The following is a 57,671-nucleotide window of genomic DNA, read 5'->3' as shown; positions in this document are numbered from 1 at the left end:
TCCTTCAATGTATACATTCATGCGTGGGCGAGGAAGTACGCGTTGAACGGGTCCTCCTCTACTTCCTTCACCTCCACGCTCCGGAAACCCGCTTCGCGAAGCATCTCCGTTGCCCGCTCCTTCCCCCATACCGTGCCCAGGCCATCGCCGCCTTGCCCCAAGGAAACAGCCATGCAGTGGAATGTGGAAATGGTGTACAGGAAGGCGGCCCACGGGAGCTCCAAGTTCTCCTCCAGCCGGCTTGAAGCATTGATGTCCACCATCAGGAAGGTGCCGCCTGGCTTGAGGGCAGCACGGATGTTCTTCAGAACCTCCGCTGGGTGGGCTTGATCGTGGATGGCATCAAACGCTGACACCAAGTCGAACGCCTCGGCGATGTCCAGCCGGCTCACATCCTGAAGCTCGAAGCGGACATTCGAAAGTCCCAAGGCCGAGGCCTCGGCGGCGGCGGTTGCCAATGCCTCGGCGGAGAAGTCATAGCCGGTAAAAGTGCTGGCAGGGAAGGTGGAACCCAGCAGGTTCAAAGCATGACCTTCGCCGCATCCGATGTCGGCGACGGAGATGCCGCTGCGCAGTGCTTCCACGCAATCTGTCAGGGGAAGGATTGTCTCCACGAGTGCTGCATCGTTCACCGCAGCGCTTTCAGAAGCCATGATGTGATGAAACCGCGGGTAGTCCTCGTAGCTTGTTCCGCCTCCCGTCCGGAACGCATGGACGATCTTCGGGGCCACCTCTCCCATTAGCGGCACGTACTGCAGTGTTCGCGCGAAATTTTCGGTACCTGCACCTGTTACCACAGGAACGAATTCCGGGCGCAGGAGATAAGTTCCGCTGACCGGTTGGTAGTCCACGAAACCAGCCGAGGTCATGCCGCCCAGCCATTCCCTGACGTAGCGCTCATTGAGGCCTGATGCATCGGCAATAAGGCGGCCAGAGGCTGGAGGGAGGGCCGACAACGTCTCGAAAAGGCCAGTTTGGTGGCCCACAACCACCAAGAGGGCGATGGAAGAATCGTTGAGGATTCCGATCAATCGGCCAGTAGCCTGTTGGACGGCTTCCGCCGCCGTGGATGCTTCCCGTTGCTCAGCCTGGGTGCTGTTCATCGCTGGTCCTTACTGATGCGGTGGCCGGCCTATCCGGCCCGTTGCCCGTAGTTTCAAGGTATGGCCGCGGAGCCTTCCAGCGCGTCCGCGAAAACCTGCATCTTTTGGCGCACCATGGGTCAAAACATGCAGGCTCAAGTCCGGGGGTGTTCTGCTATTCCGTGATGACGAGCCCAAGCAGCCGCAGCGGTCCTGGAGTTAACGCCGATCTTGGTGAAGATGTTCGCCAGATGGCGGCTGGCTGTTTTCTCGGAGATAGTGAGGGTCTGAGCTATATGCCTGTTGCTTGAGCCGGCCAACACGCAGCCCAGTACTTCCATTTCCCTGGCTGTCAGCCCACCCAGGGCAGGACCAACATTTGGCAAGGAGAACGGTGCAGCTCCAAGCTGCTTACGGATGGCGGCAGCGGTGGCGCGCTCCGCATCGGCCGCACCGGTCTCGCCCAGCGCCGCCCGGACTGACGATATTCGCTCATGGATCCGTGCCAGCTCATAGCGTAAATGCTGGAAACGGTAGCCCTGCGCTGCCGTTTCGAACTCGGGCAGCGACTGGAGCCAGCGGCCTTGGGCCATCAACAAAGTGCCCCTGGCATGATGTGCCCAGGCAATCAATCCCGCTGTCCCGTAGTAAGCAGCAGTTCCTTCCAGTTCACTGCAATACACCTCAGCACTATCAGCGTCCCGTGGTGCAAGCAACTCCACGAGCGGCAGCAGCAACCAGGCCCGTCCAAGGCGCCCGCGGTCTGCCAACGCGGCGCAGAGATCCGTGAGCGCTTCCTCGTCCTTTCCGGCATCAGCAAGCAGCAAGGCCGAGCCGGGCTGCGCATCTACGCCGAGTCCACGCGCCATGGCATAAGCGGCCGCGGCGCCGGACCTGTTTCCCTGTCTCCGGCGAATGTCTCCCAGTTCGTAGAAACAGTCGGCCGCAATCCAAGCGTGGGCATTCCGAAGACGCTCGCCGAGGCGCGCCAATTCCTCCTCTGCCTGCTTCCAGCCACCTTCGGCACTGATCAGCTGCAGTTCGTGGACCCGGACGATCCCTGAGTACATGAAGGACGTAGACAAGTTGGCGCACCACGCGGCCAAGGCGTCAGTCCACCACCTCATGCGGGAGTAGTCGGCCAGCTCGTAGCAGAGGTGGATGACGGAGCAGTAGATGTCGCCACCCCACTCCGCCGATACCTGGCCGGCCATCACGGGAAGCAGTGCTTGGTCCAGGTCCTCAAAGCCGCGGGCTGCCTGGCCGCTCCGGACGGCGGCGAGACCCGACAGCATGAACGCGAAACTCTCCAGCTCGGGAGCTTTCTGCCTACGGTTCATGGCGGTCAGCTGGAGGGAAGCGGCAAGGGCAGAGTCCGCATCACCTTCGAGGTAGATTGCGTCGTTGCCCTCCAGATACAGCAAGTATCCGTGCTCCGGAGACTCGGGAAGCCTGTCCAATAATCGTCGCGCCCGGTTCAGCCATGCCGATGACACGGCGATGTTCCCGCGGACGCCCCACTGCAAGGACAAGGTCAGCGCAGCCTTGGCGGCGGCCTGGAACTGTCTACCGGCGACCAATCCGCGAAATACTTCCTCGGATAGTGCCATGGAACCCTGAACGTCGCCGAGCCACCATTTGGAGCGCGCCAGGATTTCCAGGTCCTCGAGGCTCAGCGGAGATTCTTCACCGGCACTTTCCATGGTCCGACGCGCAGCGTCCCAGTGTCCACGGGCAAATGCCTCGCGGGCTTCCATCAGCTGCGGTAGCGCTGGTGATTCTGGTTGTCTGAGCGGCGGTTGTGCGGACATGGGCTCTCCATGGGTCGCCACCAGCTTACTGCGGAGGCGCAGGGAACGGGAGGATCCCTAGGCCCGGTTCCAGCCGTACTCGTTCTCCGGGCGGCCAGGGGTGCCGTACCGCGGTGCCCTGGTGACCGTTCCGGCGTCGGCGAGGTATTCCAGATAGCGGCGGGCGGTGACGCGGGACATCCCCAGCGCGTCCATGACTTCACTTGCGGACACCGGCCGCTGCCCCGCCCTCACCAAGTCCTTCACTGACTCCAGCGTTGACCCGGAGAGTCCCTTTGGCAGCGGCAGTTCCGTGGGCGCACGAAGACTCGCGAACGCCTGGTCAACGTCACTCTGCGAGGCCCCTGCTTTGGAAATGCCGGACATCGAGCCCGCCAGCTGTTCGCGGAAGGTCCGGTAGCTGCTGAGCTTGTCGGCAAAAGTGGCGTACGTGAACGGCTTGATGAGGTACTGCACGACGCCGATGGACACGGCGCTGCGGACAATGTTCAGTTCACGGACCGCAGTGATGGCGATGATGTCGGCAAAGACCCCGGCGGAACGCATGCGCCGGGCGACGTCCAGGCCGTGAAGGTCAGGGAGGTTCATGTCCAGCAGGACGAGGTCCACGGGGGAACCGGACGCCGCAAATTCGCCCAGGATGCGCAACGCCGACTGGCCATCGGGTGCCGTCCCCACCAAGGTGAAGCCGTCCAACCGGCCAATGTAGACAGAGTGGGCGTCCGAGGCTATGGGCTCGTCCTCCACCACCAGGACACGGATCTCTGTCATGCCTTCTCTTCCTCGGTATCCGGCGCGGGGAGCAAGACATGGAACTGTGCTCCGCCGGGATTGCTGATGGTCATCGTACCGTTGAGCCGCTCCACAGCCTGACGCACCAAGGCCAGGCCAACGCCCCGGCCATGGGCACCTTGCGGGTTTCCTTCCGGGGACTTCGTGCTGAAGCCGTACTGCAGGACGTCATCGATGGAGCCCGGATTGATGCCGCTGCCGGAGTCCCGCACCGTAAATTCGACGGCGGCAGGCCCGGCTTCTACGTCCAGCTCCACCTTCCGGGGAAAGTCGCCGGCAGCGGCAGCGTCAATCGCGTTGTCCAGCAGGTTCCCGAGGATAGTTACCAGGTCCTGGATCTCAAGGCCGCGCACGCCGGAGCTGCCTGATGTCCGGACCACCAGTTCCACGCCGCGTTCGTGGGCTTCCGCGGCCTTTCCCATCACCAGGGCGCTCATGACGGGCTCATCCACGGAGGCCACCATGTCATCGGTGAGTTGCTGGCTGAGCTCAAGGTCCTTGGTGGCAAAGTCCAAGGCCTGGGGAGTACGGCCCAGCTCCAGAAGGGAAACGATCATATGGAGCCGGTTCGCATGCTCATGTGTCTGGGCGCGCAGGGCATCGGAGAGGGTCTTCATCGTCTGGAGCTCCGTGCCCAGGGACTCGATCTCGGTACGGTCGCGGATAGTGGCCACCGTGCCGTAGACGGCGGGTTTCTGCCGGCTCCGCTCAGGCACCGGCCCGACCGCCGGAGCTTGATTGACCACCAGGATCCGGGAACCGGTCAGGTGGATTTCGTCATGTGCGGGCCTTCCCGATTCAAACAGCGCCCGCAGGCTGCCATCGAACGGAAGATCGGCGAGTTTCGGGGCATCGTCAGGGGACCGGTCGGCGTCGGACGGCTGCAGGCCCAGAAGCTCTGCGGCTTGGTCGTTGTACATCACCGCCTTGCCGTGTGTGTCAATCAGGATCACGCCTTCGCGGACGGAGTGGAGGACGGACTCGTAGTACGCGAACAGTTGTGCAAGTTGCTCGGGCCCCCAGCCGCGGGTAACTGATCGAAGGTATCTTCCAAGCAGCCACGACGCGAAGGAACCGAAGACCAACACCACCAAGGCAATTCCGCCGATCACTCCCAGCCTCTCGGCAACGTCGGTGTCCACGGTGCGGACCGTGATGCCGGCAGCCACCAGGGCTTTGACGCTTCCGCCGGCGTCCTTGACGGGAGCGATGGTTCGGACCGAGGGACCCAAGGTTCCAGCAGTAACTTCGGTGAAGGTTTCACCGCCGAGGGCTGGCTCTATGGTCCCTATGTAGGGCTTACCCAGTTCCTCGGTCCGGGGGTGGGTCCAGCGTGTCCTGTCCGGAGCCATGATGGTGATGAAATCAGCATCGGCGTCGTCCATGACTTCCCGCGCATAGGGCTGGAGGATGGCTGAGGGATCAGTCATGGAAGAGGCTTCCAGGACAAGGGGATTGTTGGCCAGGGATGTGGCGATCGCCTGCATTCTTCCGCCGGCTTCGTCATAGGCCCTGTCCCTGGCTTCCACCACGGAGAACGCGCCGAAGACCGCCGTCAGCACCAGGACGAATAACAGATTCGCCACGAACAAGCGGCGGGCGATGCTCCAGCTGTGAAACACGTGGGCCTCCCATGACCAATATGACCGCAACGGTGATGTGTGTCACCTGCGGCTCAATGATGGATATCACACAAGGGCAGCGGATTGGACATCAGTGCAGGACCGCGGCGCCTTACACAGTATCCAGAAGGAGAATCCCATGACCTCTCAACGAGGAGAGTCGGCAGTAGCCGCCAAAGGTGGACGCAAGGGGCTCGACAAGTCGCATTACCTGTACATCGCGGTCATCCTGGCCGTAGTGCTCGGCGCCGTGGTCGGCCTGATGTTCCCCGAGGTCGGCAAGTCCCTCAAGCCGCTCGGCGACGGCTTCATCAAGCTCATCAAGATGATGATTGCCCCGGTCATCTTCTGCACCATCGTCCTGGGCATCGGCTCTATTGCCAAGGCCGCAACCGTTGGCAAGGTGGGGGGACTCGCCCTGGGCTACTTCGTGGCAATGTCCACGTTTGCCCTCGCCATCGGCTTGGTGGTGGGCAACCTGATCCACCCGGGCGAGGGGCTCAAGCTGACCCCGTACGACCCCACCAAGAAGGCCGATACCAACAGCACAGTGGACTTCCTCCTGGGAATCATCCCCGGCGACATCCCGGTCCTGCCCACCCTTCTAGCCGCCATCCTGGTCGGTTTTGCACTTCAGAAGATGGGGAAACAGGGTGCACCCATCCTCACCGCCATCGGTCACGGACAGCGCCTCGTGTTCCGCATCCTCATCATGATCATGTGGCTGGCCCCGGTTGGAGCGTTCGGCGCCATCGCCGCCGTCGTTGGTGCCACCGGCGCGCAGGCGATCCTCAGCATGTTCACCCTGATGCTTGCTTTCTACGTAACCTGCGCCCTGTTCATCGTGGTTATCCTCGGTACGCTGCTCCGCGCAGTGGCAGGCGTGAACATCTTCAAGCTCATGAAGTACTTGGCCCGCGAATACCTCCTGATCTTCTCCACCTCTTCCTCCGAGGCAGCCTTGCCCCGCCTGATCGCCAAGATGGAGCACCTGGGTGTCTCCAAGCCGGTTGTCGGCGTCACCGTCCCCACGGGCTACTCCTTCAACCTCGACGGCACGGCGATCTACCTGACCATGGCATCGCTCTTCGTGGCCAACGCCATGGGCACACCGTTGGATCTCGGTGCCCAGATCTCCCTGCTGGTCTTCATGATCATCGCTTCCAAGGGCGCTGCAGGCGTTACGGGTGCCGGACTTGCCACCCTTGCTGCCGGTCTCCAGGCACACAAGCCGGAGCTCTTGGGTGGCGTAGGCATGATCGTTGGAATCGACCGCTTCATGTCCGAGGCCCGCGCCTTGACCAACTTCACCGGCAACGCAGTTGCCACAGTCCTCATCGGCACCTGGGTGAAGGAAATCGACAACGGCCAGGTGGAGCGTGTCCTCTCCGGTAGTGAGCCCTTCGACGAGCAGACCATGATCGCCCACGGCGGCGAAGAAGAGGCCGCACCCGAGGTGGAAAACCGCGAAAAGGCCACCGTCTAACAGGATCAGCTCCAACGCAGTACGGTAGCGCGAAGGCCGGCACCCCACCAGGTGCCGGCCTTCGCTGTTCCCTTCAGCCGGATGCGATCATCCGGTCAACCTTCGACCTCAACCAGAGGGTCAAGGCTCAGGAATCGACCAATGTCAAGTTCCCCAAATAACCGTGTCGGGCGCTGTAGCCTAAAGGGGTAGCAGCGCTGTCGCCGGGGGCGCAGCGGCAGGGAAGATCGTCGTCGAAAGAGTGGTTAGATACGTGAGCATCGAACGGGGAACAGCTACGCTGGAAGGCACCGAGCTCGATCTGGAAGACGCCATCATGGGGCCCACGGGCCGTCCTCACCGCGAATTCCCGGAACCCGCTCCACTGGCCTCCCACGGACCGGCGAGAGTCATTGCCATGGTCAATCAAAAGGGTGGCGTGGGTAAAACCACCTCCACGATCAACCTGGCGGCTGCGCTCGCAGAGTATGGCCGGCGTGTGCTGTTGGTGGACTTTGACCCCCAAGGGGCGCTTTCCGCCGGCCTCGGGGCAAACCCGCACGAGCTCGACCTCACCGTCTACAACGTGCTGATGGACCGCAAAGTAAACATCCGTGATGCCATCCAGCAGACCGGTGTTGAGGGTGTTGACCTCTTGCCCGCCAACATTGATCTATCCGCTGCCGAAGTCCAGCTCGTCAACGAGGTAGCCCGCGAGCAGGTCCTGGACCGCGCGCTTAAGAGCGTTGAGGACGATTACGACGTCGTACTGATCGACTGCCAGCCGTCGTTGGGCCTGCTGACAGTAAACGCGTTGACTGCAGCCCACGGCGTCATCATCCCGCTGATCTGTGAATTCTTCGCCTTGCGCGCCGTCGCACTCCTGGTGGAAACCATCGAGAAAGTACAGGACCGCCTCAACCCGCGCCTGCAGGTGGACGGCGTCCTGGCCACCATGTACGACGCCCGCACCCTGCACAGCCGCGAGGTCATCTCGCGCTTGGTGGAGGCATTCGGGGACAAGGTCTTCGAGACGGTCATCAAGCGTTCCATCAAGTTTGCAGATGCCACCGTGGCCGCGGAACCCATCACCAGCTACGCCGGAAACCACATCGGCGCCGACGCTTACCGCCGTCTTGCCAAGGAACTGATTTCGCGCGGCGGCGCGCCCTAGCGGACGGTGGGACCGTCATTCGCCCCCACCGCTGAAGCGGACCTGGCGTCGCCTGCTCAAACGGAGGCGCCTGTTCAAACCGATACGCCTGCTCAAACCGATACGCCTGTTCAAACGGATAAGCCCGACGCCGGTACCTCCGAAGCCCGTAAGGCCGGCTTTGAGGTACGGCTCGCTAACTTCACGGGCCCCTTTGATCTTTTGCTCGGCCTCATTTCCAAGCACAAGCTGGATATCACCGAGGTGGCGTTGGCCACGGTCACCGATGAATTCATCAAGTACATCAGGCGCCTTCAGCAGTTGGGGGAGGACTGGGCGCTGGATGAAGCCAGCGAGTTCCTGGTGATAGCTGCAACGCTGCTGGATTTGAAGGCGGCGCGCCTCCTGCCTGCCGGGGAGGTGGAGGACGCTGAGGATATCGCTCTCCTGGAGGCGAGGGACCTGCTGTTCGCCCGTCTGCTCCAGTACAAGGCTTTCAAGGAGATCGCCGGGATCCTGGGCGGGACACTGGAACAGGAAGGCCGTAGGTACCCGCGGCAGGTTGCGCTGGAAGGGCATTTCGCCGCGCTGCTTCCAGAGCTCGTATGGCGGCACACGCCGGAGCAGTTCGCGGAACTTGCCGCCAAAGCACTGAAACCCAAGGATTCCGCTCCTGCCGAGGTGGGCTTGGACCATCTCCATGCTCCGCCGGTGAGCGTCAAGGAACAAGCCGAAATCATGGGCTACCGCTTGAAGCTGGGCGCGCCGCTGTCCTTCCAGGCGCTGATTGCCGACGCCGAAACTACTTTGGTGGTGGTGGCACGTTTCCTGGCGTTGCTGGAGATGTTCCGCGACCGCGTGGTCGCGTTCGAACAGCCTGGGCCGTTGGCTGAGCTGACCGTTCGGTGGACAGGTGATGACGCCGGCTGGGACAGTTCCAGCCTGAGCGAGGAGTACGAATCAGGAACAGAAACAGATTGAAGCGGGGATGGCGCCAGTGAGTGAGCAGGAAGCAGTCAAGGACGGCTTGGCTGAACTGGAAGCCCTGCCCGGCGGTGCACGGGCAGCGCTGGAGGCGGTCCTTATGGTCATTGATGAGCCGGCCACCTCGGAAGAGCTGGCCGCCGGACTCAACGTGACGGTCGCCGTCGTCGAGGATTTGCTGCAGGACCTGCAGCGGGAGTATAGCGGCTATACTGTTAAAGCCCCGGACGTGGATGCTGTCGGCTTTGCCGCTGCCAGTACTGCACCCCGGGGTTTTGAATTGCGGAACGTCGCCGGCGGGTGGCGGATCTACTCACGGTCGGAATTTGCTGACATCGTGGGCAGGTTCGTCCTCGAGGGCCAGACCACCAGGCTTACTCAGGCAGCGCTTGAGACCCTGGCGGTAATTGCTTACCGGCAACCGGTCTCCAGGGCTCGGGTGTCCGCCATTCGCGGCGTCAACGTCGATTCCGTAGTCCGGACGCTTACCCAGAGGGGTTTGATCGAGGACTCCGGAAACGATCCCGAATCGGGAGCAGTCCTTTACCGGACAACCTCGTACTTCCTGGAACGGATGGGCATCGGCTCGGTGGCTGAATTGCCACAGCTTTCGCCGCACCTTCCGGGTTTGGAAGGGATCGACGAGTACTACGACGCAAGCCGGATGTAGCTACGGCCCACATCGGCACTGCAGCAAAACTTCATACTGATTCACGGCACCTGACCAGGTGCACAGCGACAAGGGGCAGACGATGTCTGCCCGGCTGGCTAGTGTTGATTTCAACACCAAATTGCCGGCCATTACTACACAAGGACGGGTCATGACACAGGCGGGACGCCAGAGTTCACCACGTAACGGTTCGGGACGCAACAGCTCCGGACGCAATGAGGCCAAGGGCGGCACCGGCCGCTCCAACGCCGGCGGCTTCTCGGGCCGCGGCGGCAGCGCCGGCGCTGGAAAGCGCAACTTCACCCAGGGCGAAGGACGCCCCTTCAAGGCATCGAAGCCGCGCGAAGCGGCCCCTTTCGATCCTGACAACCCCACAACTGCGGGCGATTACGATCGCGGCCAGGCAGCCAGGCCCGCGAAGCCCTTCCGCAAGCCAGGCTCCAACAAGCCCGGCTTCGGCAAAGCCCCGGGCACTCCGGGGGCCCTGAAGCCCAAGGCGAAGCCTGCGCGGCAGTACGGCTCCAAAGCCTTCGGCAGCGAACGCTTCGGCCAGAACCTGGGCCCCATCCGGAAGCCGGGTCGCAACCGCGGTCCGCGCCAGGAAGTCCCGCAGTCCGATCTTCACGATGTTGACGGCGTTCGCCTGCAGAAGGTCATGGCACAGGCTGGCGTGGCCTCACGCCGTGTGTGCGAGGAAATGATCCTCGAAGGACGCGTCGAAGTTGATGGCGTGGTTACCACCGAACTTGGTATGCGAGTGGACCCAACGTCCGCCGTGATCCACGTCGATGGCATCCGGATCCAGCTGGACGAAACCCTTGTCTACATGGTGTTCAACAAGCCCAAGGGCGTCGTTTCCACCATGGAGGACCCCGAGGGCCGTCCCTGCATCAGCGACTTCCTCAAGAACAATAAGAACAAGGGCGAACGCCTGTTCCACGTCGGCCGCCTCGATGTCGCCACTGAGGGACTGCTGCTGCTGACAAACGACGGCGAACTCGCCAACCGCTTGACGCACCCTTCGTATGAGGTACCCAAGACGTACCTGGTCCAGGTGCGTGGCCCGTTCCCGCAAGGCGTGGGCGCAAAGCTGAAGAACGGCGTCGAGCTTGAAGACGGCGTAGCTGCGGTGGATTCCTTCCGCTTGGTGGACTCCACTCCGGGCCACGTCCTGATCGAGGTTGTCCTGCACTCGGGCAAGAACCGCATCGTGCGCCGCATGTTCGACGCCGTCGGGTTCCCGGTGGAGCGTCTTGTCCGCGTGAAGGTGGGTCCCATTGGCTTGGGCGACCAGCGCCAGGGCAGCATCCGTAACTTGGGCAGGCAGGAAGTCGGACACCTCCTGGCATCGGTGGGACTCTAGGGCATGTCGGCATTCGGTACGCACGGCCGGGGCCATCTTGATGGCCCGGTCGTCGTCCTCGGTACAGGCTTGCTTGGCGCCAGCATCGGCCTGGGCTTGCGTGGGCGCGGGGTCCCGGTTTTCCTTTTCGATCCGTCGCCCACCAACCAGGCGGTTGCGGTGGATATCGGTGCGGGACGTCCGTTGGGGGAGTTGGATGAAGATCCCCAATTGGTAGTTGTCGCGGCTCCGCCGGATGTTACTGCAGACGTCGTGCAGAAGGCACTGGCGGACTACCCGTCCGCTGTGGTGGTCGATATTGCCAGCGTTAAAGCCGCCATCCAGGCGCAACTGCGGGAACGCGGCGTGGACCTTGCCCGCTATGTGGGTACCCATCCCATGGCAGGCAGGGAGAAATCCGGCCCGGTTGCCGCCAGGGGAGAGCTTTTCACCTCCATGCCCTGGGTGATTTGCCCTTCCGAAGAAACGTCGGATGCTGCACTTCAGGCTGCACGTTCGCTTGCGGGGGATCTGGGAGCGATCGTTTCCCAGTTCACTGCGGACGAGCACGATGAAGCCGTGGCGTTGGTGTCGCATCTGCCGCAGATCATGTCTTCCCTTCTGGCGAGCCGTCTGCAAGGCACGCCGCTGCATGCCCTCTCCTTGGCAGGCAACGGACTCCGGGACACTACCCGCATTGCAGCCAGCGATCCTACCCTCTGGGTACAGATCCTGGGCGGCAACGCGGAGAAGGTGGTGTCCATCCTGCACGGTGTGCGCGAGGACCTGAACCGATTGATCGGTACCTTGGAAGAACCGCTCGCTCCCGGTGCGCGGCTTGACCTTGCCCAGCTGATCAGCGAGGGGAACGCAGGGCAGGCCCGGATTCCTGGCAAGCACGGCGGACCTCCTCAGGCGTACTCATGGCTCACCATCCTGGTGGATGACAAGCCTGGCCAGATCGCGCACCTCCTCACGGAGATCGGCGAGATCGGGGTGAACCTTGAAGACCTTCGGCTCGACCATTCGTCGGGACAGAACGTGGGCATGGTGGAGCTTTCCGTGCTTCCGAGCAAGCATGACCTCCTTGTTGAAGCTTTGACTGACCGTGGATGGCGGGTACTTCAGTAATGACGCGTGAATTTTTTGGCCCGGAAACAGTTGCCCGTCCCGGCAAGCCGCTCGTGATCGCAATCGACGGCCCTTCAGGGTCCGGCAAGTCCAGCGTCAGCAAGGAACTTGCCCGACGTTTGAAACTGGCGTACCTGGATACCGGTGCGATGTACCGGGCGCTGACGTGGTACTGCCTCAAGACCGGTGTTGACCTCCAGGATGGCGCTGCGGTGGAACAGGCTTCCAAAGTCATGCCGCTGGAGATCAGTACCACTACTGCCACGGAGTATGTGGCCGTTGACGGCACGGACATCACGGACGAAATCCGGGATCCTTTGATCTCCTCGTCGGTCAGTGCTGTCGCCACTACACTCGGTGCCCGCACCGAGCTGATCCGTCGCCAGCGTGAGCTGATCGATCAGCACCACCGCCGCATGGTGGTGGAGGGACGCGACATCACCACCGTCGTCGTCCCCAATGCTGAGGTCCGAATGCTGTTGACCGCCAGCGAGGAAGCCAGGATGCGACGCCGTGGGATCCAGTTGGGCGGCACGCAGACGAAAGAACAGCTCAAGGCCCAGGTAATCCAGCGTGACGCCAAGGACTCAACGGTAGTGAATTTCACCCAAGCGGCCGACGGCGTGGTGACACTCGACTCTTCGGAACTGAACTTTGAGGAAACCGTGCAGACCGCCTTGGCAATCGTGAGCAAGGTTATCTATGGTGACTGAGAATCAGCTCCCCCCTGTAGGGAGCAAGATGTGGAGCCGGCCGGTTGGTTGGTTCCTGGATCACGTCATCTACAGGACCAGCGTGGCGGGCAAAAGCAATGTTCCCGCTGCCGGACCCGTGATATTTGCTGCGAACCACATCAGCTTCCTTGATGGGCCTGTGATGTTCGGTGCATCGCCGCGCCCCATGCATATCCTCGTTAAGAAAGAGATGTTTAAGGGCTTTCCGGGTGCTGTCCTGAGGGGATCCGGACAGATACCTGTGGACCGCGCCGGTGACCGTACCGCCCTGCATGTCGGCAAGAAACTGCTCGACGCCGGTCGTTGCGTAGGGATTCTTCCCGAAGGAACGCGGGGGAGCGGCTCGGCCGAAAGCATCAGTAACGGAGTTGCCTGGCTCGCCCTCAACTCGGGAGCTACCGTCATCCCCGTGGCCATCCTGGGAACCCGCCAAGGTGATGAGCATCGAGACCATATCCCCAAACCCCGCCGTAAGCTCCATGTCAGCTTCGGCGAACCCATCACGGTGAAGCGCCGGAAGGGCGAACCCGGGCGTGTTTCAATGGACAGGGCGGCTGCGGAGATCCGTGAAGCCCTGGCCGAACACGTCCAGGACGCCATCCGGGCTACAGGCCAGGGCCTTCCCCTGGAACCTGCGCCCGGCGAAACCACTTCGCAGCACCGCCATACAGCAGTAGCCGGGACGCCGGCAGACCACCACTAAGGAAAGTGCAATGAGCGATACGACTCAAAAATCCGGCCTCCACGGAGCCGGCGACGACGAATACACGCCCACCGGCACCGACCAGGTGGCGGAAAACCTGGCGGCCCTGGACGACGACGAGGCCGAGCTCCGCGCGGCCACCCTCCGGGCCGGCCTGGACGATTACGAACTCGACGAAGAAGATGCTGCGCTGCTCAGCGGCGAATACGGCGATGAAGGCGAAGAAGGTCCCCTCAAGCTGGATCCGGTTTTGGCCATCATCGGTCGCCCGAACGTTGGCAAGTCCACACTGGTTAACCGCATCCTTGGCCGCCGCGAAGCCGTTGTTGAGGACACCCCGGGCGTTACCCGCGACCGTGTCATGTACTCGGCGCGCTGGAACGGCCGCAACTTCACGCTGGTGGACACCGGTGGTTGGGAGCACGACGCCAAGGGCATCCACGCCCGCGTAGCCGAGCAGGCCGAAATGGCCGTTGAGCTTGCTGACGCCGTGCTTTTCGTCGTTGACTCTGCCGTTGGCGCGACCGCCACTGATGAGGGCGTCATGAAGATGCTCCGCAAGAGCAAGAAGCCGGTCATTATGGTGGCCAACAAGGTGGACGACTTCGCACAGGAGGCCGATTCCGCTGCACTGTGGGGATTGGGCTTCGGCCAGCCGTATCCGGTTTCGGCCCTGCACGGCCGTGGTGTTGCCGACCTCCTGGACCACGTCATGGACACCCTGCCCGAGTACTCCTTGGTGGACGGTGTGGAGCGTTCCGGCGGTCCCCGCCGTATCGCCCTGATCGGCCGCCCGAACGTTGGTAAGTCTTCCCTGCTGAACAAGCTCGCAGGCTCCGAGCGCGTTGTGGTGGATCCGCTGGCCGGCACCACCCGCGACCCCGTTGACGAATTCATCGAGCTTGGCGACCGCACGTGGCGCTTCGTGGACACCGCAGGTATCCGCCGCCGCCAGCACATGGCACAGGGCGCCGACTTCTACGCTTCCCTGCGTACGCAGGCCGCCCTCGAAAAGGCGGAGGTCGCCGTCGTGCTTCTTGCCGTCGACGAGGTCCTCAGCGAGCAGGACGTCCGTATCCTGCAGTTGGCCATTGAGTCCGGCCGTGCGCTGGTGCTTGCGTTCAACAAGTGGGACCTGCTGGACGACGAACGCCGCCGTTACCTGGAGCGTGAAATCGAGCAGGACCTGGCCCACGTGGAGTGGGCTCCCCGCGTCAACATCTCGGCCAAGACCGGCTGGCACAAGGACCGTCTGGTCCCTGCGCTGGATATCGCGCTGGAGAGCTGGGACCGCCGTATCCCCACCGGACGCCTCAACGCGTTCCTTGGCGAGCTCGTCGCGGCGCACCCGCACCCGGTCCGTGGCGGAAAGCAGTCGCGCATCCTCTTCGGCACCCAGGCATCCAGCCGCCCGCCGAAGTTCGTGCTGTTCACCACCGGTTTCCTGGACCCCGGATACCGACGCTTCATCACACGTCGCCTCCGCGAAACGTTCGGCTTCGAGGGCACACCCATCGAGGTCAACATGCGCGTCCGCGAGAAGCGTGGCAAGAAGCGCTAAGTGAGACGGGCATCACAGCGCACTTTGGCTGTGATGGCGTCTCCGACCTCCAACTTCGTGTAAGCTTTTGGAGGTGGTTCGGCCGGACTGCTTAGGTGGGACTCTTCGGAGGAAAACTTAGGCGGAGAACGGTAGAACCAGCGGGCTGTAGCGCAGCTTGGTAGCGCACTTGACTGGGGGTCAAGGGGTCGCAGGTTCAAATCCTGTCAGCCCGACCATAAAGGCCGGAATCACGTGGAAACACGGTGATTCCGGCCTTTGGTCGTTAACGTATGGTTTGGTCCCGGTCTTATTCGGATCACCCTGCGCTGAACGCCGGGAAATTCAAACAAGACCGGGATCGGGCTAGACCTTCTGCAGCGCGCCGAGCGCCCTCACAAGCGGTTCCAGCTCCGGGACAGACTCTGCCGCCTCAAGAGCCGAGGCAAGGGTCTGGTCGTGCACAGGTTTGGCCGCCTCGAGGAGCTTCTGTCCGGGCACTGTCAGTTCGGTGTAAATGCCGCGGCGGTCGTCGGCGCAAAGGATGCGTGTGAGTAGCCCCCTGTCCTCAAGGCGATTGACCAGACGGGTGGTAGCACTGCTGGACAGGGCGGTGGCGCGTGCCAGCTGCTGCATCCGCATGTGCCAGCCGTCCTGGCGACTCAGGGCATCCAGCACCGTGTACTCCACCACCGAAAGCTCGCTGGAGGCCTGGAGAGCTTTCTCCAGCTCTGCCTCGATGCTTCCGTGCAGGGCGGCAAGGGTTCGCCAGCCCTGTGCCCTTACTTCTACGGCGTCATCCTTGATGCCCATGTCTGCTGTGCTCCTGCCTTGATGTCGTGTAACCCAGGACGCACTAAAAGTAGTTGCTTGCGCAAGTAACTAGCGTGTGCAACTATATATAGAGCGTCTGCAACTAATATTCTACGGTTCCCGATGACGCACTTCCACTTCTGGTCGGAACCAAACTTTAAAGGAGCTCCATATGCCCGCAGGGTTGATTGCCCTTGCCCTCGGAGGATTCGGTATTGGACTGACCGAATTCGTCATCATGGGCCTCTTGCCGGAAGTTGCCGCCGACTTCCAGGTCAGTGAGGCTTCGGCAGGCTGGTTCATCTCCGGCTATGCCCTCAGCGTTACCGTTGGTGCACTTCTGGTGACGGCGGCAGTCACCAGGCTGCCGCGAAAGCCGGTCCTCATCGGCTTGCTTGTATTGTTCATCGCCGGCAACTTCCTGTCCGCAATAGCAGACAGCTACGCGGCCATGATGATCGGCCGCGTCATCGCTGCACTCTGCCATGGCGGGTTCTTCGGCATCGGTTCCGTAGTTGCCGCGAGCCTGGTGCCGGCACACAAGAAGGCCGGGGCCATCGCCATCATGTTCACCGGCCTCACTGCGGCCAACGTGCTGGGTGTTCCCTTTGGAACGCTGCTGGGCCAGAACTTCGGTTGGCGCTCTACTTTCTGGGCGATCACCGCCATCGGCGTCGTGGCGCTGATCGGCATTGCCCTGATGGTCCCCAAAGCCAGCACGGAACCAACCAAGGGTCTCCGCAGCGAGTTGGGCGCGTTCAAGTCCGGTCAGGTGTGGCTCTCCGTCATTGTGACCATCCTCGGATTCGGCGGAATGTTCGGCGCCTTCACCTATATTGCCTTCACTCTCACCGAGGTGTCCGGATTCGAGTCCGGCGCCGTGCCGTGGCTCCTGGTGCTCTTCGGAGGCGGCCTGTTTGTTGGCAACTTCCTCGGCGGCAAGGCCGCCGACAAAGCTTTGGACAAGTCCCTCGTCGTCATCCTTGCCGGACTCGTGGCGGTGCTGGTCTTCTTCGCCCTCACCGCTTCCAGCAGCATCGCCACTTTGGTGTCGCTGGCGCTCATGGGTGGCTTCGGATTTGCCACCGTACCGGGCCTCCAGATGCGCGTGATGCACTTTGCCTCTACGGCACCAACGCTCGCATCCGGTGCGAACATCGGCGCGTTCAACCTTGGCAACGCGCTCGGGGCCTGGCTCGGCGGCGTTACCATCACCGCCGGCCTCGGCTACACCTCGCCCATCTGGGCTGGAGCCGGAATTACGGTTGCCGCACTGCTGGTCATGCTGGCGGCCGCGGCAGCAGCAAAGCGTAGGGGAGTGGCGGCGCCTGTTGTAACTCCCGACGTCGAACGCGAACCGCGTGAGGCCACCGTCGCCTGACGCCGGACTGTAAGCAGGGCCGCAAAACGACGAAAGCCCGCCATGGACATGCCATGGCGGGCTTTCGTCGTCCTAGGCGTTGGGAGTGATGTCCTGCGCTTGTGTTTCGGCATTCTTCGCAGACTTGACGCGTTGGTTCTCTGCTTGCCTGAGCACTTTCATTTGCTTGCCCCTACGGCGCCACAGTGCCCAGAGAATTGTGACTGCAATGAAGACCACCACGGCGGCAACAGCGGAAATGGCTGTCCAGGTTGTGAAGAATCCGGCATCCACGCTCAAGGTCCGTTGGCCGGCGTGGGCTGACTCCGTGCTGCCGAAGGCGATTCCGGCGGTGAGCAGGTTGGGCGTCGCGATGGCGACGGCCACCAGGACAATAGCGATTTTCCATGGCCAGGACACCGCTTTGCGGGTGGCTTGCCATGCTACGAGCAGCGGAACGAACGTGAAGACGAAGCCGTAGAACATTCCCACCAGCACGCTGGCTCCAAGGTCGCGCCGGATCTGTCCGGCGATGACATCGGACCACCAGCGGGGAAGGATGGCCCCGAGGATGAAGTAGGCGGCCACAGCGACAAGTACTGCCACCAGGATCAGGATTATTTTTACGCCCCAATTGCGCTTTTTCTGAGCTGGTACTTGTGCTTGTTCGGTCATGGGTCAATCATGGCAGAGACCCCATGAGGTGCAGGGGAAATGTGCCTATACTTTCAGCGGTGGCCATCAGCAAGGCCGCCGTCGAGGTTCGTAAATGTCCCGATGAAAGGCCACCAGTGAGCAATATTCCGGAAGAACTTTCCTACACCGCCGAACACGAATGGGTTACCGCTCCAGATGCCGATGGCGTAGTGCGCATTGGCATCACCGACTTTGCGCAGGACGCCTTGGGTGACGTTGTCTACGCCCAGATGCCTGAACCGGGGACGAAAGTCACCGGCAATGAAGTTGTCGGTGAAGTGGAGTCCACTAAAAGTGTCAGTGATATCTACGCTCCGGTGACCGGTGAAGTCACCAATCGAAATGATGCCCTGGACACTGATCCGGCCCTCATTAACTCGGACCCGTACGGCGAGGGATGGTTAATTGAAGTAAAGCTTGCAGAAGCTGATGCAGTGGATTCCCTGCTCAGTGCATCGGAGTACGAACAACAGGTAGGCTAAAGTTATCTGGCCCGTCAGGCCGCTTTCCCATAACGGGGAAAGCGGGACGGCGGGCCAGCAACCGATTTGCCCGGCGGTACCGGGAGGCGGAAGTGGCCGGCAGGGTTTGGAACTGCCGGCGGATGAGGAGGAAATTCCATGGTTGGCGGCGAACAGAATCAAGCCAATGTCGGGAACGGCGCGGAGGAACAGCCGACGTCGGAGACCACCTCGATCAGCATCACGCCAACGTGGGACGAGCCCAGCATTGCCCCCAAGTTGGCTCCTGAAGAGCGTGCATCCGTAGACGCACTTCCGCCGAACTCAGCATTGCTCATTGCGCACAGTGGGCCCAACGCCGGCGCTCGTTTCCTGCTGGATGCGGACACCACCACGGCTGGGCGGCACCCGGATGCCGACATCTTCCTGGATGATGTCACGGTTTCCCGCAAGCATGTTCAGTTCATCCGGACGGCGTCCGGTTTTGAGCTGGTGGACATGGGGAGCCTTAACGGAACGTACGTCAACCACGACCGTGTGGACCGCGTGCAGCTGAAGAGCGGCAACGAGGTACAGATCGGCAAGTTCCGGTTGACCTACTACCTGAGCCCTGTTCGCGCAGCAGGCCAAGTCTGACGGGGTATCTGCCTGTGGCTATGGCCCAGCAGGACCGCCGCGGACCGCAGGTCCTGAATATCGGGGAAGTCCTTGCCCAGCTGAGCGACGACTTTCCCGGTATGACGGCGTCCAAGATTCGTTTCCTGGAGGAAAAGGGCCTCATTAACCCCAAGAGGACTCCTGCGGGTTACCGGCAGTACTCGGACGGTGATGTTGAGCGGCTCCGTTTCGTCCTGGCCCTTCAGCGTGATCAGTACCTGCCGCTGAAGGTCATTAAGGATTATCTCGATGCCATCGACCGCGGTGAGAGGCCGGAAAATCTCCCTCCGGGTGTTACCGTTTCGCCCAGGGTGGTCTCGGCGGAAATGGCAGCGGAAGTGCAAGGGCGGGCCCGTGCCCTCACCGAGGAGCAGTTGCGCGCCGAGTCGGGTGCCAGTTTGCCCTTGCTTGAATCCCTCCTGAGCTTTGGACTGATCACCCACGTGGGCGGCAAGTTCGACGAACACGCACTTCAGGTAGCCCGGGCCTGTGTCCAACTGGAAGGACACGGCCTCGAGCCACGCCACCTTCGGCCCTTCCAGGCTGCGGCTGAGCGGGAGTTCGGCTTGGTGGAACGCGCTGTTGCGCCGCTGACGTCGCGGCGGGACGCTGCCTCGCAGGCTCGTGCCGCCGAGGCTGCCCGTGAGATCAGCGATCTCTGCCTCACCCTGCACAGGGCCTTGGTGCACGACCGTATCTCCCGGATGGACAGCTGATGATCGAAGTCGAAATCGTCGGTGTCCGGATTGAACTGCCGTCCAACCAGCCGCTGGTACTCCTGCGGGAGATCAATGGTGAACGGCATGTTCCGATCTGGATCGGCACGCCTGAAGCCAGTGCCATCGCGTTGGCGCAGCAGGGCGTTGTCCCACCGCGGCCTATGACGCATGATCTCTTGGTTGATGTTGTCGAATCCTTGGGCCATTCCATCATCAGCGTGAACATTGTGGCTGTGGAAGACAACATCTTCTACGGGCAGCTGCAGTTCGACGACGGCACGGTGGTTAGTTCAAGGGCTTCGGATGCCTTGGCCTTGGCGTTGAGAGCAAAATGCCGTATCTGGTGCGCCGATGCGGTCATGGAAGAAGCCGGTGTCCGCATCACCGAGCATGATGAAGGTGAAGACTCGGAGCCGGATCCCGCAGTGGACGAAGAGCGCGAGATGCGTCGCTTCCGCGAGTTCCTGGACGACGTGGAACCGGAAGATTTCGAAGGCTGAGTCACCCTAAGCCTAAAGTGGAGGGTGAAACTTTCGACACGACGGGATTTCGGAGCGAAGGTCTTTGACCTCGGCGCCTCACGGGCCTAACGTCGAAGTTATCAAGTTCCCGTTGCATACACTGCCCACGCAAGTCACACTGGAAGGTGCGGACTTGCGGGAATTACACTGCTGCATTTCGCCGTTGTATCAGAGTATGCACCGTCCCCAAGGGAACTGAGAACAAGGAGGTCACGTGAGTCCGAAAGGCGAAGCAGGCGAGCTGAAGCAGTCCTCTGCCGGCATTGCTGCGCCCGCATCCGGCGCCCAAGGTTTGCTCTTCACGGAGGACCTTCCCGTGCTGGACGAGGACGCGGGCTACCGCGGTCCCACCGCATGCAAAGCTGCAGGCATCACCTACCGCCAGCTCGACTACTGGGCACGTACCGGCCTGGTCGAGCCTGCTGTCCGTGGCGCTGCGGGCTCCGGTTCCCAGCGTCTTTACGGCTTCCGGGACATCCTCGTACTGAAAGTAGTCAAGCGTCTCCTTGATACCGGCGTCTCCCTCCAGCAGATCCGCAGTGCAGTGGAACACCTTCGCGAGCGGGGCGTCGAGGACCTGGCGCAGATCACGCTGATGAGCGACGGTGCGAGCGTCTACGAATGTACATCCGCGGACGAGGTCATCGACCTCGTACAGGGCGGGCAGGGCGTCTTCGGCATCGCCGTGGGGCGCGTATGGCGGGAAGTTGAGGGAAGCCTGGCCGCGCTTCCGAGCGAGCATGCCGCTGAGCAGTCCTTTCCCGACGACGAACTGAGCAAGCGGCGCGTCGCACGCCGAATCGGTTAAACACCGGACCACTGAATTCAGCCAAAAGAAGGCCTCGTCCCTGTGGGGACGAGGCCTTCTTCTTGTGTAGCGTGCGGAGGCGCTTAGCGCTGTCGGCGGTCGCGCGTCGAGGATTGTCCAGCCAAGAGGCTTCCGAGGAGGGCATCAAAGAGTTTGGCAGCGTTCTTGGCAGAGTCTCCGGGCCAGTGGTGCACCGAGTGTGCTGCACCTTGGATCTGCTGCCAATTGGCCTGCTCCGGAATGTGGGGCGTCAGGAGCAGTTCGCCGAACATTGATTCCATTTCCGCCAAGCGGAAGGTGTGTTCCGCCGAACCGGTGCGCACCCGGTTAGCCACGATTCCTGCCGGGGCCAGGTTGGGAGCGAACTCCTGCCGGAACAATTGAATGGCCCGCATGGTGCGTTCGGTACCGGCCACCGAGAAGAGCCCGGGCTCTGCAACGAGGACTACGCGATCGCTTGCGCTCCAAGCCATGCGCGTCAGACCGTTGAGGGACGGAGGGCAATCGACCAGGACGAGTTCGTAGTTAGTGGTGCCTGCCAGGACGGCTGACAGCCTGCGAAGGTCGCGTCGGCCCAGATCCGGCCGATCATAGATTCCGGTGAAGGCCGAACCCACTGCGACGTCCAAGGTGCCGTTGCTGGATCCGTTGGAAACCCAGGAGCTGCCGGCCACATTGCCGGCGAGGTTGGCTTTTCGGGGGCTTTTCAGCATTCGGCCGATGTCGAGTTGCCCGCCCGGCTGAACGCCAAGTGCCGTGGTGGCGTCGGCGTGTGGATCGAGGTCCACTACCAACGTGGGAATACCGGCTGCGAGGGCCGCGGACGCCAGACCGGTGGTCACGGACGTCTTTCCCACTCCACCCTTGAGGCTGCTGATGCTGACTACTTGCACTTGAAAACCCAAAACCTAACGCCGGTTGCCGTATCGCGCTGATTCGCTCCGGAAGCGCCGGAGCCGGGGCTTGCCGAAGCCCCCTGAACATCATATGGTGCATCGCGGTCGAATCCCGCTTTCTACGCGCCAGGCCGCTGGGGGATAACGGGGGGCAATAGCATGCGGCCGGATCGCGCGCACGCATATACAGCCCAGATGACGATTCCTTTGTGATGGTTGCCACAAAGATTTGTGTTTGATGCTGGCGGCACTACACACTGTGACCACCGACCGATCCACCCGCAATGATGCAGGAGAAGTATGTTTTCGAAAATTCTGGTGGCCAATCGCGGCGAAATCGCGATCAGGGCGTTTCGCGCTGGTTATGAACTGGGCGCCAAGACCGTAGCCGTCTTTCCGCATGAGGACCGTAACTCGATCCACCGGCAGAAGGCCGATGAAGCTTACCTGATCGGCGAGGTGGGCCATCCCGTCCGCGCCTACCTGGACGTAGAGGAGGTTGTCCGCGTTGCCAAAGAAGCCGGCGCTGACGCCATTTACCCCGGCTATGGCTTCCTCTCCGAGAACCCGGATCTCGCCCGCGCTGCCAAGGCAGCAGGCATTACCTTCGTCGGCCCGCCCGCTGAGGTCCTGGAGCTCGCAGGTAACAAGGTTGCCGCCCTGGAAGCTGCCCGTAAGGCCGGCGTCCCGGTTCTGAAGTCGAGCAAGCCTTCCAAGGACCTTGACGAGCTCATCGCTGCCGCCGACGAGATCGGCTTCCCCATCTTCGCCAAGGCCGTTGCCGGCGGTGGCGGCCGTGGCATGCGGCGCGTTGAGACGCGCGAAGCCCTGCCCGAAGCATTGCAGTCCGCCATGCGTGAAGCTGACGCAGCTTTCGGCGACCCCACCATGTTCCTTGAGCAGGCAGTTCTGCGTCCCCGCCACATCGAAGTGCAGATCCTGGCCGACGCCGAAGGCAACGTCATGCACCTCTTCGAGCGTGACTGTTCGCTTCAGCGCCGCCACCAGAAGGTGGTGGAGATTGCGCCCGCACCGAACCTGGATGAGAACATTCGCCAGGCTCTTTACCGCGACGCCGTAGCATTCGCCAAGGCCCTGAACTACGTCAACGCCGGAACCGTGGAGTTCCTGGTGGACACGGAAGGGGAGCGGGCCGGCCAGCACGTCTTCATTGAGATGAATCCCCGCATCCAGGTGGAGCACACCGTCACAGAGGAAATCACCGACGTTGACCTCGTGCAGGCTCAGATGCGTATCGCGTCCGGGGAAACCCTTGCGGACCTGGGGCTGAGCCAGGATTCGGTGTCCATCAAGGGCGCAGCGCTGCAGTGCCGTATCACCACTGAGGACCCGTCCAACGGATTCCGTCCTGACGTTGGAAAGATCACCGGCTACCGTTCCGCCGGTGGCGCCGGTGTCAGGCTCGACGGCGGTACGGTCTACTCGGGTGCCGAGATCAGCCCGCACTTCGACTCCATGCTGGTGAAACTGACCTGTCGTGGCCGTGACTACCCTGCGGCTGTAGCCCGCGCGCGTCGTGGTTTGGCTGAGTTCCGTATCCGTGGCGTGTCCACCAACATTCCATTCCTGCAGGCTGTCCTCGCGGATCCGGACTTCAACGCCGGGAACGTGGCCACGGACTTCATCGACAAGCGCCCTGAACTGCTGAAGTCGCACATTTCTGCAGACCGTGGCACCAAGTTGCTCACCTGGTTGGCTGAGGTCACCGTCAACAAGCCCAACGGCGAGCTTGCTGTCCATTCTGACCCTGCCAGAAAGCTGCCGGCGATCGATGGCCCGGTTCCCACGTCCGGTTCGCGCCAGAAGTTGATCGAACTTGGGCCGGAGGGCTTTGCCAAGGCCCTGCGTGAGCAGCAGGCGCTGGCTGTCACGGACACCACGTTCCGCGATGCCCACCAGTCCCTCCTGGCAACACGCGTGCGCACCCGTGACCTCGTGGCCGCCGGCCCGGCAGTGACGGCACTCATGCCTGAGCTGCTTTCCGTGGAGGCCTGGGGTGGCGCAACGTATGATGTCGCGCTCCGCTTCCTAGGTGAGGACCCGTGGGACCGCCTCGCCGCATTGCGCAAGGCGTTGCCTAACACTTGTATCCAGATGCTGCTCCGCGGTCGCAATACCGTGGGCTACACCCCGTACCCGGAAGAGGTGACGGAGGCCTTCATTAACGAGGCTGCCGCTACGGGCATTGACATCTTCCGTATCTTTGACGCCCTCAACGACGTCAACCAGATGGCCCCCGCAATTCGGGCCGTGCGTGCAACGGGGACTGCCGTCGCTGAGGTGGCTCTCTGCTACACAGGCAATCTCCTGGATCCGAACGAGGACCTCTACACCCTCGACTACTACCTGAATCTCGCCCAGAAGATTGTCGACGCCGGTGCCCACATTCTTGCCATCAAGGACATGGCGGGCCTCCTGCGTCCCGCTGCGGCCGCGAAGCTGGTTTCTGCCCTGCGTGAGCGCTTCGACCTGCCGGTGCACCTGCACACCCATGACACCGCGGGTGGCCAGCTTGCCACTTTGCTGGCTGCTGTTGACGCTGGCGTGGATGCCGTTGACGTGGCATCTGCGTCCCTGGCCGGCACCACAAGCCAGCCCGCGGCGTCGGCGCTGGTCGCTGCACTGGCCAACACCCCCCGCGATACCGGGCTCAGCCTGGCTAACGTCGGTGCCCTTGAGCCCTACTGGGAAGCCGTCCGTCGCGTCTATGCCCCCTTCGAATCCGGTCTTCCGGGACCCACTGGCCGCGTCTACCAGCACGAAATCCCCGGCGGCCAGCTGTCAAACCTTCGCCAGCAGGCTATCGCCTTGGGCCTTGGGGAGCAGTTCGAGGCCATCGAGGACATGTACACGGCAGCTGACCGGATCCTGGGCCGCTTGGTGAAGGTTACTCCATCCTCCAAGGTGGTTGGCGACCTCGCGTTGCACCTTGTAGGACTCAACGCCGATCCTGCGGACTTCAACGAGAACCCGCAGAACTACGACATCCCGGACTCCGTCATCGGCTTCCTCTCCGGGGAGCTCGGTGATCCTCCCGGAGGCTGGCCCGAGCCTTTCCGCACCAAGGCCCTTCAAGGCCGCAGCGTCAAGGTGCGGGACGTCGATATCAGCGCCGAAGACAGCGCCGCGCTCAAGGGTGATTCCAAGACGCGGCAGCACACGCTGAACCGTTTGCTCTTCGCGGGACCCACCAAGGACTACCTGAAGAGCGTTGACACTTACGGCAACATCTCCGTGCTGGACACCCGCGACTACCTGTACGGTCTCCAGCAGGGCGCAGAGCACGTCATCGAGCTGGAGAAGGGCGTTCGCCTCATTGCCCAGCTTGAGGCTGTCTCCGAGGCAGACGAGAAGGGCATGCGCACCGTGATGTGCACGCTCAATGGCCAGTCCAGGCCCGTCGTAGTTCGTGACCGTTCGGTGGTAAGCAACGTCAAGGCAGCTGAGAAGGCGGATCCTGCCCAGCCCGGCCAGGTTGCCGCCCCGTTTGCAGGCGCCGTTACGGTAACAGTGAAGGTAGGCGATGTTGTCAACGCCGGCGACACCGTTGCCACCATTGAGGCGATGAAGATGGAAGCTTCCATCACGACGCCGGTGGCCGGCACGGTTTCCCGCCTTGCGATTTCCTCGGTTGAGCAGGTCCAAGGCGGCGACTTGCTGCTGGTGATCGGCTAGCCATCCACCAAAAAAGTACCCCGTCCGGAAGAATCCGGACGGGGTACTTTTTTCTGCTCATCCTGGCTGAAATGCCTGGGCTAGGACGCGCGGGGTGCTGTGTACATTTCCTCAATGACGGTGTCGAAGTCCTTCATGACCTGGGCCCGCTTGACCTTGAGAGATGGCGTCAAGTGACCTGAGGCTTCGGTGAAGTCCGCCGGAACGATCCTGAAGGACTTGATGGCCTCAGCCTGGGACACGGACTGGTTGGCCTTGCTGATGAGTTCCTGGACGGCTGCCTTAACCACCGGGTGGTCGGTGGCCTCGGCGACTGTGGTGCTGGCGGCGAGCCCGTGGCGGTCCAGCCAGCCCGGGAGGGCTTCTTCGTCCAGGGTGACCAAGGCGCCAATGAACGGACGGTTGTCGCCCACCACAAGAACCTGGGAAACCAACGCATCCGCGCGGATCTGGTCCTCCAACAGGGCAGGAACCACGTTCTTTCCGCCGGCAGTAACGATTATTTCCTTCTTGCGGCCAGTGATCTTGAGGAAGCCGTTGTTGTCCAGTTCGCCGATGTCGCCGGTGCGGAACCAGCCGTCAGCAAACGTTTCGTCAGTGAGGTCTTCACGCTTGTAGTAGCCACGCATGACGCAGACGCCCTTGGCGAGGATTTCACCGTCGTCGGCGATCTTGACCGAGTTGCCCGGCAAAGGGGCACCTACCGTGCCGATCTTGATCATGGACGGCGTGTTCACGGAGATCGGTGCCGTGGTCTCGGTCAGGCCGTAGCCCTCCAGGATCTGCAGGCCGATGCCCTGGAAGAAGTGCCCGAGCCGTTCACCCAACGGTCCGCCTCCCGAGACTGCGTGGGCAACATGGCCGCCCATCGCCGCACGGAGCTTCCCGTAGACGAGTTTGTCGAACAAGGCGTGCTTGAGCTTCAAGCCAAGTCCCAGCGAACCGGACTCACGTGCTTTGGAGTAGGCGATTGCAGTATCCACTGCGCGGTGGAAGATGGCTCCCTTGCCGCCGTCCTCTGCCTTGGTCAGCGCCGAGTTGTAGACCTTCTCGAACACCCGGGGCACAGCCAGGATGAACGTCGGCTGGAAGCTCTGGAGATCAGCCAACAGGTTCTTGATGTCCGGGGTGTGCGCCACCTTCACCCCGCCGGCTACGGCAAGCACGGAAATGAAACGCGCGAAGACGTGGGCCAAGGGGAGGAACATGATGGTCTTGGCAGACTCGTTGATGATTTCGGGCAATGAAGCGCGGGCATTCTCTGAGAGTTCCACGAAGTTGCCGTGGGTCAGTTCGCAGCCCTTGGGCCTGCCGGTAGTGCCGGAGGTGTAGATAATTGTGGCCAGATCCTTGAGCCCGGCTGAGGAACGGCGGGACTCGAGTTCGTCGTCGGGGACGCCTGCGCCTGCAGTGCGCAGCGCATCGAGACCGGCGCCCTCAAGCTGCCAGACGTTTGCCACCGAGGTAATGTCCTCTGCGGCGACAGCCTGGCGGATGACGTCCTCATGGTGCGCTGCTTCGCCAAAGGCTGCCACGGCGCCTGAGTCGCCCAGATTCCATGCCACCTGTGATGGCGACGACGTTTCATAGATCGGGACAGAGACGGCTCCGGCAAACCAGATGGCGAAGTCCACGAGGGACCATTCGTACCGGGTGCGGGACATGATGCCCACACGATCGCCTACGCCGACTCCACTGGCGATGAGGCCTTTTGCCAAGGCCCTCACGTCTTGTAGGAAGTCCTTGGCGCGGATGTCCTGCCACTGACCATTGCCATCCAGCTTGGAAAACAACGCAGGGTTGGATGCTTTTTCTGCCTCTCGGATCACGAGGTCCGTGATGTTGGTTTCCGGGGCGATGTTCACGAGGGGAGGAACACTGATTTCACGCACGGTAGCTCCTTTGATATCCACGGGCCACGAGGGGCTGCTTCCACTCTAGTATGCCCGCTCGCGGAGGTGTGTTCTATTTCACCTACTGGCGAGTAACTTTACGGAGGAGCCGTCATTTCAAGCAACTCCAGGCCATCCGCGCCCCTACGATGCCGGTGCTGACCCGCCCTGCGGAATAGGATGAGGGGATGCCCGCACTACGGTCCAGTTCCCTGGTCAGACCCAAGCCGCCGGCCTCGGCATGGAGGGAGGTGCCTTGGGCTGCCCGACGAAGCCATTTGGGCCGCCGCGGACTGGCGATCGGAATCGACATCGGCGGCACCAAGGTAGCCGCTGGTGTAGTGGACGCCGAGGGGCGGGTCCTGGCCGAGGCACGCAGGTCCACGCCAGGCGCGGACCCCCGGGCCGTCGAGCAGACCATCGTGGAACTGGTGGAGGAACTCAGCGCAGGACACCGGATCGCTTCGGTGGGTATCGGTGCCGCAGGATGGATGGACCTCGACGGCGGCACTGTGCTGTTCAGCCCCCATCTGGCCTGGCGTAACGAGCCGCTCAGGGAGAGCCTCCAGAAGTTGCTGAGACGTCCCGTGCTACTCACGAACGACGCCGATGCTGCGGCGTGGGCGGAGTGGCGCTTTGGCTCAGGCCAAGGTGAAAGCCGCCTTGTTTGCATCACATTGGGCACAGGCATCGGTGGTGCAATGGTCATGGATGGCCGGGTGGAACGGGGCCGGTACGGCGTGGCCGGGGAGTTCGGGCATCAGATCATTTTCCCCGGGGGGCACCGCTGCGAATGCGGTAACCGCGGCTGCTGGGAGCAGTATGCCTCCGGCAACGCGCTGGGGCGTGAGGCCCGGCAGTTGGTGCGGACCAATTCCCCTGCAGGCCGTGTTCTGTTGGAGAAGGCAGGCGGGACCGCAGAAAACCTGTCGGGCGCAGCTGTGACCTCACTGGCACTTGCGGGCGATGCCACGTCCCGCGAACTCCTCGCGGACCAAGGTGAATGGTTGGGCCTGGGGCTGGCCAACCTCGCAGCAGCACTTGACCCCGGGATGTTCGTCATAGGCGGGGGACTGTGTGACGCGGGGGAGTTGCTTGCCGGACCGGCCAGGGAGTCATTCGCCAAGAACCTCACAGGGCGGGGTTTCCGTCCCATGGCAAGAATCGAGCTCGCGGCCCTCGGCCCGCGTGCGGGCATGATCGGCGCAGCAGACCTGTCACGCGTCAGCGGACGGGCACGCAGCTAAGCTTGCCACGTTGGGAACGGCTGTGTGCCGCTAGAGGCGGGCGCCGTCGTCGTCCTCATTCTTTTCCTGCGGAAGCCGCATGATGAGGTAGATCACTGACGCAACGAAAATGGCGACAATGCCAAGAACTGCCGTTAATGGCGCGGACCGCCAAAACATGGCTGTGAAAAGCAGGGCGATGGGTCCGCCCACAGCACCCACCCAGGCCAGCATGACCAGCGGCTCAGTTCCCGCCAGACTGGGCGGATCCTCCGGAACGAAGGTGTGGTCCTCGTCTTCGACTTCGAAGTCACGAGGCCCGGACGGACGGATTCCAGCTTCAGCATCGGCGTGGACTGCCGCCGGATCAGGTAATGGCTCCGGGGCAGGTGCGGACAACCCGAGTGGATCGAAGTCCTTGAAAGTCCTGCCGGACCTTGGCTGAGGCCCGGCCTCAAAGCCCGGGGCCTCGTTGATGTCCTGCGCTTTTGCGTGCTTCGGCGATTCCCCTTCGGGGCCTGACTGTGTGGCCTCCAGTCGTGCCACCAGATCCTGCCACACGGCGTCGTCGTCCTTGTTAGCGCTTTGATCAGCAGAATTGGGATCAGGCCTGTTCATGGGCTGTGTCCTTTTCGGGAGAAAGCCCGTGCCCGGCCAGGGCCGCTACGGTCTTCTGGATGAAGTCGACAGTCCCGGAAAAAATCTCCGGAGCGTCATTATCAAGGGTGGCAACATGATGGCTGTTGTGAAGGTAGCTGATATCCACCGGCGCCTGAACCCGGGAACGGAGGAACTCCAGGCTTGCGTTCGAGATGACGTTGTCCACCGTTGACTTGTAGACCCGAACGGGTGAGCTGATTCGCGGCAGGATGGCTGCAGTGTCCTTGTACATCTTCTTGAGTTGGTGAGCGGCTGCAACAGGTGTCCGGGCGTAGGCACCTTCGTCCTGGTCCGGTTTGAGGATGTCATTGGCGATGGCCGGAGTAGTCTTCACCACATACTTGAGGGCAGCGACGATGACAGCCCGCGGATCGTCCAGGACCAGTCCAGGATTCACCACCACTGTCCCTGCAATGGGACGCGTGGCTGCTATGCGCAAGGCCAGTGTTCCGCCCATGGACAAACCGGCAGAGAAAACATAATCACACTCGGAGGCCAGCTCAAGGTACGCATCATCCACGGCCCGGTGCCACTCCCGCCACGAGCGGGTGGCCATGTCCTGCCAAGTGGTGCCATGGCCAGGCAGCAACGGCAGCCTGACGGCGTAGCCGGACGCAGCGAGGTGTTCGGCCCACGGCCTGACGCTGTGCGGACTTCCCGTGAACCCGTGGGACATGACCACACCGACGCGCGGACCGGCACCATTCCAGCTGCTGTGGAACGGCGAAAAGTCGGGGAGCATTTTCATGATGACTCTGAGGCTACTCTGTCCCCGGCACACTGGCGGAAAAAGTCGGCTGATTCTTCAAAAATGGTGGGTGCATCAACATCCAGGGTGGCCACATGTCCGCTGTGTGGAAGCGTGACGACTTTGAGGCGCGAGGAGTCAAGGTACTTGCTGATGGTCGCCAACGAGCTCGGCGGGATGACGTCGTCAACCGTGGATTTGAACACCAGCGCGGGAGCCTCCACATGAGGTAGGCCCCGGGTAGCTGCGCGGAAGAGTTTCTTGAGCTCGTGGACGGCCTTCAACGGCGTTTTGGAGTAATCGCCTTCCTCGATCGTTATGGGCGCGGGCCTGTCCTCCACTATGGGGGTGGTAGTGGGCATGACGTACTTCAGTGCTCCGACGTACCGTACCCGGCGGTCGTAGAAGCTCAGCCCCGGGTTCACCAAGACCAGCCCGGGAACATCATGGCGGGAGGCCACCCGCAGGGCCATGGCTCCGCCCATGGAAAGCCCAGCCACGAAACACGTCTCAGTCTTCGCTGCAAGGTCCAGGTAACTCTGCTCGAACGTCCGGTACCAGTCCTGCCACCTTGTGGTGGCGAGGTCACGCCAACTGGTGCCATGCCCGGGAAGGAGGGGCACGGACACTGCGAAGCCCTGCTTGGCGAGGTATTCGGCCCAAGGGAGGACGCTGAGGGGACTTCCGGTGAAGCCGTGGCAGATAGCCACGCCGATGGAGGCGTTGGCTCCATGTCCGGCGTGGTGGAAAGCGAGTGGCGCGGCGGGTTTGTTGCGTTCCGTCATGCGTCCATCGTGTCACTGTTCCTGACATTTCTCACTGGAGTAGGGTTGCTGTTGAGTGCCGGCCGGGTTGCCCGGGTGCATGCCAACCAATCGGCCGTGAGAGGACAAACGTGTTCTATTGGGTCATGAAGAGGATCTTTCTCGGTCCCATCCTCAAACTCCTGTTCCGTCCCTGGGTGAAGGGACTGGACAACGTTCCTGAAAGCGGAGCTGCCATCCTGGCCTCCAACCACTTGTCCTTCTCGGACTCCATCTTCCTGCCCCTGATGGTTCATCGTCCGGTGATCTTCCTGGCCAAGTCCGAGTACTTCACAGGAAAAGGGCTTAAAGGCCGGCTGACTGCGCTGTTTTTCCGGCTGAGCAACCAACTGCCGATGGACCGTTCCGGCGGCGCGGCGTCGGAAATGTCGCTGCAGGCAGGCAAGGACGTCCTGAACTCCGGAGGCCTGCTGGGGATCTATCCGGAGGGCACCCGCAGCCCGGATGCCCGGCTCTACCGTGGCAAGGTTGGCGTGGCGAAGCTGGCACTCCAAACTCGCGTTCCCGTGGTGCCCGTGGCAATGATCGGGACGGAGAAGGTCCAGCCCATCGGCAAACGGCTGCCCAACATCCGCCGGATCGGCCTTATTTTCGGGCAGCCTTTGGACTTCAGCCGCTACTACGGCATGGAAGACGATCGGCTGATCCAGCGGGCTGTGACAGACGAAATCATGTACGAATTGATGCGGCTTTCCGGCCAGGAATACGTGGACGAGTACGCAGCGGTGGTCAAGGCCCAGTTGGCTGGCAAAGGCCCTGAACCGGTCCACAAGATTGAGGTTGCCGAAGACGCCACCTCGGACATAGCAGAGGACAGGGACGAACCCCGCGGTGACGCGAACGGATCAGCGGAGAAACTGTGACGTAGGCGGCGGCATCGGTTACGGCTGCAGTCCCGCAACCTTGCTGTGGGCTACTACTCTTGAAGGGTGACTGAGCTAACCGCGAACACCGCACCCTCCGCAGCAGATCCTCTCGCAAGCACCGCCCAGAGCGGAGCAGCGAACTATCCCGGCCTCGACGCTTGGCGGGACCTGCCGATCTCCCAGCAGCCCACATGGTCCAACACTGAGGTCTTCAAGGAATCCGTCAAGGAACTCTCGGTGGTGCCGCCCTTGGTGTTCGCTGGCGAAGTGGACGTCCTGAGGGAGCGCCTCGCCGCTGCCGCCCAAGGCAAAGCCTTCCTCCTGCAGGGCGGTGACTGCGCTGAGACCTTCGAGGCCGCTACCGCGGACAAGATCAGCGCCCGGGTCAAAACGATCCTCCAGATGGCCGTGGTCCTCACCTATGGTGCTGCCATGCCTGTCATCAAAATGGGACGGATGGCCGGCCAGTTCGCGAAGCCGCGCTCCTCCAATGACGAGACCCGCGACGGCGTGACGCTTCCGGCGTACCGCGGTGACATCGTCAACGGTTACGATTTCACGCCGGAATCCCGAGCGCACGACGCCGGCCGGATGCTTCAGGCGTACCACACGTCCGCATCCACACTGAACCTCATCCGCGCCTTCACCCAAGGCGGCTTCGCCGATCTCCGCCTGGTTCACCAGTGGAACAAGGGGTTCACCGAGAACCCGGCACACGCGCGTTACGAATCGCTGGCGCGCGACATCGACCGTGCCATCAGCTTCATGGACTCCTGCGGCGCTGACTTCGAGGCACTCAAGCGCGTGGAATTCTTTGCCAGCCACGAAGCGCTGCTGCTCGACTACGAGCGCGCACTGACACGCATCGATTCCCGTACCGGCTTGCCCTACGACACCTCTGCGCATTTCCTGTGGATCGGTGAGCGGACCCGTGAACTGGACCATGCACACGTTGACTTCCTGTCCCGCGTGCGGAACCCCATCGGCGTCAAGCTCGGCCCAACCACCAGCGGAGACGATGCCCTGCGCCTTATCGACAAACTGGACCCCAACCGCGAACCAGGCCGCCTCACGTTCATCACCCGCATGGGTGCCGGCAACATCCGGGAGAAACTGCCGGCCGTCGTCGAACGCGTCACTGCTTCCGGAGCGCAGGTGCTGTGGGTGACCGACCCGATGCACGGCAACACGGTCACGTCGCCCAACGGCTACAAGACGCGTAATTTCGACGACGTTATTGATGAAGTGCGTGGATTCTTTGAGGTGCACCACGCCCTGGGCACGGTCCCGGGCGGACTCCACGTTGAAATGACCGGCGATGACGTCGCTGAGTGCTTGGGCGGCGCCGACCCGATCGACCAGGACGCCTTCCTGGACCGTTATGAGTCGGTGTGTGATCCCCGCCTGAACCACATGCAGTCCCTCGAGATGGCCTTCCTGGTGGCAGGAGCCCTCTCCAAGAGGTAGAGACACAGAAAGGCGCGGCCCGGATTCCCGGGCCGCGCCTTCTTCTTGTATTCCTAGACGACAGTAAGGGTGACCACTGAGTCTTCCGGAATTTCGGTATTGACGGGGTTCTGGTCGCGGACAGTGCCGAAGAATCCGCCCAGGATTTTGTTGACCTCTACCTTGAAGCCAAGCCGTTTCAGTTCCTTTTCAGCTTCATCGGCCTGCTTGCCGATGAAGCTTGGCACCTTCACCAACCTTGGCCCCTTGGACACAGTTAGCGTCACCGCTTCGCCCCGGACAAGGGTTCCATTCGCCGGTATTTGGGAAACAACGGAACCCTTGGGAACCGTCTTGTCATTCACCGTCTCCGGAGCGATTACTGCTTTCAGCCCGGCATCCTGAATGGCCCTGACTGCTGCGTCCTGTGTCAATCCGCGCACATCGGGAACAGGAATGGGCTGGGGTCCCTTGGAGACCACCAGCGAGACGGGGGTGCCATGCCTGACTTCGGTACCTTTAGCGGGGTCCTGCGCAATCACGACGCCGACGGGAATCTTCTCGTCAAAAGCCTCAGTGACGTTGCCCAGGGCCATTTCGGCGGAATTCAAGGCAATCTTGGCCTCGTCCAAGGTGCCACCGGTCAGCCCGGGCAGGGCGAACAGCTGGGCCCCCTTGGAAACGAAGAGCGTGATGGGTTGGAACTTCCGGACCTCGGTGCCGGACTCCGGTTCGGTCCCGACGGTGAGCCCTGCAAGGATGTCGTCGTCGAAAACATCCTTCGGTTCCGATTGGAAACCGGCGGTGCGGAGGAGCTGTTGTGCCTCGGCCACCGTTTTGTTCTTGACGTCAGGAACCGTTCCCGGCGATCCGGGCCCCATCCCGAAGAACCAGCCAGCCGACGCGGCAAGCGTTGCAAGGATGACGATCACGATGGTCCAGATAATGCCACGGCGGCGGGGGTTGCCTTCGCGTAGCGGGCGGCTCGGAGTGGCAGCGGCTCGAGCGCGGTCTTTGTTCTCTTGCCGTTCAAGTCTCTTCAGCTCCCGCTTGCCGGGCTGGCGCACGTCCAAATCGCTGCCCGGACCAACGGGGCCGGTCTGCAGCCTGCCTGCAGCACCCGCAGCCATGATGGTGGTGGGATTACTTTGGTGCGGGATCAATTCCGTGGGCGAGGCACTGGTTGCGATGGCCTCTGTGTGGTTCCCGCCGGGAAACCCTGGTGCATCGGAACGGCCTAACGCTGCGGCAGCCGCGGGGGAGCCCGGCAATCGGGACGACGCTTGCCGGCGGTCCAGTTCTTCGTCTGTCAGCGTCGTGCGGATGTGGCGGAGCTCGGTCAGCAAAGCAGCACCGTCCACGGGCCTGTTCTCCGCATCTACCGCGGTGCACCACTGCACCAGCTCATCGAGGTCCTCGGCGAGGCCGGGAGCGGCTTCCGAAGGGCGTCCCACCACAGCATTGACGTGCTGGTAGGCGACCTGGATGGGAGAGTCTCCTGCGTAAGGTTGTTTGCCGGTCAACATCTCATAAAGCATGATGCCTGCCGAGTAGATGTCGCTGCGGGCATCAGCTGGTTGGCCGAGCACCAGCTCGGGAGCCAAGTACGCCACAGTGCCTATCAGGGCACCTGTACTGGTATTTGCGGAGATCGCCCGGGCCAGTCCGAAATCTCCTACTTTGATGCGTCCGTCGTCCGCAATGAGAACGTTTTCGGGCTTGACGTCACGGTGGATCAAGCCTGAGCGGTGGGCGGCGGCCAGACCCTCAATGACGGGATCGATCAGGGCCAAGGCAAGGCGCGGCGGCAAGGCACCCTGTTCGTTAAGGGTGTCGCGAAGGGTGTGTCCCTTGACGTACTCCATGACCAGATAGGCGATATGGCCGTCCTCGCCTTGGTCGAGGACACCGACGATATGCGGGTGCGAGAGGCTCGCGGCCGCTTTTGCTTCGCGGCTTAGCCGATCAAGGAATGTGGGATCGTTGGCGAGGTGCGGGTGCAGGACTTTGAGGGCCACGTCGCGCTCCAAGCGCTGGTCCGTGGCCAGGTAAACAGTGGACATTCCGCCCCTCGCCAGGCGGGAACGGACCGCGTATCGGCCGTCGACGGTTGTCCCGATGAGGTGGTCCTGCGTTGGTTCTTGCACCATACGATCCTAAACGAGGCAGTGAAGGGGCCCGAAACCACGCGGGTTTCGGGCCCCTTCAAAGGTGCAGCTGATGGCCTAGCCAAAGGTACGCTGGCGGGCCTTGATCGATTCGACGTATCGCTTGGTGTCGTCGTACATGCCGTACTTACTGACTGAGTACTGACCCTGGTAGTAGCCGGCAATCGCCGTGTCCAAGTCCTTGCTGGTAGCAATCAGGGTTCGGATGATGGCGACACCTGCCGTGGCGTTGTCGTACGGGTCCAAGAGATTCAGCTTGCGACCCACGAGGTCGGACGCCCACTGGCCGGAAGAGGGAATAACCTGCATGGTGCCGATTGCGTTGGCAGGTGAGACCGCCCTTTGGTCAAAGCCTGATTCCTGTTCGGCGAAGGCCAAAGCCAGGGAAGGGCTGACGCCCATGCGCCGGGCCGTGTCAGCTACGATGCTCTTCATTTCAGCCCGGCTGGGAACGGGAGAGGCGTTGAGCAAGGCCTTGTTCTCGTTGGCCGAACTGACAACTGCCGGCGGATAGGTGAAGCCCAGGAAGGTGCTGGGGACCAGCGGTTTGGTCTCACCTGCCGGCTGCAATCCGGCGCCTGGGATGGTCAGTTTCTGGCCCGGATAGATGACCGTGGTGGCAGTCACGTTGTTGTTGGCGGCCATCAACGCAGCCAGGGAAACCCCGTGGCGGGAAGCGATGGAACTGAGGGTGTCGCCCGCCTTGATGGTGTAGGAACCAGCGCCAGTCAGTGGTGCGGGCGCAGGTGCGGGAGCAGGGGCTGCAGGCGCTGAAGGGGCGGATCCGCCACTGACTTTGATTTTCTGCCCGGGATAAATAATGGAGCTTCCGTTGAGCCCGTTCCAGCTGAAGATGCTGGACAGCGGAACGCCGTGTTTGGCTGCTATGCCACCGAGGGTGTCTCCGGAGACCACGGTGTAGACGCTTGCACTGGCGGGGGCGCTGGGCGCACTGGGGGTGGTCGGGGCAGGCTGCGCGGGCACTGCTGTTGCTGTGCCCTTGAGCTTGATGGTCTGGCCCGGGTAGATCAGCGTGGTGGCTGAGAGCTTATTCATCTGGAGAACGGCCGTCGTGTCCAAATTGAAGCGGCGCGCGATAGCGCTGATCGTATCGCCGCGCAAGATCGTGTAAGTGTCCGGTACTACCGGAGCCATGGGACGCAGGGCTGCAGGGATGGTGGTGGCAACGGCCTGCGCGGGAATGACCGAGCCCACGTTGACTGCTTGCGCTTTCATGGCCGCAGCGAGGGTAGCCGGAATCTTTCGAGGCTGCGGCGCCGGTGTTGCCATGGACGGTTGGGCCAGGGCAAGCGAGGACAAAACCACGGCGGGAAGCGCAGCCGTGGTTGCCGCGATGACCGGCATGCTCATGGTTCGTTTCGGCGAGCGGGGCGTCGTCATGAAATGTGTCCTCATCTCGAACAGCGGGGGATTATCAGTGCTGTTGTCAGTGTTACCAATGTTGCTGATGTTATCAATGATGCAAATGTGATCAGTGTGAATCTCTCACACTTAGTCGATGAGCACAACAATTTCTGTCAAACCGGACAAACAGCCACAATTGATATCGCCGGAATTGCGGCTGTAAAGCGCTTTGGAGGCGTCGGCATCAAGGTCCGGCTATGCGCCGGGCGGGGCGGCGTGGCAACCTTGATCCGTGAGTAATGTAGAAAGCCTTGTTTCCGACTGGCTGCCGCTGCCGGATGTTGCCGAACTGTTGGAAGTTTCCATCACCAAAGTCCACGGACTTCTGGATGAGCGCGCGCTTGTCGCCATCCGGCGGGGAGAACGGAATATCCGTTCAATCCCTGCCCTTTTCATCCAGGACGGGCACGTTGTAGACAGCCTAAAGGGAACCATTGCGGTTCTCAGCGACGCCGGTTACAACGACGAAGAACTGATCATCTGGCTGTTCACCCCGGACGAATCATTGCGGGGGCGCCCCATTGACGCCCTGCGCGAGGGGCGAAAGACAGAGATCAGGCGCCGCGCCCAGTCCCTTGCCTGGTAACAGCTCCTCCTGAGACAGCGCCTCCTGAGCGGGAGGCCGGAAAACGCGGACGACGGCGGTGATTCACCGCCGTCGTCGCTGCATGTCTTGTTTGTGCCGGCTGCCTGCGGGTCAGGCCGCCCGACTAACAGCGGCTTCGGCAAGCTGGCGTAACGCCACCAAGGGAACGTCGTCAAGGGGCAGGCGTTCCAGGGCTTCAAAGGCCCTATTGCTTAGCTCGGCGATCAGCGACTCCGTGGCCTCCAAAGCGCCGCACTCAATCATGACGCGCCGTATCTCAGCTACCTCATCCTCCCCAAGGTCAGGTTTGCCGAGCATGCGATCGAGGAAGTCTGCCTCACCCGGCTGTGCCTGGTTAATGGCAAATCCGACCAGAACGGTGCGTTTGCCTTCCCTGAGGTCATCCCCAGCGGGCTTGCCGGTCGTTTCGGGATCGCCAAAGACGCCCAGGACGTCGTCCCGCATTTGGAAGGCCTCACCCAGTGGCAAGGAGAACTCCGAGTAACCGTTGAGCAAGCCGGAGGGAGCGCCAGCCAATGCCCCGCCCAACGCCAGAGGATGTTCTGTGGAGTATTTTGCGGACTTGTACCGGATGATGGATTTTGCCCGCTCAACGGATCCGGCTCTGTCACGGACGGGCCCGGCCACTTCTTCCAGGATGTCGAGGTACTGACCTGCCATCACTTCCGCCCGCATGATGTTGAAAATCCGGCGTGCAGGAGTTCCGGCTGCTGCCCTGGGGCCGATTTCCGTAAACGACTCCTCGCTGAAGGACAGGCAAAGGTCGCCGGTCAGGATAGCCGCTGCATCGCCGAAACGTCCGCTGTCCAGCGCCCAGCCATTCATTTCATGGAGCTGGCTGAACCGCTTGTGCACGCTTGGCCCGCCGCGGCGGGTGTCGGATCGATCAATGATGTCGTCGTGGATCAGGGCCGCCGCTTGGAATAGCTCCAGGGCGCACCCTGCCGTGACGATGCCCGGGTCGGCGGCGGCGCCGCCGGCGCCCCTCCAACCCCAGTAACACATCAAGGCCCGGAGACGTTTCCCGCCGGTGACCAGATTCGAAATCGATCCAATAAGCGGTTCCACATCGGGAGAAACCGAGGCCATAAGGTCCCGCTGCTCCGACATGAAGCCGCTCAGTTTGCCGGCAACACCACTAATGAACTGCGTCTGCTCCGAGGTGACGTGGGAAATTACCGTCACTTGACGGACCCGGCCGCCACGTTGGCACCGATAGTGAACGTTGAGACGCCTTCTTTTTGCCTGACCGAAACGTTCACCGTCTCGCCGTCACCACGGATGAAGTCCAAGGACGTGACATTGCCGACAGCGGACGGGCCGGGGACAAGTTTAAAGCCCTGCGCCTCCATGGATGTCTTGTAGTAGTCCACAACGCCCTCCGGCGGAGCCTTGATTGTTCCAACGAGAGCCACGGTTGCTACAGCAGCGCTCTTGTCCACGCTGCTTGAACGAACAGAAGTCTTGGGCATTACGGGGATGAGCTGCTCAGGGAAACCAGGAACAAGTGCGTTCACTGTTGCTGTGGCGTCGGGAGCCGCTGTGGGGGTTTCCGTAAAAGAGGTGGTTTCAGGCGAGGCCGCGGAACCGGAAGCAGATGATGAGGGAGTTGGCGTCGCCGACGAAGGCGAGGAAGCGCTTGTAGCGGACGGCGCTGCAGAACCGCCGGGTGATGGGGTGCATGCTGAGGCCGCCAAAGCGACACTGACTGCGAGCAGGGTAAACCCTCGCGATTGAGGAGTTCCAAAGAGCTTCACAGGGTATCCTTCCTGGGGCTGAGCCGGACTGTGCCTCCAGTTTAGTCAGTGGCCGGGCATAGTATTGCCGTTGTGAGGCAGGAAGCATTCGGTGGTACTCAAAGTGCCGGCAGCAAGCCCGCCCGCAGCGCAGAAGATGCCCTGCGGGAAATGCGGCGAACGAGCATACTCCACGTGGATATGGACGCTTTCTTCGTCTCCGTGGAACTGCGCAGCCGTCCCGATCTTCGGGGGAAACCGGTCATTGTTGGATTCCCTGCAGAACGCTCCGTGGTGCTTTCTGCTTCTTACGAGGCCCGGGCCACAGGTGTGAAGTCTGCCATGCCCATGTCCATTGCCATGAGGCGGTGTCCATCCGCTGTGATCATCAACCCCCGGCACACGGAGTACTACGAGGTTTCCGCCCAACTCATGGAGATTTTCGCCTCCATTACTGATTTGGTGGAGCCGCTGAGTGTAGACGAAGCCTTCCTGGACGTGGGAGGGGCCATTCGCCGCCTTGGGTCGCCGATGGATATCGGGCATCTCATCCGCCGGCGTGTCCAGTCTGAACTTGGCATCACGGCATCCGTCGGGATTGCCAGCACCAAGTTTGTGGCCAAGATCGCCTCCACACGGTGCAAGCCCGACGGTATCCTCCAGATCGATGCCGAGGACTCTGTCCCTTATCTCCATAGTCTTCCTGTTGGTGCCTTGTGGGGTGTCGGTGGCAAAACTGCCGAAGTGCTCTCCCGTCTGGGCATTCGCACGGTCGCGGATGTTTCGGCAACGCCCTTGGCGTCGCTCAAAAAGGTCCTGGGAGCCAGTGGTGAGCACGTTCATCGGTTGTCCATGGGTATCGACCCGCGGCCCGTAACTCCAGCCAGGCTTGAAAAAAGCATCGGGGCAGAGGAGACATTCTCCGTAGATACGGCGGACGATGCTCTGCTGCACCGGGAATTGCTGCGGCTTTCGCACCGTACCGCCATCCGGCTCAGGAGCTCAGGCATGCTGGCAAGGACCGTGGCTTTGAAGCTGCGGTACTCGGACTTCTCCATGGTCACAAGGAGCCGCACCGTGCACACCCCCGTGGACAGCGCGCAACTGATCTACCAGGTGGCCGTGCAGCTCCTTGAATCCTTGGGGACACGATCCATGAGTGTTCGGCTGGTAGGAGTCCGGGCTGAGCAATTGGAACCCGCAGGCCAGACGTCCCTGCAGTTGAGCCTTGATCGGCGGGACGATAACTGGCGGGCAGCCGAACAGGCGCTTGACCGGGTCTCCGAGCGTTTTGGGTCCAAAACGCTCCTTCCGGCACGGCTACTGGAACCTGGAAAGCCACCTGCGGACTCTTGAGGCAAGCACGGGTGCTTGGCAGGACTCCCGGCGTCTTTCAGAACGGCGTCGGACAAACTATCCTATTTATTACAGAGATTTAGATCGTCTGGACAAACTGTTTCCTGAACAGTCGGCCCCGGGATGCCCGCTGAACCAAGAGGGAATTTTGGGGAACGATTTTCTTGGTCCGATCGTTAGGGAAACAGACGCACAGGACGCGTTATGTCCAGACGCTGGCTGACTAAAGGAGGTCGCGATGCCCCTCTCGGAGCATGAACAGAAGCTGCTTGAGCAACTTGAGAAGCAACTTCATGAGGACGATCCGAAGTTCGCCAACACCATGGGTTCGGATCCCATCCGCAGCTGGTCTACCCGGCATGTCATCATCGGTGTGCTTGGTGCCATTGCCGGTATTCTCCTCCTGCTTGTTGGCGTATCAATGCAGGCGATACCTGTGGGTGTCCTTGGTTTCATCGTCATGGGTGCTGGCGTCTACTTTGCCACGTTGCGTGGCGCGGCCTTCGGCAAAGCCAATAAGGGAAAACCCGGCAAGACCAAGCCCAAGAGTTCGTTCATGAGCAGCTTGGAAGAACGTTGGGACGAACGGCGTCGCGACGACAATTGATTGTCCCGTTCGGGCTCCCAGCCGTCACACGCGCCCACTCCTGATTCACCCACGCCCCTAATTTTCATCAGGGGATAACGAAAGGCCCGCACTGCGGGTCTTTTCGCGTTTAAGGGCTGATCCTCCGGCGGAGGAATGGCGCTCCACTTCCCGCCCTTTTCTCCACCTTTCCACCCGTTTGCCCTGAACCTGGAGTGGGATTGGCCGATCCGGGGCAGGAAATCCGGGACCTTGAAGTGGCTGGCTCTGCGCCCTGCATTTGGCCCTCCACTTTCTGCCACCGCCCTAAAATCCGCGTAAGTTCGGGCCGGAGGATTCTCAAAGTGGTGGAGAAACACCATCCATTGCGTTGACTGTGGTGCGTTGTGGAGTAAAGTGGAGTACATAAGAGGGTAGTGGCAAGTGTTGGGTATGTGCGGGCACCTTGATTGAGGGGCGGTGGACCAGTGTTTCTGGGTACTCACTCGCCGCGTCTCGATGAAAAGGGCCGGATCATCCTTCCCGCCAAGTTTCGTGAGGAGCTTGCCGACGGATTGGTTCTCACCAGGGGCCAGGAACGCTGCATCTACGTCTTCAGCCAGAAAGAATTTGAACGCATTCACGAGTCAATGCGGGAGGCGCCACTGTCTTCCAAACAGGCACGTGACTACATTCGGGTTTTCCTGTCTGGAGCCTCTGATGAGGTACCTGACAAGCAGGGGCGCGTGACGATTCCGCCGGCGCTCCGGACGTACGCAGGGCTTGGTCGGGAACTGGCGGTCATCGGTGCCGGTACCCGGGCGGAGATCTGGGATGCCGAAGCTTGGAACGAGTACCTCAATGAGAAGGAAGCAGCCTTCTCGGAAACGGATGACGACAATCTGCCCGGGTTCATCTGACCCGGTTGGAGGAACCGCAGTCCAGCTTCTTGAATGGGATCTCCAGCCGCCCATCGAACTGTCTTCCTGGCTCACCTTCCCCTGAGCCAGGCCGGCCGAACGATAGGCGCGGATGGGGATCCGATTCAAGAATCAGCATGCAAGCGATTGAGGAAAGAGGAGGCAGCGTGGAAGAGCAGGACGCGGCAAAGCCCACATCGGAGCGCCACGTGCCCGTCCTGAAAGACCGCTGCATCAACTTGCTCGCTCCCGGGTTCGAGGCGGCCAGGAAACGCGGGGAAAGACCTGTCGCCATCGATGCAACCCTTGGCATGGGAGGCCACTCCGAGGCCATGTTGCAGCGCTTCCCTGACCTCCACCTCGTTGGCATCGACCGCGACGAGGAAGCCTTGGCCTTGGCGGGAGCCCGCTTGGAGCCTTTTTCTGACCGTACCGATCTTGTCCATGCTGTATACGACGAGATTGAGGAAGTCCTGCTGGACCTGGGCATACCGGAAGTTCATGGCATTCTCATGGACCTCGGGGTCTCGTCCCTGCAGTTGGATGAGCGGGAGCGTGGATTCGCTTACTCCTACGACGCTCCCTTGGACATGCGGATGGATACGAGCCGTGGCCAAACTGCAGCTGATGTAGTCAACAACTACAGCGAAGACGAACTGGTGCGCATCATCAGGAAATGGGGCGAGGAGAAGTTCGCCGGGCGGATAGCCAACCGGATCGTCAACGCTCGCGCGGAGAAGCCATTCGCCACCACTGGTGAACTTGTGGAGCAGATCCGCAGCGTTGTCCCCGCCGCTGCAGCGAAGAGTGGCGGTCATCCGGCCAAACGCACGTTCCAGGCTCTAAGGATCGAGGTCAACGAGGAACTCGACGTCTTGGAACGGGCAGTTCCGGCAGCCGTCGCCGCGACGGCCATGGGTGGGCGGATCGTGGTCATGTCCTATCACTCCCTTGAGGACAAGATCGTAAAGTCCGTTTTCCAATCCGGTTCCAAATCGTCGGCACCACTCGGTTTCCCGGTTGAGCTTGAAGAACACAAACCCGAATTGAAGACCATCACCAAGGGCACGGAAGTGCCTACAGCAGCAGAAATCGCTGAAAACCCCCGCGCGGCGTCTGCCCGGTTGAGGGCAGTGGAGCGTATCAAACAGAGGAGAGACGCATGAGCAACGCCGCAGCGAAGACTTTGCCCTCCACGGTGGGCAGCACTGCACGTGCGCTTCCGGTCCCAGCGGGAAAGCCTGACACTGCCCGCAAGGCGCGCACTCCTCTATCAGTGGTACGAAGTGCACCGGGAAAGCGAAGGACGCCCTTCGTGGTCCTGTGCTTCGTGGCGATGGCCGCCGCGCTGCTGACTGTCCTGGTGCTGAACATCTCCGTGTCCACAGCGCAATACCAGTTGGTGCAGTTGAAAGCCGAAGCTGCAACGCTGAACAAAGAGAATCAGGACCTGACGCAGAAGAAGCAGAACTTCGAAGCTCCGCAGAACCTCGCTGCCAAGGCTGCAGAATTGGGAATGGTTGCTTCCACGGTGAAGGGCCAGATCGATCTGAACACCATGGCTGTGACCGGTAAGGCATCACCGGCGGTTAAGGGAGACAATCCCGGTGCCCTGCTCGCTGCTCCGGCGGTTGAGGGCTTGATTGATGTGGTTCCATCGGTGACTACCAAGGACCCGTTGGAAAGCCGCAAGCCGGATGCAACCCAGTCGGCCCCGGCCGCAACGCCCCCCACCCCGGCGGCAACCCCGGTGTCTCCGGCAGCGAAACCACCCGTAGAGCTCCACGGGGGATCGGTACCGGCTCCCCAGCAAAAGGCACCAGGGCAGTAGACAGTCAGTCCACCGAAGCAAGGCCAGCAGCAAGGAATCAACGTGGCAAAGAACCCCGGCACATCGAAAAAAACGAAGACGCCGGCGGCAAGAAAGCGGTTGCGCGTTGGCCTCGGCATCATGCTGACCTTGCTCTTGGTGGTGGGCGGCAAGCTGTTCATGGTTCAGGGCCTGGATATGGGCGGGATGGCTGAAGCTGCCTTGGCGAGCCGCCTCACTCCTCAAGTGCTCCCTGCCGAACGGGGGCAGATTGTGGATGCGAACGGGACGGTGCTGGCCAGCAGCGTGATCCGGTACAACATCGTGGTGGACCAAACCGTGAATACGAGCACGGAAACGTTCCACCGCTTCAATGAGAAGACCGAGAAACTGGACGAGATCACCCGTGATCAGGGGATCTCTGACCTTGCCGGGCTTCTGGGAGCGGATGAGAGTACTATCCGTGAGTCCTTGACCGGAGATAAGCAGTACTTCGTGGTGGCAAAGGACGTCAAGCCGGAACTGGAAGACCGGATTTCCAAGCTTTATATCCCGGGCCTCAGTGCGGAAGGTGTCAGCAAGCGCGTTTATCCCAACGGCAGCGTTGCCGGCGGCGTGGTTGGCTTCCTCAAGGATGGCACCAACGGGCAGGCGGGCATCGAACAAACCCAGGACGAGATTCTTCGTGGTGTCGAAGGTAAACGCGTCTTTGAGATCGGTGCTGATGGACTCAGGATCCCGGTGGCAACAGACGAGCTCACCCCGGCTGTTGATGGTAGCGACGTCAAGCTGACCATCAACACGGACATCCAGTATTTTGCGCAGCAGGCAATCCAAAGCCAAGTCAACAAGATGAACGCCGAGTGGGGTTCCATCATTGTGATCGACACCAAGACGGGCAATCTCATTGCCCTGGCAGATACCAATTCGCCGGACCCCAATGACCCCGGGAAAGTTGATGCCAAGGACCGCGGTGTCAGGTCCGTGACTGCCGCCTATGAGCCCGGTTCCGTGCAGAAGATGATCACTGCCGCAGCCGTGATCGAGGAGGGGAAGTCATTTCCCTTGGACCACTTCACTACCCCCGCGGCCTACACCATCGACGGGCAGACGTTCACCGACGCATTCGAGCACGGCACCGAAGAGCGCACCCTCGCGGGAATCCTTGGCTGGTCCATGAACACCGGAACGGTGATGGCGGGCAGTCGGCTCACCAAGGAACAACGGTACGACTGGCTGAAGAAATTCGGCATCGGTGAACAGACGGACATCGGCCTGCCCGCGGAGGCCACAGGCATCCTGGCCAAGCCCGAGCAGTGGGACGACCGCCAGCAGTACACGGTGCTTTTCGGGCAAGGTGTCTCCCAATCGACACTCCAGACTGTGCGCGCCTTCCAAAGCATTGCCAACGATGGCGTGATGCTCCAGCCCAGGCTTATTGACAGCTACATCACTCCGGAGGGCGAGGAGCAAAAGGTTCCCGCAAAGGATTCCCGGCAAGTGGTGTCCAAGGAAACAGCCCAGCAGGTCCGGGACATCCTGGAAAGCGCCGTGACCGAGGGACAGATCAAGGATGCAGCCATTGACGGCTACCGCGTCGGCGCCAAGACGGGAACGTCCCAAGCTCCCCGCGAGGACGGGTTGCCGGGATTCGACGGTTTTACAGCCTCGATGGTGGGCATGGCACCGATGGACGACCCCAGGTTCATCGTGGAAGTGGTCCTTCAGCGCCCCAAGGGAAACATCTATGGAGTCACGAACGGACCCGTTTTCCGTTCAGTGATGTCGCAGGTCCTCCGGACCTACAACGTTGCTCCGTCCACCGGAACGCCCGCGCGGTTGCCCCAGTTCGTCAAGTAAGCTTTTTGGGCGTCTGTTCGGCCAAAAATCGATCCACCACTAACGGCCCGGGCGCCGCTGGCCCCAAGCCGGTCGTTCCACGAGCACCAACGGAGAACCACGTGTCAGAGCACAACGAGGCAGCTATCAGCGCCACTACGCCGGATGCCGGCCAGACCGGCTTTCGTCCCGCATCCGTGGCAGCAGTGCCGTTGGCAGTCATCGCGGACGCACTGGGTGTAGCCGCTCCGGATGCCAGCCAGGACAGGGGAGTGACAGGCATTACCCTCAACTCCAGGGCCGTCGAAGCAGGCGACCTCTATATGGCCTTGCCCGGAGCCTCGCGCCACGGTGCCGACTTCGTTTCGCAGGCAGTCGAGGGCGGCGCGGTTGCCGTGGTCACGGACGACGCCGGAGCACGCCAGCTTGCGCTTGCGGGTGAGCAGCCTGTGCCGGTCCTTATTGTCCAGAAGCCGCGAACCGCCGTCGGGCGTTTGGCAGCACTGATCTATCGCAGCCAGCCGGTGGATAGCGGCTTCCCGACGCTGTTTGGTGTCACCGGTACCAATGGCAAGACCACCACCACGTACTTCATCAACTCCTTGTTGCGCGCCCTGGGCAAGAAGCCCGGACTCATCGGAACCATCGAAATCGTTGCGGGCGGGGAGCCGATCCCCAGCCTCCTCACGACACCGGAATCCACCGATGTCCACGCACTGCTGGCCCTGATGCGCGAGCGGGCCCTGGACGCGGCATCCATGGAGGTCTCTTCCCACGCCATCTCATTCCACCGCGTGGACGGGGTGATGTTCGACGTCGCAGGTTTCACCAATCTCACCCAGGACCACTTGGACCTGCATGGCAGCATGGACGAGTATTTCCGAACCAAGGCTGAACTTTTCACTGCAGGTAGGGCCAGGCACGCTGTAGTCACAGTGGACGACGACTGGGGACGCAAGCTGGCGGATACGGCCGACATCCCGGTCACCACCCTCGCAACGAAGCCCCTCGAAGCCGGCAGCGTCAACGCCCACTGGAACGTTGCGTCCATCACGGCACGCGGCCTGGGCTCGGAATTTGAACTAAGGCACGTCGACGGACGAAGCCTGCGCGTCCACACAGGCCTGCCGGGAGACTTCAACGTGGCAAATGCCGCCCTTGCCACGCTCATGGTCCTTGCATCCGGCGAGGACGAAAGCACCCTCCAGGCTGCCTTGGATGCGCATGATCCGTTCACCGTCGCAGTGCCCGGACGGATGCAGCTTGTCTCTGCCGAGCCGGCCGCCGTTGTTGATTTTGCCCACAATCCGGACGCTTTGTCCCGCGCCTTGGAGGCCGTCCGTTCACCCCTTGAGGGATCCCGTGTGATCGTGGTCTTCGGGGCAACGGGTCAGCGCGACCAGAGTAAGCGGCCCACTATGGGAGCCATCGCCGCCCGCCTTGCCGACATCGTGATCATCAGCGATGACGATCCCCACGACGAGGACGCAGCAGCAATCCGGGCCGAGGTCCTGCAAGGTGCGTACGGGGCGCGGGACTCCGAAAACCTGAACAGCGAAATCATCGAGTCCTACCCGAGGGATGCAGCTATCAGACTGGCCGTGGACATGGCGTCCAGCAAGGACACTATTCTCATCGCCGGGCGCGGCCACGAAGTGTGGCAAGAGGTCAAGGGAGTGAATCTGGCCCTGGACGACAGGGTGGAGTTGCGGGCCGCCTTGACATCCAAGGGATTCAGCGTTTCAGCGGACCAGCGGATAGAGTCCTAAACCGAGATGATTGCACTTACTGCGGCGGAGATCGCCGACCTCACCCATGGCCGATTGACCGGAGCTCCGGACGTCGTGCCCACTTCCGTCGTCACTGATTCACGGGAAGCGACGCCCGGATCGCTGTACGTGGCCAAGCCCGGCGAGCACGCCGATGGCCACGACTTCGTCCAAGCCGCTTTTGAACGCGGTGCCGTTTTGGTTCTCTGCGAACGGGAAGTGACCGATGCCGACGGCCGTCCCTATCCCGCCGTCGTGGTTGAGGATGCCGTCTTGGCCATGGGCGCGTTGGCCGCGGAGGCCGTCCGCCGCATCCGTGCTGAGCGGAAGAGCCGCGGCGAGGACTTTACGGTCATTGGCATCACAGGGTCAGCGGGCAAAACCACCACCAAGGACCTCCTCGCCGGTGTGCTGTCCACCGCCGGAGCCACTGTGGCTCCCCAAGGTTCCTACAATGGCGAGGTGGGCGTCCCGTTGACGGTATTTGCCGCTGATGCCAGCACCCGCTTCCTGGTGATCGAGATGGGCGCCACCGGTCTGGGCCACATTAAATACCTGGCAGAGATGGTCAAGCCGGACATCGGCGTGGTCCTGGTGGTCGGCACCGCTCACGCAGGCGAGTTTGGTGGTGTGGAAAACATCGCCAAGACCAAAGGCGAACTCGTGGAAGCCCTTGGCGAGCACGGTACAGCCGTCATCAACCTCGATGATGGCCGGGTTGCTGCCATGCGCGCCCGGACCAAAGCCAAGGTTCTGGGCTTCACGGCTTCACCCGCTACCACCGAAGAGGTTGAAGCCCGCAACGTTGTAGTCAACGAGCAAGGCTTCCCTGAGTTTGATCTGGTGCTTCCCGACGGCGGCCCTTCCGTAGAGGTGCGAAGCCGCCTGATCGGTGGCCACCACGTCACCAATCTGTTGGCAGCAGCTGCAGCCGCGTTCGCGGCCGGCATCCCGGCCGCCGATATTGCCTCCTCGCTCAGCTCCCAGTCGGCGGCCAGCCGCTGGCGGATGGAGCGTACTGAACGTGAAGACGGCGTCACCATCATCAACGACGCTTACAACGCCAACCCGGAATCGATGCGGGCTGCCCTGCGCACGCTGGCTGACCTTGGACAAGGCAGAAGGACGTGGGCCGTCCTCGGTGCGATGCTCGAGCTGGGGGAGGACTCCATCCGCGAGCACACCGCCGTAGGTACCCAGGTGGTGCGGCTGAACATTTCCAGGCTGGTGGTAGTGGGACGGGAGGCCCGTGCCCTCTACATCTCCGCTATCCAGGAAGGTTCCTGGGGCGACGAGTGTTCGTTCACGGAGACTGTGGAAGAAGCCTATGAGCTGCTTCAAAACGAGCTGAAACCCGGAGACCTTGTGCTCTTCAAGTCCTCCAACGGTGTGGGACTACGGCATTTGGGCGATCGGATAGCATTACCTCCACGGGCCGAGCCCACCGGAGACAACGCGGCCGAAGCTGCCGCAAGCGAAGGGAACGAGCTGCTGTGATTGCACTTTTGATCGGCGCCGGCGTCGCCCTTCTGGTGGCCCTGATAGGGACGCCCCTTTTCATCAGGTTCCTGGTGGCCAAGAGCTACGGACAATTCATCCGTGACGACGGACCCACTTCCCACCACACTAAGCGCGGCACTCCCACCATGGGCGGAACCGTGGTGGTGGCCGCAGTACTCATCAGTTACTTCGTGACACACCTGATCATGTGGATGATGAACCCGGACTCCGCCGGGCCATCGGCATCCGGGTTGCTTCTGCTGTTCCTCATGGTGGGCATGGGCTTTGTAGGTTTCCTCGATGACTTCATCAAGATCTCCAACAAGCGCAGCCTCGGCCTTAATGCACGAGCCAAGCTGATCCTCCAGGCTGCCGTTGGCATCATCTTCGCGGTCCTGGTTCTTCAGTTCCCCAACGAGGACGGCCTGCGTCCTGCATCCACCCAGATATCCCTTGTGCGGGATATCCCTTGGTTGGACCTCGCCTTCGGAGGCACGGTGGTGGGCGCCATCCTGTTCGTGCTCTGGTCCAACTTGATCATCACCGCAGCTACCAACGGCGTGAACTTGACTGATGGCCTGGACGGATTGGCTGCCGGAGCATCCATCATGGTCTTCGGCGCCTACACCATCATGGGAATTTGGCAGAACAACCAGGCCTGCGGCTCTCCACGGGAAGCCGGCAGCGGTTGCTACCAAGTACGCGACCCCATGGACCTTGCCCTGCTGGCGGCTATCCTCAGTGCTGCCCTGGTGGGATTCCTGTGGTGGAATACATCACCCGCGAAGATCTTCATGGGTGACACAGGATCCCTGGCCATCGGTGGTGCCGTTGCAGCGTTTGCCATCCTGTCACGCACCGAACTACTGCTTGCCTTCATCGGCGGCCTCTTCGTCCTGATCACCCTCTCCGTCATCATCCAAGTGGGCTTCTTCAAGCTCAGTGGCGGAAAGCGCGTTTTCAAGATGGCACCGCTACAGCACCACTTTGAATTGAAGGGCTGGGATGAAGTTACCGTTGTGGTCCGGTTCTGGATCCTTGCGGGGCTCTTCGTGGCTGCCGGCCTTGGAATTTTCTATGCTGAATGGGTGGTGCTGCTGTGAACGAAAACCCGGATACGACGCCTTCGAACGCCGACAGGCTCAACGAGCTCACTAGCTGGGATGCTGACTGGTCCGGTCTGCGCGTCGTGGTGACGGGCATCGGCGTCTCCGGCTTCTCAGCTGCAGACACCCTGATCGAACTTGGCGCAAAGGTAGTGGTGGTTGACGCCGCCACCAGTGCAAAGGCCAAAGCCCAAGCCGACACCCTAAAAATTGTTGGAGCAGTGGATGTGCTGTTGGGCGAGGAAGCCGTTAAGGCACTCCCGTTGATCGACGGAACATTGCCCGAACTTGTGGTGACCTCTCCAGGTTGGCGCCCCGACCAAGCCCTGCTTGCCGCGGCGAAGCGGAAGCACATCGCTGTCTGGGGCGACGTGGAGCTCGCGTGGCGCCTTAGGGAGCGGGCAGGACGCAAGACGGCGGACTGGCTGACGATCACCGGCACCAACGGCAAGACCACCACGGTGGGCATGGCTGAATCCATGCTGCAGGCAGCCGGACTTAAGGCGATTGCAGTGGGAAACGTCGGTACTCCGATTCTTGACGCTCTTCGGGATCCCGTGGACTATGACGCTTTCGCTGTTGAGCTCTCCAGCTTCCAGCTGCACTGGAGCCACTCGTTGTCTCCCGTGGCAAGTGTCTGCCTGAATGTTGCCGAGGACCACGTCGATTGGCACGGTTCCTATGCCTCGTACCTCGCGGACAAAGCCAAGGTGTACGAGAACACTCAGAAGGCCGCCATCTACAACGCGGAACAAATCGAAACCGAGCGGATGGTAGAGAACGCCGACGTCGTGGAAGGGTGCCGTGCCATCGGCTTCACCACGAATACACCGGCTGTGAGCATGCTGGGTGTGGTGGATGGCCTGCTTGTTGACCGGGCCTTCATAGCTGAGCGTAAGGATTCCGCGGCGGAACTTGCTGCGATGTCCGATCTTGGTCCGGTGGCACCCCGGCATATGGTGGCCAACGCCCTCGCGGCGGCTGCCCTCGTCCGGGCCTACGGAATTGATCCGGCCGCGGTGAAACAGGGCCTGGTCAACTATCTTCCGGGCGCCCACCGCATCCAGTTGGTGGCCAGCCATAACGACGTCCTGTGGATCAACGACTCCAAGGCAACCAATCCGCACGCGGCATCCGCAGCACTCTCGGCTTTCCAGCAGGTTGTCTGGATCGCCGGAGGTCTCTCCAAGGGCGTCAACTACGACGACCTCGTCAAAGAGCACGCACCTCGTTTGAAGACCGTTGTGCTCATTGGCACCGACACCGAGGCCTTGGAGGCAGCCCTCCAACGACACGCGCCGGATGTCCCCGTGATCGCGCCCCCCAAGGGCGACACTGAAGGAGTGCAGACCGCAGCCGGAGACGCCGCATCGCCAATCTACGGTGAGGCCATCATGGCCCAGGCCGTAGCATCGGCCGCTGGAGTGGCAACGCCCGGCGATACCGTCCTGATGGCACCGGCGGCTGCATCCATGGATCAGTTCTCTTCCTACGCTCACCGTGGCGACGCTTTCGTCCTGGCAGTTCGCGAGCTTGTGGAAGGGCAGGCACCGACCACCGAGGAGTAACAATGGTCAGCACGCCCACCCGCACCCGCGGCAAAGAACCCCGGGACGGGACGTCCAAGGCCGCGTCTGTTGACGACAGCCGGCCCAAGGGGCTCCGCGGACACCTGCGCGGCTTCTGGGAGAGTCTTGAAGGCAAGGGCAAAGCCCCCAACAGCTCCACGTATTACCTGATCCTCGGCTGCGCTCTCGCGTTGACGGCCATCGGCATCATGATGGTGTTGTCTGCCTCCAGCGTTGAAGCCATCTCCGAAGGCAAGTCACCCTACGCCGATGCCCTCAAACAGGCGGTCTTCGGCGTGGTTGGACTTATTGCGATGTACGTCATCTCACGGACCAACGTGAACTGGATGAAAAAACTGTCCTGGTGGGCACTGGGGGCCGTGATTGTCCTCCTTGCCCTGGTGCAGGTCATGGGCAACACCGTCAACGGCAACAAGAACTGGATCGACCTCGGCGGTGTCACCCTCCAGCCCTCCGAGATGGCGAAGCTGATCCTCTGCGTCTGGATCGCTGCCGTCCTCGCCCGGAAGCAGAAGCTCCTTCACCGCTGGATGCACGTCATCATTCCCGTTGTTCCCGGCGCAGGCCTGGTGATTGCGTTGGTGATGTTGGGAAACGACCTCGGAACTGTCATTGTCATCGCGGCGATCACAGCTGCCGGGCTCTACTTCGCCGGCGTACCGGGCCGCATGCTGGCCATCGCCGGGGCAGTGGGTGCGGTCGGCGCCGTCCTGGGCACCATCAGCAGCTCCAACCGCATCTGCCGCATCACGTCGTGGCTGGGAACTGCCTCCCAGCAATGCACTGAGCAGTTCGATTTCGACTTCCAATCCACCAACGGCATGTACGGCCTCGCGCAGGGGAGCTGGACCGGGCTGGGCCTCGGACAAAGCCGGCAGAAATACAACTGGCTTCCGGAAGCCCACAACGACTTCATTTTCGCCATTATCGGCGAGGAACTCGGCCTCGTGGGGACCATCGTGGTCCTGGTCCTGTTCGCGATTCTGGGCATTGCCATCTTCCGTGTGGTGGTCAGGCAGACCGATCCTTTCCAGCGCACCCTTGCGGGTGGAATCATGGTGTGGCTGCTCGGCCAGGCAAGCATGAACATGGCTGTGGTGACCCAACTCCTTCCCGTGGTGGGTGTGCCCCTTCCTTTCATCTCCTACGGTGGTTCCGCGCTGATCATGTCCCTCTGCGGCGTGGGCGTAGTGTTGTCTTTGGCCCGCGGCCAACTGCCAGCGCAGCAGCGTTCAGGATTCCTGCCTCGCCTCATGTCCAAGACAGCACGAAAGCGTACCTAGCACTTCATGACTTTTGATTCCGCCAACGCATCCAAGCCTTTGTCCGTCGTCCTTGCCGGCGGCGGAACTGCCGGTCACGTCAGCCCTTTGCTGGCCATTGCCGACGCCATCAGGGACAAGCGACCGGAGGCCGCCATACTTGCTGTTGGTACGCCGTCGGGAATGGAAACCCGCCTCGTCCCCGCAGCCGGGTACGAACTTGCCAGCATTGACCGTGTTCCGTTTCCGCGCAGGCCCTCAGCCGACCTCGTTAAGTTGCCCGCTCGTTTGCAAGGGGCGGTTCGGCAGGCCCGGCGCATCCTGGAGGAATCCCGCGCGGATGTTTTGGTGGGTGTGGGAGGGTACGTCTGCACACCGATGTACCTTGCTGCCAGGAAACTCAGGATTCCCATCGTCGTCCATGAGGCGAACATGAAGGCCGGCTTGGCCAACCGGGTCGGCGCCCGGTTCAGCAACCACGTTGCCGTGGCATTTGCCGGTACCCGTTTGAGGGGTGCACGCCATGTAGGCATGCCAATGCGCCGGGCCATCTCGCAACTTCACAGGACTGTTGCTGCTCCTGCCGCAAAGGCTGCGCTTGGCTTGGATGCCAACCGCCCTGCGCTGATCGTCACTGGTGGCTCGTCAGGGGCGTTGAGCATCAACCGTGCCATCACTGCCGCCCTCCCGGCGCTGGCGGCTGCCGGTGTGCAAACCCTCCACATCACAGGCATCGGCAAAGCCGTCAAGAATGACGACGGCGGACTTCTCACTGCGGATGGCTATCGGCAGGTGGAGTACGTGGACGGCATGGAGAACGTTTACGCCGCTGCCGATGTCCTCCTTGCCCGTGCCGGGGCCGGAACCGTCAGCGAGGTAGCGGCGGTGGGAGTCCCCGCAGTGTTTGTGCCATTGCCCATCGGCAACGGCGAACAGGCACTGAACGCGGCCCCTTTGGTTGCCGCCGGCGGCGCCATGATGGTGGATGACAAGGACCTCAGCCCGGAATGGCTGCGAAGCGAATTGATTCCGCTTCTGACAGATAGCAGCAGGCTCAACGACATGGCCCGTAAATCCGAGGCCCTCGGTATCAGAAACGCCGATCAGCGCATGGCTGATCTTGTCTTGGAAGCGGTATTCGCATGACAACCAGCATCGCCCGCCTAGAGTCCCTCGGACGCGTTCACTTCATCGGCATCGGGGGAGTGGGGATGTCAGCCGTCGCACGCATCATGGTGTCACGGGGTGTCCCGGTCAGCGGTACGGACGCTAAGGATCTGCCGGTCCTGCGAGACCTCTCCTCGGCAGGAGCGCGTATCGCTGTGGGGTACGACGCCGGAAACCTGGGCGATGCCCAGACGGTTGTAGCCGGCTCAGCCATCCGTTCGGACAATCCGGAGCTGGTAGCGGCGCGTGATGCCGGGCTGCCCGTGCTGCACCGTTCCGAGGCGCTGGCCGCCACAATGGCCGGGCACCGGGTGGTAACCGTGGCGGGAACCCACGGCAAATCCACGACCACTTCCATGGTTGCCGTCCTGCTCAAGGAAGCCGGTTTGGATCCCTCCTTCGCCATCGGCGCGAATGTACCGGCACTTGGCGTTAATGCGGCACATGGGGGATCTGATATTTTCGTGGCAGAGGCCGACGAATCGGACGGTTCATTCCTCAACTACCGGCCTTTGATTGCCGTGGTTACCAACGTCGAGGCCGATCACTTGGATCACTACGGGACGCCGGAAGCCGTCTTCGCCTCCTTCGATGCCTTTGCTGCACTCCTTCCCGCCGATGGCGTCCTGCTGGCATGTGCCGACGACGCAGGCGCCCTGGCCCTGGCGGAGCGCACGGCGTCCCAGGGGAGCACGCGTGTGCTGACTTACGGCACATCCGACGACGCTGACCTCCGGCTTCACGACGGCGGCCCGGGCGACGTGTCGGTGGACTATAACGGTGAAGTCAACAAACTCGAACTTCAGGTACCGGGACGGCACAATGCCCTGAACGCGGCAGCTGCGTTCGCCGTCGCCGTCGAACTCGGTGTGGAGCCGAAGGCCGCAGCGGCGGCGCTGGGCCATTTTACGGGCGCTTCCCGGCGCTTTGAGCTAAAGGGACAAGGCAGGGGTGTGCGGGTCTATGACGACTATGCCCACCATCCTACGGAGGTCCGTGCGGCTCTATCGGCGGCCCGTTCCGTCGCCGCCGGCAACAAGGTGCACGTCCTTTTCCAACCGCATCTGTTTTCGCGCACCCGTGAGTTCTCAAGGGAATTCGCGGCCGCGTTGGACCTGGCGGACACCGCCTTGGTCCTGGACATCTATCCAGCCCGCGAGGACCCCATTCCTGGTGTGACAAGCACGCTGATCACCGAGCATCTGGTGAACGGACGGCTGGTTTCCGCCGATGAAGCCGTTGACGCCGTGGCAGCTGTCGCCAGCGACGGGGACGTGGTCCTGACGGTGGGCGCCGGAGACGTCACTGCCTACGGGCCGTCGATTGTGGAGGCGTTGGGTGGCTAGCACCCGCAAGCCCACCTTCAAACCGGCTACGGACCCGCGCCAAAGCAAGCCAGGCCCTCCCCGGGGCGACTCCGCGGAGGTCATTAGTGCACAGCGTTCCGTTGAACCGGAAGCAAATACCTCGGCGAAGCCGGCAACCACTGCCAAGTCCGCAGGCGGCGCCTCCAAGGCCGCTGGCGGGGCCCCCAAAGACGGCAGGACTTCGGCGGCGGGCAACGTCATTGCCTTTCCTGAACCGAAGAAGCGCCGCCAACGGCGACTCGTGCTCTGGACGCTTTCGGTTGTGGCCGTTGTGGTCGGTGCTTTGATTGCAGGGGCGATATTTTCGCCCGTGCTTGCAGTCCGGACAATCACTGTGGATGGCACGACGTTGCTGGCGCCGGACGCGGTGCAGAAAGCACTGTCAGGTCTCGAAGGAAAGCCGCTCCCACAGGTCAGCGAGCAGGAAATTAACGAGCTCCTGAAACCGTTGGTCCAGGTTCGGTCGGCCACCATGGAAGCCCGGCCGCCGTCGGAGTTGCTGATCCACGTGCATGAACGCGTCCCCGTGGCACTGCTTAAGCAGGGGGACTCGTACGTGATGGTGGATGTGGACGGCGTGCAGCTCGGAGCAACGAAGGACCTGACGGCAGTTGCGCTGCCACTGATCGACGCCGGAGTTGGCACAACCAACACGGAGTTGTTCAAGGCGATTGCTGCTGTGCTGGACACCTTGCCCGCCGATATCCTGGCCAGGATGTCCACCGCTTCTGCATTATCAGCGGATGCCGTTGAGCTGAAACTGGTGGACGGAAAAACGGTAGTGTGGGGCAATGCCGAAGACAGGGAACTAAAGTCGAAGGCGCTTGAAGCGCTCCTGAGGATGCCGGCGGACCCGAAGGTTCCGGTCAGTGTCTACGACGTCAGTGTTCCCCGGCATCCATTTACAAAATAAACAGCAATGAGAACGTAACCTGCAGCCGGCGGTGGCCTTATTTCGCGGCAATCACACGACACGCGCAAGCGGAGATTGCATGTGGGAACCAGAGGAAATACCGTCGCAGTAGAGTTACTTGACATAACTATAACCTTCAACTAGAGGGTTAAGGTCCAAGGATTCAAGTTGGACTCGATCAGTTTCGCTATAGGACACAAGCAAGGGGCACGAAACGTGGCAGCACCGCAGAATTACTTGGCCGTCATCAAGGTCGTCGGCATCGGCGGCGGTGGCGTGAACGCAGTCAACCGCATGATCGAGGTCGGCCTTCGGGGCGTGGAGTTCATCGCCATCAATACCGACGCGCAGGCGCTGCTCATGAGCGACGCCGACGTTAAGCTCGACGTCGGACGTGAACTCACCCGCGGTCTCGGCGCCGGGGCAAACCCGGAGGTCGGTAAGCAGGCAGCCGAAGACCACGCCGACGAGATCGAGGAAGTTCTCCGTGGTGCTGACATGGTCTTCGTTACTGCAGGCGAGGGTGGTGGCACCGGAACCGGTGGCGCACCCGTGGTCGCGCGCATCGCCCGCTCCCTCGGTGCGCTGACCATTGGCGTCGTGACCCGTCCGTTCACCTTCGAAGGCCGACGCCGCGCTGGCTCCGCTGAAGCCGGCATTGACGCCCTCCGCGACGAAGTCGACACTTTGATCGTCATCCCGAATGATCGCCTCCTGTCCATCAGTGATCGCAATGTCTCCGTCCTGGATGCCTTCCGCTCCGCGGACCAGGTGCTCCTTTCCGGTGTCCAGGGCATCACGGACCTCATTACAACTCCGGGCCTGATCAACCTCGACTTCGCTGACGTCAAGTCAGTTATGCAGGGCGCAGGATCGGCCCTCATGGGTATCGGTTCCGCCCGTGGTGAAGACCGGGCCGTCAAGGCTGCCGAACTGGCCATCGCCTCCCCGCTCCTGGAGGCATCCATCGACGGTGCCCACGGTGTCCTTCTTTCCATCCAGGGCGGCTCCGATCTCGGGCTGTTCGAGATCAACGAGGCTGCCCGCCTTGTGCAGGAAGTGGCCCACCCCGAGGCAAACATCATCTTCGGTGCCGTCATTGACGACGCCCTGGGTGACGAAGCACGAGTGACTGTCATTGCTGCAGGCTTCGACGACGTCAAGGCGACTTCGCCCTCCATGGACCAGTCGCGTCCGGCCCAGAACCCCGTGCCCTCGGACCGCCCGGCTGCTCCGAGCAGCGCGCCTTCCAGC

At 61.9% G+C, this 57,671-nt stretch carries 50 protein-coding genes and 1 tRNA gene (1 of these 51 running past the window's edge); 36 read left to right on the top strand and 15 right to left on the bottom strand.

Annotation, left to right across the window (positions count from 1 at the left end):
* Positions 1–17: 17 nt before the first annotated feature.
* The 4 genes from ACIQTW_RS13550 to ACIQTW_RS13535 all read right to left on the bottom strand — a co-directional run bounded on the left by ACIQTW_RS13550 (position 18) and on the right by ACIQTW_RS13535 (position 5,307).
* Positions 18–1,103 carry a class I SAM-dependent methyltransferase gene (locus ACIQTW_RS13550; RefSeq protein WP_402937520.1) on the bottom strand — a complete coding sequence of 362 codons (1,086 nt, stop codon included), beginning with the start codon at positions 1,101–1,103 and terminating at the stop codon, positions 18–20.
* Positions 1,104–1,237: 134 nt separating this feature from the next.
* Positions 1,238–2,893: a LuxR C-terminal-related transcriptional regulator gene (locus ACIQTW_RS13545; protein WP_402937516.1), complete on the bottom strand. Its 1,656-nt coding sequence runs from the start codon at positions 2,891–2,893 to the stop codon at positions 1,238–1,240.
* A gap of 57 nt (positions 2,894–2,950) precedes the next feature.
* Entirely contained in the window at positions 2,951–3,664 is a 714-nt protein-coding gene (locus tag ACIQTW_RS13540) for a response regulator (RefSeq protein WP_091466581.1), read from the bottom strand.
* On the bottom strand, positions 3,661–5,307 hold the full coding sequence (locus ACIQTW_RS13535) for an ATP-binding protein (RefSeq protein ID WP_402937512.1): 1,647 nt from the start codon (positions 5,305–5,307) through the stop codon (positions 3,661–3,663). The genes ACIQTW_RS13540 and ACIQTW_RS13535 overlap by 4 nt, the downstream gene beginning before the upstream one ends.
* A 139-nt stretch (positions 5,308–5,446) precedes the next feature.
* Here ACIQTW_RS13535 and ACIQTW_RS13530 point away from each other — a divergent pair, with 139 nt between their 5' ends.
* From ACIQTW_RS13530 to ACIQTW_RS13485, 10 genes are all read left to right on the top strand, one after another.
* The gene (locus ACIQTW_RS13530) at positions 5,447–6,793 is read left to right on the top strand and encodes a cation:dicarboxylate symporter family transporter (RefSeq protein ID WP_402937509.1); all 1,347 of its coding nucleotides are present in this window, start codon (positions 5,447–5,449) and stop codon (positions 6,791–6,793) included.
* 253 nt (positions 6,794–7,046) lie between these two features.
* Positions 7,047–7,946 (top strand): ParA family protein, encoded by a 900-nt coding sequence (locus ACIQTW_RS13525; RefSeq protein WP_011774377.1) that lies wholly within the window; start codon positions 7,047–7,049, stop codon positions 7,944–7,946.
* A 6-nt stretch (positions 7,947–7,952) separates the two neighbouring features.
* The gene (locus tag ACIQTW_RS13520; RefSeq protein WP_402937506.1) at positions 7,953–8,906 is read left to right on the top strand and encodes a segregation and condensation protein A; all 954 of its coding nucleotides are present in this window, start codon (positions 7,953–7,955) and stop codon (positions 8,904–8,906) included.
* Between the two features lie 7 nt (positions 8,907–8,913).
* Complete coding sequence (locus ACIQTW_RS13515; protein WP_402937503.1) at positions 8,914–9,579, top strand: SMC-Scp complex subunit ScpB; 666 nt, start codon at positions 8,914–8,916, stop codon at positions 9,577–9,579.
* Between the two features lie 151 nt (positions 9,580–9,730).
* A complete protein-coding gene (locus ACIQTW_RS13510) occupies positions 9,731–10,942 on the top strand; it encodes a pseudouridine synthase (RefSeq protein ID WP_017200807.1) in 1,212 nt (403 codons plus the stop codon).
* Between the two features lie 3 nt (positions 10,943–10,945).
* Positions 10,946–12,052: a prephenate dehydrogenase gene (locus ACIQTW_RS13505; protein WP_402937500.1), complete on the top strand. Its 1,107-nt coding sequence runs from the start codon at positions 10,946–10,948 to the stop codon at positions 12,050–12,052.
* A complete protein-coding gene (gene cmk, locus ACIQTW_RS13500) occupies positions 12,052–12,765 on the top strand; it encodes a (d)CMP kinase (protein WP_402937497.1) in 714 nt (237 codons plus the stop codon). The genes ACIQTW_RS13505 and cmk overlap by 1 nt, the downstream gene beginning before the upstream one ends.
* A 28-nt stretch (positions 12,766–12,793) precedes the next feature.
* The gene (locus tag ACIQTW_RS13495) at positions 12,794–13,489 is read left to right on the top strand and encodes a lysophospholipid acyltransferase family protein (RefSeq protein ID WP_402937597.1); all 696 of its coding nucleotides are present in this window, start codon (positions 12,794–12,796) and stop codon (positions 13,487–13,489) included.
* A gap of 10 nt (positions 13,490–13,499) precedes the next feature.
* Positions 13,500–15,050 (top strand): ribosome biogenesis GTPase Der, encoded by a 1,551-nt coding sequence (gene der, locus ACIQTW_RS13490; protein WP_402937495.1) that lies wholly within the window; start codon positions 13,500–13,502, stop codon positions 15,048–15,050.
* A 141-nt stretch (positions 15,051–15,191) separates the two neighbouring features.
* Positions 15,192–15,268, top strand: a tRNA-Pro gene (locus ACIQTW_RS13485).
* A 127-nt stretch (positions 15,269–15,395) separates the two neighbouring features.
* Here the strand turns inward: ACIQTW_RS13485 and ACIQTW_RS13480 are convergent.
* On the bottom strand, positions 15,396–15,842 hold the full coding sequence (locus ACIQTW_RS13480) for a MarR family winged helix-turn-helix transcriptional regulator (RefSeq protein WP_402937492.1): 447 nt from the start codon (positions 15,840–15,842) through the stop codon (positions 15,396–15,398).
* A gap of 172 nt (positions 15,843–16,014) precedes the next feature.
* On the opposite strand from ACIQTW_RS13480, the gene ACIQTW_RS13475 reads away from it, so the two are divergent.
* Positions 16,015–17,223: an MFS transporter gene (locus tag ACIQTW_RS13475; RefSeq protein WP_402937489.1), complete on the top strand. Its 1,209-nt coding sequence runs from the start codon at positions 16,015–16,017 to the stop codon at positions 17,221–17,223.
* 72 nt (positions 17,224–17,295) lie between these two features.
* Here the strand turns inward: ACIQTW_RS13475 and ACIQTW_RS13470 are convergent, their stop codons facing one another.
* Positions 17,296–17,877 carry a hypothetical protein gene (locus ACIQTW_RS13470; protein ID WP_402937487.1) on the bottom strand — a complete coding sequence of 194 codons (582 nt, stop codon included), beginning with the start codon at positions 17,875–17,877 and terminating at the stop codon, positions 17,296–17,298.
* A gap of 116 nt (positions 17,878–17,993) precedes the next feature.
* On the opposite strand from ACIQTW_RS13470, the gene gcvH reads away from it, so the two are divergent.
* From gcvH to ACIQTW_RS13445, 5 genes are all read left to right on the top strand, one after another.
* Positions 17,994–18,380, top strand: coding sequence for a glycine cleavage system protein GcvH (gene gcvH, locus ACIQTW_RS13465; RefSeq protein ID WP_017200815.1), 387 nt, complete (start codon positions 17,994–17,996; stop codon positions 18,378–18,380).
* Positions 18,381–18,518: 138 nt separating this feature from the next.
* On the top strand, positions 18,519–18,995 hold the full coding sequence (locus ACIQTW_RS13460) for an FHA domain-containing protein (RefSeq protein WP_011774388.1): 477 nt from the start codon (positions 18,519–18,521) through the stop codon (positions 18,993–18,995).
* A gap of 20 nt (positions 18,996–19,015) precedes the next feature.
* Positions 19,016–19,732 (top strand): MerR family transcriptional regulator, encoded by a 717-nt coding sequence (locus tag ACIQTW_RS13455; protein ID WP_402937483.1) that lies wholly within the window; start codon positions 19,016–19,018, stop codon positions 19,730–19,732.
* Positions 19,732–20,235, top strand: coding sequence for a bifunctional nuclease family protein (locus tag ACIQTW_RS13450; RefSeq protein ID WP_017200817.1), 504 nt, complete (start codon positions 19,732–19,734; stop codon positions 20,233–20,235). Before ACIQTW_RS13455 ends, ACIQTW_RS13450 begins: the two co-directional genes overlap by 1 nt.
* Positions 20,236–20,470: 235 nt before the next feature.
* On the top strand, positions 20,471–21,064 hold the full coding sequence (locus ACIQTW_RS13445) for a MerR family transcriptional regulator (protein WP_017200818.1): 594 nt from the start codon (positions 20,471–20,473) through the stop codon (positions 21,062–21,064).
* An 83-nt stretch (positions 21,065–21,147) separates the two neighbouring features.
* Here ACIQTW_RS13445 and ACIQTW_RS13440 read toward each other — a convergent pair whose 3' ends face one another.
* Entirely contained in the window at positions 21,148–21,957 is an 810-nt protein-coding gene (locus ACIQTW_RS13440; RefSeq protein ID WP_402937480.1) for a ParA family protein, read from the bottom strand.
* 303 nt (positions 21,958–22,260) lie between these two features.
* Here ACIQTW_RS13440 and ACIQTW_RS13435 point away from each other — a divergent pair, with 303 nt between their 5' ends.
* A complete protein-coding gene (locus ACIQTW_RS13435; protein WP_402937477.1) occupies positions 22,261–25,656 on the top strand; it encodes a pyruvate carboxylase in 3,396 nt (1,131 codons plus the stop codon).
* Positions 25,657–25,736: 80 nt separating this feature from the next.
* On the opposite strand, the gene ACIQTW_RS13430 is transcribed toward ACIQTW_RS13435, so the two are convergent.
* The gene (locus ACIQTW_RS13430) at positions 25,737–27,548 is read right to left on the bottom strand and encodes an AMP-dependent synthetase/ligase (protein ID WP_402937475.1); all 1,812 of its coding nucleotides are present in this window, start codon (positions 27,546–27,548) and stop codon (positions 25,737–25,739) included.
* Between the two features lie 188 nt (positions 27,549–27,736).
* On the opposite strand from ACIQTW_RS13430, the gene ACIQTW_RS13425 reads away from it, so the two are divergent.
* On the top strand, positions 27,737–28,795 hold the full coding sequence (locus ACIQTW_RS13425) for an ROK family protein (protein WP_402937472.1): 1,059 nt from the start codon (positions 27,737–27,739) through the stop codon (positions 28,793–28,795).
* Positions 28,796–28,825: 30 nt separating this feature from the next.
* Here ACIQTW_RS13425 and ACIQTW_RS13420 read toward each other — a convergent pair whose 3' ends face one another.
* The 3 genes from ACIQTW_RS13420 to ACIQTW_RS13410 are packed head-to-tail and all read right to left on the bottom strand — an operon-like array spanning position 28,826 to position 30,967.
* The gene (locus ACIQTW_RS13420) at positions 28,826–29,392 is read right to left on the bottom strand and encodes a hypothetical protein (protein ID WP_402937470.1); all 567 of its coding nucleotides are present in this window, start codon (positions 29,390–29,392) and stop codon (positions 28,826–28,828) included.
* A complete protein-coding gene (locus tag ACIQTW_RS13415; protein WP_402937467.1) occupies positions 29,379–30,182 on the bottom strand; it encodes an alpha/beta hydrolase in 804 nt (267 codons plus the stop codon). The genes ACIQTW_RS13420 and ACIQTW_RS13415 overlap by 14 nt, the downstream gene beginning before the upstream one ends.
* Entirely contained in the window at positions 30,179–30,967 is a 789-nt protein-coding gene (locus tag ACIQTW_RS13410) for an alpha/beta hydrolase (RefSeq protein ID WP_402937464.1), read from the bottom strand. The genes ACIQTW_RS13415 and ACIQTW_RS13410 overlap by 4 nt, the downstream gene beginning before the upstream one ends.
* Positions 30,968–31,077: 110 nt before the next feature.
* Here ACIQTW_RS13410 and ACIQTW_RS13405 point away from each other — a divergent pair, with 110 nt between their 5' ends.
* On the top strand, positions 31,078–31,869 hold the full coding sequence (locus ACIQTW_RS13405; protein WP_402937462.1) for a lysophospholipid acyltransferase family protein: 792 nt from the start codon (positions 31,078–31,080) through the stop codon (positions 31,867–31,869).
* A 66-nt stretch (positions 31,870–31,935) separates the two neighbouring features.
* Entirely contained in the window at positions 31,936–33,339 is a 1,404-nt protein-coding gene (locus tag ACIQTW_RS13400) for a class II 3-deoxy-7-phosphoheptulonate synthase (RefSeq protein WP_402937459.1), read from the top strand.
* Between the two features lie 53 nt (positions 33,340–33,392).
* On the opposite strand, the gene pknB is transcribed toward ACIQTW_RS13400, so the two are convergent.
* Together pknB and ACIQTW_RS13390 are read right to left on the bottom strand one after the other, a co-directional pair.
* On the bottom strand, positions 33,393–35,468 hold the full coding sequence (pknB, locus tag ACIQTW_RS13395; protein WP_402937456.1) for a Stk1 family PASTA domain-containing Ser/Thr kinase: 2,076 nt from the start codon (positions 35,466–35,468) through the stop codon (positions 33,393–33,395).
* A 75-nt stretch (positions 35,469–35,543) separates the two neighbouring features.
* Positions 35,544–36,887, bottom strand: coding sequence for a LysM peptidoglycan-binding domain-containing protein (locus ACIQTW_RS13390; RefSeq protein ID WP_402937453.1), 1,344 nt, complete (start codon positions 36,885–36,887; stop codon positions 35,544–35,546).
* 256 nt (positions 36,888–37,143) lie between these two features.
* Here ACIQTW_RS13390 and ACIQTW_RS13385 point away from each other — a divergent pair, with 256 nt between their 5' ends.
* Positions 37,144–37,497: an Rv2175c family DNA-binding protein gene (locus ACIQTW_RS13385; RefSeq protein WP_017200830.1), complete on the top strand. Its 354-nt coding sequence runs from the start codon at positions 37,144–37,146 to the stop codon at positions 37,495–37,497.
* A gap of 111 nt (positions 37,498–37,608) precedes the next feature.
* On the opposite strand, the gene ACIQTW_RS13380 is transcribed toward ACIQTW_RS13385, so the two are convergent.
* Positions 37,609–38,703 carry a polyprenyl synthetase family protein gene (locus tag ACIQTW_RS13380; RefSeq protein WP_402937449.1) on the bottom strand — a complete coding sequence of 365 codons (1,095 nt, stop codon included), beginning with the start codon at positions 38,701–38,703 and terminating at the stop codon, positions 37,609–37,611.
* Positions 38,700–39,275: a hypothetical protein gene (locus tag ACIQTW_RS13375; RefSeq protein WP_402937446.1), complete on the bottom strand. Its 576-nt coding sequence runs from the start codon at positions 39,273–39,275 to the stop codon at positions 38,700–38,702. The genes ACIQTW_RS13380 and ACIQTW_RS13375 overlap by 4 nt, the downstream gene beginning before the upstream one ends.
* A 72-nt stretch (positions 39,276–39,347) precedes the next feature.
* Here ACIQTW_RS13375 and dinB point away from each other — a divergent pair, with 72 nt between their 5' ends.
* From dinB to ftsZ, 15 genes are all read left to right on the top strand, one after another.
* Positions 39,348–40,610 carry a DNA polymerase IV gene (gene dinB / locus ACIQTW_RS13370; RefSeq protein WP_402937443.1) on the top strand — a complete coding sequence of 421 codons (1,263 nt, stop codon included), beginning with the start codon at positions 39,348–39,350 and terminating at the stop codon, positions 40,608–40,610.
* Between the two features lie 238 nt (positions 40,611–40,848).
* Entirely contained in the window at positions 40,849–41,217 is a 369-nt protein-coding gene (locus tag ACIQTW_RS13365) for a DUF3040 domain-containing protein (RefSeq protein ID WP_017200835.1), read from the top strand.
* A 446-nt stretch (positions 41,218–41,663) separates the two neighbouring features.
* Entirely contained in the window at positions 41,664–42,095 is a 432-nt protein-coding gene (gene mraZ, locus ACIQTW_RS13360) for a division/cell wall cluster transcriptional repressor MraZ (protein ID WP_017200836.1), read from the top strand.
* Positions 42,096–42,232: 137 nt separating this feature from the next.
* On the top strand, positions 42,233–43,261 hold the full coding sequence (gene rsmH / locus ACIQTW_RS13355) for a 16S rRNA (cytosine(1402)-N(4))-methyltransferase RsmH (protein WP_402937440.1): 1,029 nt from the start codon (positions 42,233–42,235) through the stop codon (positions 43,259–43,261).
* Entirely contained in the window at positions 43,258–43,926 is a 669-nt protein-coding gene (locus tag ACIQTW_RS13350) for a hypothetical protein (RefSeq protein ID WP_402937437.1), read from the top strand. The genes rsmH and ACIQTW_RS13350 overlap by 4 nt, the downstream gene beginning before the upstream one ends.
* Before the next feature lie 42 nt (positions 43,927–43,968).
* Positions 43,969–45,765 carry a peptidoglycan D,D-transpeptidase FtsI family protein gene (locus ACIQTW_RS13345; protein WP_402937435.1) on the top strand — a complete coding sequence of 599 codons (1,797 nt, stop codon included), beginning with the start codon at positions 43,969–43,971 and terminating at the stop codon, positions 45,763–45,765.
* A gap of 101 nt (positions 45,766–45,866) precedes the next feature.
* Complete coding sequence (locus tag ACIQTW_RS13340; protein ID WP_402937434.1) at positions 45,867–47,513, top strand: UDP-N-acetylmuramoyl-L-alanyl-D-glutamate--2,6-diaminopimelate ligase; 1,647 nt, start codon at positions 45,867–45,869, stop codon at positions 47,511–47,513.
* A 6-nt stretch (positions 47,514–47,519) separates the two neighbouring features.
* Positions 47,520–49,010, top strand: coding sequence for a UDP-N-acetylmuramoyl-tripeptide--D-alanyl-D-alanine ligase (gene murF, locus ACIQTW_RS13335; RefSeq protein ID WP_402937432.1), 1,491 nt, complete (start codon positions 47,520–47,522; stop codon positions 49,008–49,010).
* Positions 49,007–50,116 carry a phospho-N-acetylmuramoyl-pentapeptide-transferase gene (gene mraY / locus ACIQTW_RS13330; protein ID WP_011774413.1) on the top strand — a complete coding sequence of 370 codons (1,110 nt, stop codon included), beginning with the start codon at positions 49,007–49,009 and terminating at the stop codon, positions 50,114–50,116. Before murF ends, mraY begins: the two co-directional genes overlap by 4 nt.
* Positions 50,098–51,687: a UDP-N-acetylmuramoyl-L-alanine--D-glutamate ligase gene (gene murD, locus ACIQTW_RS13325; protein WP_402937430.1), complete on the top strand. Its 1,590-nt coding sequence runs from the start codon at positions 50,098–50,100 to the stop codon at positions 51,685–51,687. The genes mraY and murD overlap by 19 nt, the downstream gene beginning before the upstream one ends.
* Positions 51,688–51,689: 2 nt before the next feature.
* Positions 51,690–52,991 (top strand): putative lipid II flippase FtsW, encoded by a 1,302-nt coding sequence (gene ftsW, locus ACIQTW_RS13320; protein WP_402937428.1) that lies wholly within the window; start codon positions 51,690–51,692, stop codon positions 52,989–52,991.
* Between the two features lie 6 nt (positions 52,992–52,997).
* A complete protein-coding gene (gene murG / locus ACIQTW_RS13315) occupies positions 52,998–54,116 on the top strand; it encodes an undecaprenyldiphospho-muramoylpentapeptide beta-N-acetylglucosaminyltransferase (protein ID WP_402937426.1) in 1,119 nt (372 codons plus the stop codon).
* Complete coding sequence (murC, locus tag ACIQTW_RS13310) at positions 54,113–55,483, top strand: UDP-N-acetylmuramate--L-alanine ligase (RefSeq protein ID WP_402937424.1); 1,371 nt, start codon at positions 54,113–54,115, stop codon at positions 55,481–55,483. The genes murG and murC overlap by 4 nt, the downstream gene beginning before the upstream one ends.
* Positions 55,476–56,417 (top strand): FtsQ-type POTRA domain-containing protein, encoded by a 942-nt coding sequence (locus ACIQTW_RS13305; protein WP_402937423.1) that lies wholly within the window; start codon positions 55,476–55,478, stop codon positions 56,415–56,417. The genes murC and ACIQTW_RS13305 overlap by 8 nt, the downstream gene beginning before the upstream one ends.
* Positions 56,418–56,633: 216 nt before the next feature.
* Positions 56,634–57,671 carry the 5' portion of a cell division protein FtsZ gene (gene ftsZ, locus ACIQTW_RS13300; protein WP_011774419.1) on the top strand. It continues 183 nt past the right edge of the window, so only the first 1,038 of its 1,221 coding nucleotides appear in the window; its start codon is at positions 56,634–56,636; its stop codon lies beyond the right edge, outside the window.

The sequence above is a fragment of the Paenarthrobacter sp. NPDC090517 genome (assembly GCF_044769165.1).
Taxonomy (GTDB): Bacteria; Actinomycetota; Actinomycetes; order Actinomycetales; family Micrococcaceae; genus Arthrobacter.
Note: the sequence above shows the minus strand (reverse complement) of the source record. Positions and strands in the feature narration are given on the sequence as shown.

Coding starts and splice junctions, on each gene's coding strand:
- ACIQTW_RS13550 (WP_402937520.1), bottom strand. CDS start 1,103: ATGAACAGCACCCAGGCTGAGCAACGGGAAGCATCCACGGCGGCGGAA.
- ACIQTW_RS13545 (WP_402937516.1), bottom strand. CDS start 2,893: ATGTCCGCACAACCGCCGCTCAGACAACCAGAATCACCAGCGCTACCG.
- ACIQTW_RS13540 (WP_091466581.1), bottom strand. CDS start 3,664: ATGACAGAGATCCGTGTCCTGGTGGTGGAGGACGAGCCCATAGCCTCG.
- ACIQTW_RS13530 (WP_402937509.1), top strand. CDS start 5,447: ATGACCTCTCAACGAGGAGAGTCGGCAGTAGCCGCCAAAGGTGGACGC.
- ACIQTW_RS13515 (WP_402937503.1), top strand. CDS start 8,914: ATGGCGCCAGTGAGTGAGCAGGAAGCAGTCAAGGACGGCTTGGCTGAA.
- ACIQTW_RS13510 (WP_017200807.1), top strand. CDS start 9,731: ATGACACAGGCGGGACGCCAGAGTTCACCACGTAACGGTTCGGGACGC.
- ACIQTW_RS13505 (WP_402937500.1), top strand. CDS start 10,946: ATGTCGGCATTCGGTACGCACGGCCGGGGCCATCTTGATGGCCCGGTC.
- cmk (WP_402937497.1), top strand. CDS start 12,052: ATGACGCGTGAATTTTTTGGCCCGGAAACAGTTGCCCGTCCCGGCAAG.
- ACIQTW_RS13495 (WP_402937597.1), top strand. CDS start 12,794: ATGTGGAGCCGGCCGGTTGGTTGGTTCCTGGATCACGTCATCTACAGG.
- der (WP_402937495.1), top strand. CDS start 13,500: ATGAGCGATACGACTCAAAAATCCGGCCTCCACGGAGCCGGCGACGAC.
- ACIQTW_RS13480 (WP_402937492.1), bottom strand. CDS start 15,842: ATGGGCATCAAGGATGACGCCGTAGAAGTAAGGGCACAGGGCTGGCGA.
- ACIQTW_RS13475 (WP_402937489.1), top strand. CDS start 16,015: ATGCCCGCAGGGTTGATTGCCCTTGCCCTCGGAGGATTCGGTATTGGA.
- ACIQTW_RS13470 (WP_402937487.1), bottom strand. CDS start 17,877: ATGACCGAACAAGCACAAGTACCAGCTCAGAAAAAGCGCAATTGGGGC.
- ACIQTW_RS13460 (WP_011774388.1), top strand. CDS start 18,519: ATGGTTGGCGGCGAACAGAATCAAGCCAATGTCGGGAACGGCGCGGAG.
- ACIQTW_RS13455 (WP_402937483.1), top strand. CDS start 19,016: ATGGCCCAGCAGGACCGCCGCGGACCGCAGGTCCTGAATATCGGGGAA.
- ACIQTW_RS13450 (WP_017200817.1), top strand. CDS start 19,732: ATGATCGAAGTCGAAATCGTCGGTGTCCGGATTGAACTGCCGTCCAAC.
- ACIQTW_RS13435 (WP_402937477.1), top strand. CDS start 22,261: ATGTTTTCGAAAATTCTGGTGGCCAATCGCGGCGAAATCGCGATCAGG.
- ACIQTW_RS13425 (WP_402937472.1), top strand. CDS start 27,737: ATGCCCGCACTACGGTCCAGTTCCCTGGTCAGACCCAAGCCGCCGGCC.
- ACIQTW_RS13420 (WP_402937470.1), bottom strand. CDS start 29,392: ATGAACAGGCCTGATCCCAATTCTGCTGATCAAAGCGCTAACAAGGAC.
- ACIQTW_RS13415 (WP_402937467.1), bottom strand. CDS start 30,182: ATGAAAATGCTCCCCGACTTTTCGCCGTTCCACAGCAGCTGGAATGGT.
- ACIQTW_RS13410 (WP_402937464.1), bottom strand. CDS start 30,967: ATGACGGAACGCAACAAACCCGCCGCGCCACTCGCTTTCCACCACGCC.
- pknB (WP_402937456.1), bottom strand. CDS start 35,468: ATGGTGCAAGAACCAACGCAGGACCACCTCATCGGGACAACCGTCGAC.
- ACIQTW_RS13390 (WP_402937453.1), bottom strand. CDS start 36,887: ATGACGACGCCCCGCTCGCCGAAACGAACCATGAGCATGCCGGTCATC.
- ACIQTW_RS13365 (WP_017200835.1), top strand. CDS start 40,849: ATGCCCCTCTCGGAGCATGAACAGAAGCTGCTTGAGCAACTTGAGAAG.
- rsmH (WP_402937440.1), top strand. CDS start 42,233: ATGCAAGCGATTGAGGAAAGAGGAGGCAGCGTGGAAGAGCAGGACGCG.
- ACIQTW_RS13350 (WP_402937437.1), top strand. CDS start 43,258: ATGAGCAACGCCGCAGCGAAGACTTTGCCCTCCACGGTGGGCAGCACT.
- murF (WP_402937432.1), top strand. CDS start 47,520: ATGATTGCACTTACTGCGGCGGAGATCGCCGACCTCACCCATGGCCGA.
- murD (WP_402937430.1), top strand. CDS start 50,098: ATGGGTGGTGCTGCTGTGAACGAAAACCCGGATACGACGCCTTCGAAC.
- ftsW (WP_402937428.1), top strand. CDS start 51,690: ATGGTCAGCACGCCCACCCGCACCCGCGGCAAAGAACCCCGGGACGGG.
- murG (WP_402937426.1), top strand. CDS start 52,998: ATGACTTTTGATTCCGCCAACGCATCCAAGCCTTTGTCCGTCGTCCTT.
- murC (WP_402937424.1), top strand. CDS start 54,113: ATGACAACCAGCATCGCCCGCCTAGAGTCCCTCGGACGCGTTCACTTC.